The organism is Gordonia metallireducens (assembly GCF_021245825.1).
Lineage (GTDB): Bacteria > Actinomycetota > Actinomycetes > Mycobacteriales > Mycobacteriaceae > Gordonia > Gordonia namibiensis.
This window is the reverse complement of sequence record NZ_JAJQJP010000002.1, coordinates 343,869-399,191: the sequence shown is the minus strand read 5'-3', so window position 1 is coordinate 399,191 and position 55,323 is coordinate 343,869. Positions and strand designations below refer to the sequence as shown.

The window sequence follows — 55,323 nt, the reverse complement described above, 5'->3', positions numbered from 1 at the left end:
CTGCCTCGTGGGTGACACGTTCTCGATGTCACCGCAGCTGGAGAAGCTGTACCGGGCGTCGGGACAGCAGTTCCCGAAGTCCAAGCGGGCGCTCGAACTCAATCCCGACCACCCGCTGGTCGAGGCACTGAACAAGGCGTACACGAACGGTGACCACGACAAGCTGGTGCCGACCGCGAAGCTCGTCTACGGCATGGCCGTCATCGCCGAGGGCGGCGAGCTCGAGGACCCCGCCGAGTTCGCGAAGTTGCTCGCCGGCAGCCTCACCGAGTCGTTCGCGGCCGGATCGGATTCCTGATCGGCTTCCCGACACCCCGGGCGGGTCGCCCGGAATGACCCGGCGTAGGTGGACGATCACCATCGGCGTCGGGGCGTTGATCCTGGCGGTCGTGCTGGTGTCCGCCCTCCTCGTGGGACTGTCCCGCGAGGACGGGCGGGCCCGCACGCCCGCCGACGCCGTCCGTACCTATCTCACCGCGCTCGCCGACGCCGACGCCTCGACGGCCCTCGCCGTCGTCACGCCGCGTCCGGACGCCCGGTTCCTCACCGACGGGGTCCTGCGCCAGCAGCGCGCCGAGGCGCCGATCTCCGACATCGAGGTCGACGATCCGGGGGAGTCCGCTCAGACGGTCCGGACGCGCTATCGACTCGGGTCACGTGAGGTCGAAGTGCCCATCAGGGTCACGCGGGCCGGGGACGGCTGGGCCGTCGTCGACGGCGCGGTGAAGGTACGCATCGAGTCACTGCTGGTGCCGAGTCCGACACTGTTCGGAGCTCAGGTGAAGGCCGGGGACACCGTCTTCCTCTTCCCCGGTCCGCAGCGATGGGGTTCGCGGGACACCGACTTCGTCGGACGAACCGCCGACGAACCGCCGACCGGTCCGCACCCGCCGATGACGGTCGAGGTGGTCGCCGAGCTCAGCCCGACCGGGGTGGCGGCGGTCAGCGACGCCGTCTCGGCACAGCTCACCCGATGCGCGGCATCGACCCGTGCCGACGCCGGCGCCGACGTGCCCGGCTGTACCCAGCGACTGTTCCGGTCCGCGGTCGACGGCAGTGTGCGCTGGTCGGTCCCTCGCGACCTGTCGGGTCTGCGGTACCTACTCCGACGCCCCGATGCCGGATCCGGTGCGACGCCGAGCGAGAAGGACCTGGGCACGGTCGACGTCGCGGGCGCGGTCGAATGGCGGGTGGCCTACACGCCGGACTACGACCGGGACGGACCCCGCGTCGAGACGACCGACGTCCAGTACCTCATCGGGGAGGTTGACCTCACCGCCGACACCCCGTCGTTCACCGCCGAGCCGGTGACCTGACCTCGATACGGCCCTCGGGTAGCCCCTCGGACCTCCTCGGTCGGCAGGCTCCTCCGCAGGTTGCGTGGGCGGGGGTGGTTGCTGGTTGCGTGGGCGGGGGTGGTTGCTGGTTGCGTGGGCGGGGATGGTTGCTGGTTGCGTGGGCGGGGATGGTTGCTGGTTGCGTGGGCGGGGATGGCTGCTGGTTGAGTAGGCGAGGAGCTTGCGACGAGCCGTATCGAAACCACGCGGCCCCCAGGCCTACCCGGCAGACGGTGCGGGGCGGAGCCGGAACACCGGGATTCGGCGGTCGGTGCGCTTCTCGTACAGGTCGAAATTGGGCCACACCGTGCGTAGCTTCTGCCATGCCGCGTCGCGCTCGGCACCCTCGAGTTCGGTGGGGACCGCTACGGACACCACTCCGGCGACGACGATCTCGATCGTGTCGGCGGCCCGGACGTTGTACACCCACGCGGGCATCTTGGGGCCGCCGAAGTAGGAGCCGGCGATCAGCCAGTCGTCGCCGTCGGGAACCGCGAGGAGTTGGGTGGTCCGGATCGCGCCGGTCTTCCGACCCGCCACCCGAATGGTGATGTTCGGGAGATCGGCGATGTCGAGCAGGGTCATCCGTTGACCGGTGACGGTCTGAATGGCGTTGTCACCCACCACGATCTGTGGGAGAAAACGAGGCATCCAGGGGATCGATCCGATCTTGATCGCGAGGCTGCGCCGCACCTTCATCCGCCTAGTGTGACATGACATCGTCGCCCCGTCGGCACGGCGCCGGATAGCGTGCACATCATGGGCGGTCACACGACGGGACACATCCTCATCGACGGCGGGCAGACGGGAACTCGGCTGCGCATCGAAACTCCGGCCGGAACCGAGGACCGCGAGCTCGGACCGATCCGCACCGACCAGCCTGTCGTCGAACAGATCGCGCAGGCCCTCCACGACGCCGCGATACCGGAGGCCACCTGGTCGGTGGCCGCGGGGGTCTCCGGACTCACGCCTCAGGCCGCGCGCCCGTCGGCGTTGCTCGCCGCAGTCGCCGACCTCGGGGTGATCTCGGTTGCGCTGGCGCACGATTCGGTCAGCGCCTATCTGGCTGCGAACCGGGACGGGTACGGCGTGGTCACCGCGGTCGGAACCGGTGTCGTGACCCTCGGCGTCGGGCCCGCCGGCCTACACCGGGTGGACGGCTGGGGGCACCTGTTCGGTGACGCGGGCAGCGGGTACTGGATCGGCCGCGCCGGCATCGGCGCAGCGCTGCGTGATCTCGACGGGCGCGGGACCGCGACGGTTCTACGAGATCGGGCCGCCGAGGTCTTCGGCCCGCTCGACGAGTTGTACATGGTGGTGCAGGGAGATCCGAACCGCGTCGCGCGGGTGGCCGGATTCGCCCGGGCGGTCGACGCGGCCGCCCGGGATGGTGACGCGGTCGCGCAACAGATCATCGACGACGCGGCGGACGAACTCGCCGGGTCGGCGCTCACCGCGCTGACACGCAGTGGTCACCGACCCGGCGAGAAGGCGCGGATCAGTTGGATGGGCACGGTGATGACGGCCAACGACAGGCTCCGCGGGCGCTTCGTCGACGTGGTCGGCGAAGCCGTACCCGGCGTCGACATCGGGGCGCCTCACGGGCAACCCCTCGACGGCGTGCGGTTGCTGGCCGGGCTGGACGAAGCACACCCGCTGGCGGCGGAGGTCCACCGCAGCGGACGGTGAGGTCAGCGCCCCTTGAACTCCGGCTTTCGCTTCTCGAAGACCGCGGTGACGGCCTCGGACAGATCCTCGCTGGGAAGGAATGCCGAGTTCCAGGCCGCCACGTAACGCAGGCTGTCGTGCACGGCGGCGCTGCGGGAGTGGTCGAGCACGTCCTTGATGCCGTGGACCACGAGCGGCGGATTGTCGGCGATCTCCCGGGCGGTCGCGCGAGCGAGGGCGAGCACGGCTTCCTGATCGTCGGCGACGTCGTTGACCAGTCCGATCTTCTCGGCGCGTGCGGCGTCGATGTCCTTGCCCGTCAGTGCCAGTTCACGCATGTGGCCGTCGCCGATGATGTACGGCAGGCGGGCGAGGGTGCCCACGTCGGCGACCATGCCGACCTTGACCTCACGGACGCTGAACTTGGCGTCGGCGCTCGCGTAGCGCACGTCAGCGGCACAGATCAGGTCGACGCCACCTCCGATGCACCAGCCCGAGATCGCGGCGACGACCGGCTTGCGGCAGTCCGCGACCGCGGTGATCCCGGCCTGCAGCTTGCGCAGCGACTCCAGGAACTCGGTGCGCGCGGCGGCCTTGGCGTTGTCGGCCAGGACGTTGGCCAGGGTGCCACCCATCGCGACGAGGTCGAGTCCGAAGGAGAAGTGCTTGCCGGCGCCGGTCAGCACGACGGCGCGCACCTCGGGATCGGTGTCGATGTGACCGAAGAGCTCGGGGAGCTCGCGCCAGAAGTCAGGGCCCATCGCGTTGCCCTTACCGGGGCCGGTGAGCGCGACCTCGGCGATGCGGTCGGCAACGGTGACGTCGAACGCGGTCCAGTCACGTTCATTCCAGGCTTGCTCTGTCATGCGAGGGAGCTTACTCGGCAGTCAGGACGTCCGATGGGCGGACTGCCGGTGGCGCACTGTTAGATGAAACCCATGAGCGGATACATCCAGGAGGACATCGACCCCGAGGAGCTCGCGCATCGTTCCGAGCTCGCGTCGTCGATCGCCGGGAGCGTGCGCGAACTGATCGACGCGACCGTGCGCACCGAGGTCGGCGAGGCCGACATCGCCGAGGCGCGCCGGCTCATCGAGGCCGCCACCGACATCCTCCGCAAGGACCAGTTGCCCGGTGCCTACGGCATCCGGTTCAACTCCGACGGCACCAAACGCTCGTGGGGCAATGCCGTTCTGGGGCGGCGCAATCCGATTGCACCGCCCGTCGAATTGCACCACGAGCCGGAGTTCACCTGGACCGAGGTCGAACTCGGGGCCGCCTACGAGGGCCCGGCGGGACTCGTCCACGGCGGTGTCCTGGCTCTCATCCTCGATCAGTTGCTCGGCTCGACTGCCGAGTTCCAGGGCGTGCCGGGTATGACCGGCACCCTCAGCGTCCGATATCGCAGCGCGACCCCGCTCGGGAAAATCCGCGGTGAGGCGCGGGTAGATCGGGTCGAGGGTGTGAAAACGTTTGTCACCGGCACTATCACGCGGAACGGCAAGGTGAGCGCCGAGGCAGAGGGAATCTTCATCCTGCCCAAGTGGGCCCGAGGTGAGGTGTCCGATGTGCTGCGCAAGTCGGTGGGCGAGGGCTGAGCGCCCCCTGGAGCTGCTCGTGGCGGATCAGACGTCGGCGAGTGGTGCGCGAGCTCCGACGAATGAGTAACGCGCGCAGAGGAATACGCCGTTGCGGGCGAAATCCCGTAGTTCGAGATCGTAGCGTCGCGGAAAGAGGGGGCGTCCGGACCCGAGGGTGACCGGCGCGATCGAGACGATCATGTCGTCGAGCATCCCGGCCTCGGCGAACTGGGCGGCGAGGTCACCTCCGCCGACGACCCATACGTCCTTGCCGCCTGCTGCTTCCGTCAGTCGGTCGCGGTGATCGGCGGGGTTCCCGTCGATGACGGTGATGGAGTCGGCCACCGGGGTGATCGTGCGATGGGTGAACACGAAGGACGGGATCTCATACGGCCACGGTTTGCCGTCGGCGAGTTCGTTGTCGAGGAGCCACTGGTAGGTGGTGTATCCCATGACCGCGGCGCCGATCCCGGCATAGAAGTCGTCGTAGTTCATCGGACCGCCTTCTTCGAGCGGTTGGGTCAGGAGCCAGTCGAGGCTGTCGTGGTCGTCGGCGAGGAAGCCGTCGAGGGTGGTCGCGGTGTAGTAGCGGAATGACATCTAGAAACCTCCGGAGTGCTTGCGGTGCCACATGATCGGGTCGGGATCGAGCGCCGCGACCCCGACGTCGACGCCGGCGTCGCGCAGCATCCACCGCGCGAGCTGACGACGATGAGCAGAGAAGGTCAGTACGTGCGCGACGATCTGGGAGAGCAGGAACGATTCCGGTGGGTCGCACAGGGCGTCGATGACACGGTCCTGCCAGGCGTTGCGGCGGTCGATGTCACGGATCAGTGCCAGCCAGCGGGGTGTCAATTCTCGGTGGAGTTCGACGAGGGCGGGCAGATCCGACGGCGGGTCGGGCGGCATGTCGGCGCCTTCGATGGTCGCCAGCCAGGGCTGCTTGTCGACGACGAGGTGTGACATCACCTGGGCGAGCGACTCTTCCGGACCGTTCCAATGCAGTGGTTCGTGCCCGGGAAGCCGTCTTCGGGTCCACTCGTCGTCGTCGACCCCTTTGGCGGCGTCCAGCAGGACCTCGACGTCGTCGAGGTCGTGCCGAACCATGAGCATCAGGACGTCGCCGGCGCTCTCCGTGGTGGGCGCACCGTTGTCGACGTAGAGCACGGTGGGCGAGTGGAAGTGGATGCCGTTGGGTGCGGGCAGCCAATGGCTGTGCTCCGCCGGTGTGGTGGTGGCCGCCGCTCGTCCGGGGCTGTGTCCGAATGCGCGCGTGAACGCGCGGGCGAACCCGTCGACGGACTCGTAACCGGAGTCGAAGGCGACCTCGGTGACCGTCCGGCCATGGTGTAGCAACCAGGCGGCACGCTCGAGGAGGACCCGTCGACGCAGCGCCACCGGCGACTCTCCCGCACCTCGACTGACCTGCCGGGAGAAGTGGAACGGGGACGAGAATGCGCCGGTCGCCATCTCGTCCAGATTCGAGTGATCGTCGGCCAGCACGGCGTCGAGCAACTCTCGCAGACGATCACGTTCGCCGGGAGGCCGATTGCTCGGTGCCCGATCGTTCGATGCGGGATCAGGTGCCGGATCACCAGGAGTCGAGGTCACGCTTCGAGTATGGAACGCGGGGCGCCGGTCTGACCCGACCGTTCTTGCTGTCCCTGTTCAGTCGCGGCTCAGCAGCGGGATGAGCTTCTCGGTCTTCTCCGGGGTCCAGCCCGGAGGCTGCAGGATCTCCGCCCACGCTGCCGGGATCGCGGCCAGGTAGAAGTGACCGTGGCCGTCGGGAACCCCGGTCGACACCGCCATGTCGGCGCTGACCTGGAGGAAGGTCACGAACGGGATCCAATTCATCGCCGGGAGGACGTCGCGCCCGTTCTTCTCCTTCAGCCAGTCGGGCTCGCGCAGGATGAGTCGCGGTGACCACCACGAGATCGGGTCGGAGGCGTGCTGCAGGTACACCGCACGGCCGGGCACCCATTCGGCGGTGGCGTTGTAGAGATCCGGGGCGTCGGCGATGAAGCGGACCTGGCGACCGTCCTCGTAGATCGGCTGCCACTCGGGTGTGCCGTCGTCGCGGTTGCCGGTCGTGTCGACCCACAGGGAGTTGTTGAAGGTCGGACCGACGAACAGCGCACCGTCGGTCCGGGCGTTGAGTGAGGGGATCGTGCCGAATGCCGATTCGGCGGCGAACGATCCGAGGCTCTCACCGAAGACCACCAGCTTGGGCCGCTCGGTCTCCGGGATCGCACGAACCTTCTCGGAGACGGCCTCGAACAGCGCCTGACCGGCTTTGCGGGCACGCTCCTTGTCGACGAGGAACGACAGCCAACTGGGCAGGTAGGAGTACTGCATGCTGACCGTCGCGGTGTTGCCGTTGTACATGTATTCGATCGAATCCACCGTCGCCTGGTTGATCCACCCGGTGCCGGTGGTCGACGCCACCGCGACGACCTCCCGCTGCAGCGCACCGGTCCGTTCGAGTTCTTCCGCGGCGAGTTTCGCGTTGGCGCGCAGGTCGTCTCCCGAACCGAGTCCCACGTAGGCGCGGATCGGCTCCATCGCAGGAGCGCCGTTGAACGCCGACAGCTCCTGGACGGTCGGGCCGACCGAGACGAAGATCCGGCCCTGCCGTCCGAGTGAATCCCAGGTCACCAGCGAACCCGGACCACCGGACCGCAGGGGTGACGTCGGCGGTGTGGAATCGGCCGTTGTTTCGTCGTTGACCGCGGCGAACGTCGAGTTCAGGGCCTGCATACCGTAGTTCGCGACCACACCGTTGAGCACGAAGACCGTCACGAGCACGGCGACGACGATCGCCGCGACCGCGGAGATGCGTGGCGGCGCAAAGCGATCGATCTTGCGGACCAGCCAGACAACGCCATCGCCCCACGCCTGGCCGATCAGGATGAGCAGGAAGAAGACCACGATGCAGATGATCGCGATCTGCGGGTAGGCGGTCCAGGACAGCAGGTCGACGTCCATCATGGTGCGGATCTGATCCTGCCAGCGCTGGAACATCACGAGCATGACCACGGTGCCGGCGATCGCGGCGAGGCCGAGCACCACCCACACCCGGTGCATCGGGGCGGGCCAGGGCTTGTCGCGGGAGATCATGAAGCGGATCAGCCACGAGAAGAACACTCCGAGTGAGTACCCGAGCGCTGCCGACGCACCACTGACGATGCCCTGGAACAGAGCGCCGCGGGGGAGCAGCGACGGTGTCATGGACAGCCACAGGAACACGAGCGCAACGCTCAGGCCCACCCAGGAGAAGCGGTCGAGGCGGCGTCGCCACCACGCGGGACTGGCGTCATCGGCAACGTCTTCGGTGGTGTTCGGCGACTCCACAACCGACTCCGCGGCCGGGTCCTCCACAGGTTCTGCCGGTTGGGCTGGGGGCTCGATGCCAGGGCTCGACGACGACACGCGGGTTCCTCTTCTCTCGAGAACCCGGCAAACCTAGCAGCCGATCCGGTTCGGCGAGATGTACTGTGCCCACTTCGGTCCGATTCTGCTCCCGCACGGTTACCGCCGGCGACGCGGTGTCGCCGGCGGTGACCGTGTGTGCCCGATTCGGGCGGATGTCCTACTTCACCTCGGACCGCATCACGCGGACCAGCCCGATGCAGAGGGGGAGTGCGATCCAGATGAGACCGGACACCAGCAACCGTGCCCACTCGCCGCCGGTGGCCCACTCCCCGGACTGGAAGGGCATGTTGGTCAGCGTCGTGTCGACCCACTGGCCGAGGTTGTCCTTGAACCAGGGGACCAGCTCGCTGACCACCGACAAGGCGGTCGGGAGTGCGAAGTAGGCGACGATGGCTCCCGGGGTGTTCAGGATCAGGGCGGCGAAACCGAATCCGAGCAGCAGTCCGAATGCCTGGATGACAAAGGAATTGACGAATCCGGCCACGCTCAACCCCCAGGCGCCGGCCGGGTCGGCGAAGGCGACGGCGGCGATGCTGTTCCCGACGATCCCGAGGATCAATGCCACCGCGACCGCAGCCACCGCGGTGATCATCGACGCGACCAGTTTCGCGCCGATGATCCGTTCCCGACGGGGTTCGAGGGTGAAGGTCGTGAGCGCGGTGCGTTGGCTCCACTCGCCGGTGACCAGCAGGATCGCGAGGATCGGCAGAATGATGGCGGTGGGGATGTTCATCATCCCGAAGAACTCGCCGAGGTTGAGGTTGCCGGGATCGTTCCGGTTGGCGATCAGCATCGCGACCATGATGACGGCGGCGATGACGCCGATCGATGCGGTCAGCCAGAAGCCGGCCCGGGTGTCGACGAGTTTGCGGAGTTCGACCCTGACCAAACGCGCGAACGGGATTCCGGGACGATCGACGTCGATCCCGCCGGAGGTCGGGAGAGGTGCGCGGAAGTCGGCGACGGTCATCGGAGGGCTCCTTCGAGGGTGGGCTGCTCGCGCTGCGTGTCGGAGGTCAGCTGCAAGAACATGGCTTCGAGTTGTGCGCCATCGGCGGGACGCAACTCGGTGAGGACCACGCCGACCGCCGCCGCGGCGCGGCCGACCTCCACCGGGTCCGCGTCGACGTCGAGTCCTCCGGATGTATTGGGGCGGGCCACGATCTGGGCCGCAGTGAGTGCTCGCAACAGGGTTTCGTCGTCGAGCGAGCGGACGCGCGACCCCGCGCCGGCGAGCAGTTCGGCCTTGGTGCCCTGGGCGACGATCCGGCCGTTGCCGATGACGACGATGTCGTCGGCGATGATCTCGATCTCGTGGAGCAGATGCGAGGACAGCAGAACCGTGCCGCCACGATCGGCATAGTTGCGCAACAGAGTTCGCATCCAGTGGATACCCGCGGGATCGAGGCCGTTGGCCGGTTCGTCGAGGATGAGGATCTTCGGGTCGCCGAGCAGCGCGGCGGCGATACCGAGTCGCTGGCGCATACCGAGGGAATAGTTGCGCACCCGACGCCCGGCCTCCTCCGGTGTGAGGCTGACCATCTCGAGCATCTCGTCGACCCGGTCTCCGTTGATCCCCATCGTCATCGCGGCCAATCGGAGGATCTCGGCACCGGTCCGTCCGGCGTGCTGCGCCGACGCGTCGAGCAGGACGCCGACCTGCGTCGCGGGGTTCGGGATGGTCCGGTAATCGACGCCGTAGAGGTGCGCGACCCCGGAGGTCGCCGGGGTGAGCCCGGCGATGATCCGCATGGTCGTCGACTTGCCGGCGCCGTTCGGACCGAGGAAGCCCGTGACCTGCCCCGGTCGGCAGGTGAAGGACACGTCGTCGACCGCTACGTGGTCGCCATACCTTTTCGTGAGGTTCTGCACAGTGATCATGCGTTCCATGGTCGTCGGAGCAGGTCGTCGTCCACATCGGTCGCCGGTCCACAGGTGCATCAGCCGAAAGTCGTAGACGCGCCGTATCCGATGGTCGGAGGTCGCGCATGCACTGTCCGACTAGCGTGAACGGGTGTGAAACCCGAGCAGTACCAACCCCCGCTCACCTGGGCAGGTCACGCGTGGCGACTCGCGCTCATGCTGCTGGTGTCCGCGGCCGTGTTCAGCACTCGTGCCGGATACCTGTGGAACGAGGTGCGCTGGTGGTTCTTCGCCGACCTCGCACTCGGCGTGGCGTCCTACGCGGCGGTCTGGTGGCGGCGTCGGTATCCCGTCGCGGTGACCGTGTTCACCAACCTCGCGGGGATCGTGTCGACGACGTCGCTCGGGCCGGCGACTCTCGCTCTGGTGTCGATGGCGACCCGCCGGCGGTGGGTCGAGATCATCCCGCTGTCGCTGTTGTGTGTGGTCGCGAATGTGGTTGCGTCACAGTTTTTCTCCACACCCGCCGAGGAGAACGATCCGGCGATCGTGGTGTACGCCGTCGTCGTCGCCATCACCGCGGCGATGGTGTCCTGGGGCATGTACATCGGCTCGCGGCGCGAACTCCTCGCGAGCTGGCGGGCCCGGGCGCTCGCGTCGGAAGCCGAGCAACAGGCCAAGGTGCAGCAGGCGCGATCGTTGGAACGTGCGCGGATTGCGCGCGAGATGCACGACATTCTCGCCCACCGGATCTCGGCGATGAGCATGTCGGCCGGGGCACTGGCCTACCGGACGGACCTGACCGGTGAGCAGGTGCGCGAGACGGCACGCACGATCCAGGAGACCTCACACCTCGCGCTCACCGAGTTGCGCGAAGTTCTCGGTGTCCTACGGGAGGGCCCGGGCGACGCCGCGCCGGAGGAGCCGCAGAACACACCCGACCTGATGGCGCTCGTCGACGAGGCGCAGCGGCTGGGGATGCGGGTCGACGCCAGATGTGAGATCGACGTTGCCGCATTGTCTCCGGCGATCGCGCGCACGCTCTATCGATGCGTGCAGGAGGCCCTGACCAACGCCCGCCGTCACTCTCCGAGCGCGCCGGTCTCCATGCACATCCGCGGTGGCCCCGACCACGGCGTGGATCTTCTCGTCGAGAACCCGTTGCCGCTCGCGTCCGGTTCCGCTTCACCGGCGCCGGGTTACGGCCTGGTCGGGCTCGCCGAGCGCGTCGGCCTCCACGGCGGGCGGCAGTCGGCGACCGTCAGCGACGACAAGAGATTCCTGCTGCACGTCTGGCTACCGTGGCAGTCATGACCGCACGCATCATGATCGTCGACGACGACCCGCTCGTCCGGTCAGGACTCCGGCTCCTCCTCGGTGGCGACGCCGGGCTCGACATCGTCGCCGAGGCAGGCAACGGGCAGGAAGCCCTCGACATCCATCGCGACGATCCGGTCGACCTGATCCTGATGGACCTGCGCATGCCCGTTCTCGACGGCATCGAGGCCACCGGACGATTCAAGTCACTGCCGACGCCACCGGCGGTGATCGTGCTGACGACCTTCGACGCCGACGACTTCGTGGTTCGCGCGCTCGCGATGGGTGCCGACGGCTTTCTTCTCAAGGACACCGCGCCCGACCAGATCGTCGCCGCCATCCACAACGTGCTCGCCGGGCAACCCGCGCTGAGTCCGTCGGTCACCGCCGCGTTGATCAAGCAGGTCGTCGACGGCGGGGGAGCCCGATCCGCTTCGGCGGCGAGTCGGATCGAATCCCTGACGGCGCGTGAGCACGACGTCGCGGTCGAACTCGCCCGCGGGGCGTCGAACGCAGAGATCGCCGACCGGCTCTACATGAGCCTCGCGACGGTCAAGGCGCACATCTCGCACATCTTCACCAAGCTCGACGCCTCGAACCGCGTCCAGGTGGCGATCCTCATGCACGACGCCGGGAAGGTCTGAGACCCCGCAGACGTACCGCACGGGTGAACACCCACACGAGGATCACCATCCCGATCAGCTCGACGAGCGTCTGGGTGATCACCGTTGCCGCGGCGAGTTCGGCACCGACCGGAAGTGCCAGCGCCAGCGGGAGCACCACGAGCGAGTTGCGGGTGACGCCGGAGAACACGACGGCCGTGCCCGACTCTGCCGAGAATCGGAGGGCACGGGCGACGCCGAGTCCGACGATCGTCATCACGACCAGGAACAGTGCATAAACCGGTACGACACCGGCGATGTCGTCGAACCGGGAATCGATACGCGGGACCTGGGATCCGACCGCCGTGAACAACACCGCCATCATCAACGGCACCATCATCGTCGACACCGCGTCACCGGCACGGCGCCCCACATCGCTGCGCGCCGCCCATGCCTGTGTGATCCAGGCCAACGCCAGCGGGAGGGCGATGAGTACCGCGAACGCCCACAGGAACGGCTCCGGATCGATCACCTCACGACCGTCGCCGAGCAGCAACGTCAGATACACGGGGACGGCGAGCATCTGGGCGAGCAACAGCAGCGGCGTCGCCGCGAGCAGCCGCTGCCTGTCACCTCCGGCGAGGCCGGCGAAGACGACGACGTAGTCCACGCAGGGACACAACAACACCAGCAGCGCGCCCACCCGGATCGCGTCATCGGTCGGCAACAGGGGCGACAACGCGGCGACAACGAGCGGTACGAGGACGAAGTTCACCGCCAGGACCACCGACAGGAACTTCCGGTCACGCAGGGAGGCAACCAGGTCGGTTGCTCTGACCTGGAGGAAGGTGACGTACAGCAGCGCGGCGAGCAGCGGTGTGACCGCCACATCCAGGGACTCGGCCGCCGACGGCACCGTCAGCCCGACGGCCAGTCCCGCACCGATCGCGAGCAGATACAGCGCGACCTGATGCTGTTCGAGACGTTCGGGGACGCTGACGGTGTCGGGCACTGCACCATTCTGGGTCACCGCGGGTCGTTCGGCGCCACCGGTTGCAGGACTGCGCGACACTCGACGGGTGACTGCACCGTCCCGACGCCACGACACGGTGCTGCTCGTCGTGGTCGTCGTGGCCCTGATCGCGGCCAACATCACAGCGCTCAGCTCGACCGGCGTGCTCGCAGTACTGATCATCCCCGTGGCGGCGATCCTCCTGCTGCTCATCGCGCGACTCGGCGGACTCGACCGGCGTGAACTGGGACTGAGCCGCGCCGAACTGCGCGCGGGGGTCCCGTTCGCCGTCGCCTCGGTGATCGTCGTGGCCGCGATCGTGTCGACCGCGGTCGCGATACCCGCGACCCGCGACTTCTTCCTCTCGGACCGCTACGACGACACGTCCGAGGCGTTGCTGGCCGCGTTCGTCGTCATCCCGCTACAGACCGCCGTCCCCGAGGAACTGATGTTTCGCGGCGTCCTGCAGGGAACCCTCGGCCGGGTTCGTGGGCCGGCCGCGACCCTGGTCTACGGTGCCGTCGCCTTCGGGCTGTGGCACATCCTGTCCTCGACCGGGCTCACCGAGGGAAACGAAGGCCTCAGCGACACCCTCGGGTCGGGGACCGCCGCGCAGGTCGCCGGGATCGCGGGTGCGGTGGTCGCGACCGGCGTCGCAGGCTTCGTCCTCGGTTGGCTACGGCAGCGCACCACGAGCCTCCTCGCACCCATCGCCCTGCACTGGGCCCTCAACGCCACCGGCGCGATCGGCGCCGCAGTGGCGTGGCAGGTGTCTTAGATCTGCTTCACGCCGTCCCGAACACCCGATCACCGACGTCGCCCAATCCGGGTCGGATGAATCCGTTGACATCGAGTTCGCGGTCTACCCCGGCGGTGTAGATCGGCACCTCCGGGTGGGCCTCGTGCAGGACGTCGATCCCTTCGGGGCAGGCGACGAGGCACACGAACTTGATCGACCGCGGCGAGTACTCCTTGATCCGGTCGATCGCCGCGACCGCCGAAAAACCGGTGGCGAGAAGCGGATCGACGATGACCACGTCACGCTCGTCCAGATCCGGGGGCATCTTGAAGTAGTACTCGACGACCACCATCGTCTTGGGGTCGCGGTACAAGCCGATGTGGCCGACACGCGCGCCCGGCACGACGCCGAGCATGCCGTCGGCGATCCCGGCACCTGCACGCAGGACTGCTGCGAACACCAGCTTCTTACCGTCGATCACGCTCGCCGTGGTGGTCTCCAGGGGTGTGTCGATGGTGACCTCGTGCATGGGGATATCGCGTAGCACGTCGTAGGCCATGAGGGTGGAGATCTCGTTCAGCAGGCGCCGGAAATCGTTGGTGGACGTGTCTTTCCGCCGCATCAGGGTGAGTTTGTGCTGCACCAGCGGATGATCGATGACGGCGACGGTGCCCATGGGTTCCCCTATCCTGGTTCTCAGAAGACGGTTCCGGTGCTGCGGATCGACAAGGGCGGCAACCCGTTCCGCAGCCGAGTGGCAAGGACCCGGCCGGCCGCCCAGGTTCCACCCTCGAGGACGCAGGCCAGCGGCATCGTCGCCGCGTCGGCGCCCAGGCGAGTGCGGACGAGTTCGGCGATCTCGTCGAGCAGCGCAACGGTGAGGGCGCGCCATTCGATGACGATCTGGTCGCCGACCTCCCATTCGACGTCGGCCCAGTCCTGGTCCCGCAGTGCGAGCACAGCGGTGTCGAGGAAGAGTCCACCGTTGCGGTACTCGGGAAGACCGGTCAGATCGTCGAGGCCGGTGACCTCGACCCCGGCCCGCAGGAACGGTTCCAGCATCGAGTAGGTCAACCACTGCGACAGCTTGTGGAACGGAACCCACCCGGCGGTGAGGCCCGGCCCGGTCACCGCGCGGTGGGGCCAGCAGTCACCCAGCGGGACGACGCCGATTCTGTTGTCCGACGGCCAGATCGGGCCGAGGTGGGTGAGTACGGCGCCGAGGATCTCGGCGGCGCTCACCGTCGCCCGACCATCCGCGGTCAGGTGATCGAACAGCGCTCCGGGGCGGCCGTCGGGTCCGAACACCGTCGGCTCGTCGGCAAGCACGTCGCCGAGGCGACGGAGCAGTTCCACGCGGCCCTCGAGTCCGGTGAGCGGATTGGTGGGGGAGACCTGAAAGGCGCTGCCCAGGCTGTCGACCGTCACCGTACGCAGGCCGGCCGCGTCGACCCGAAGTGGTTGCGCCGCATCGTCGGAGAACAACCCGGCGGTGAAGGCCGTCCAACTGGCGACGCCGAGCCCTTCCGAACGGGTGAGAACCTGACCGGTCGACTCCTCCCGGTAGGACCACTCGGGACCGGCCCCGGCATCCAGGAGCACGCTGACCAGGACGACGTCGATGAGGGCGCGGGTGTGGTCGGGGGAATCCGCCGGCGGCAGCGCGTCTCGAAGCGATCCGAGCCGATCGACGCCGCCGGCCTCGAAATGGCGCCAGCGGCTGTGGAACGGGATCGCGCCGTCGGGATAGCGATCGCGGGTGGTCTCCACGACGATGTCCGCGGCAGCACCGAGAGCGTCGTCGTGAACGGTGAACCAGGCGGACCGGCCGTCGCGGGCGCGCTCGAGGAGCTGACGCGAACGCTCGCGAACCGCGCTGCTCGTCCGCAGCAACGCGGCGGCGGCGACATCGGTCTCGGGTGTCTCGGCGGCCCGGTCGGCGGTGTCGTTCCGCGCGGTGCCGTTCACTCGAGCCCCCGGCCCTTGACCTTCCGCAACGCCTCGGCGTCGGGGACCGGCCCGGGCGTGAAGTAACCGGCCGCCATCTTGGCGTCGATCTCCACGCGGGCATCGGCGGGTACCAGCTCGTCGGGGATGTTGACCCGCTCGCCGACCTCGATACCCGAGCCGGTGATCGCGTCGTACTTCATGTTGCTCATCGAGACGAGCCGGTGGATCTTGGTGATCCCGAACCAGTGCAGCACATCGGGCATGAGTTCCTGGAAGCGCATGTCCTGAACTCCGGCAACACATTCCGTGCGGGCGAAGTACTGGTCGGCGGTGTCACCGCCTTCCTGGCGCTTGCGGGCGTTGTAGACGAGGAACTTCGTCACCTCGCCCAGAGCCCGGCCCTCCTTGCGGGAGTACGCGACCAGGCCCACGCCACCGCGCTGGGTACCGCGGATGCACTCCTCGATCGCGTGCGTGAGGTATGGACGACACGTGCAGATGTCCGAACCGAACACGTCCGACCCGTTGCATTCGTCGTGGACGCGGGCGGTCAACTCGACCGACGGATCGGCGAGATCACGAGCGTCACCGAAGACGTAGACGGTCTGCCCGCCGATCGGTGGCAGGAAGACCTCCAGGTCCGATCGCGTGACGAGCTCGGGGTACATGCCCCCGGTCTCCTCGAACAGCACCCGCCGGAGTTCGGCCTCGGAACAGCCGAAGCGTTCGGCGACACCGGGCAGATGCCACACCGGCTCGACCGCCGCCTTCGTCACCAGGGCGGCGCCGCTGGGGAGCAGCAGCTTGCCGTCGGGGACGAGCCGCCCCTTCTCGATGGCCTCGGCGATCTCGGGGAGGATGACGTGCGCCTTGGTGACCGCGATGGTCGGTCGGATGTCGTAGCCGGCGGCGATCTGGTCGGGGAAGCTCTCCGCGACCGTCGCTCCCCAGGGGTCGAGCGAGACGATCGCCTTCGGGTCTCCCCATTGCGGGTACGGACCGATGTGGTCGGTCGGGGAGGTGTTGGTCAGATCGGCGCGATGGTCGCGGGCCAGCGCCCCGGCGGCCACCGCCAGCGCTCGGTAGACGCTGTACGACCCGCTGTGGGTACCGATCACGTTGCGGTGAGCGCGAACTCCGGTCGTCCCGATGACGGGACCGCGCTCGGCCGCAGTGGGTGCACCCCAGTGGATGGGCGGGGCGTCGACTCCGCCGCTGTGCGAGGTCAGTCGGATGTGCCCCAGGGATTTGTGCTCGCCGGACATCGCGATCTCCTTCTGCCACGACGGTCATCCGCCACCTCGAGGAAAGCGCCAGCATAGTTCCGAATTCGCGATCCTGCCGGGCGGAACGAGATCCCTCACCGCAGACGACGATGCGGCGGCCCCCGAGGGGTACCGCCGCATCGTGCTCGGCTGAAACTGCTCAGTTGCCGTAGGGGATCAGATGTCGAACCGGTCTGAGTTCATGACCTTGTCCCACGCCGCGACGAAGTCCTTGACGAACTTCTCCTTGGCGTCGTCGGAGGCATACACCTCGGCCAGGGCGCGCAGCTGGGAGTTCGAGCTGAACGCCAGGTCGACGCGGCTGCCGGTCCAGGTCTGCTCGCCGGTCGCGCGGTCGGTGCCGACGAAGACGTTCTCGTCGTCGGTCTTGGACCACTTGGTGGACATGTCGAGCAGGTTGACGAAGTAATCGTTCGTCAGCACGCCCGGCTTGTCGGTGAGTACTCCCAGTGCCGAGTTCTGGTAGTTCGCGCCGAGCACGCGCAGGCCGCCGATGAGCGCAGTCATCTCCGGTGCGCTCACGGTGAGCAGATTCGCCCGGTCGAGCAGCTTGAACTCGGCGGGCTGAGCGAGACCCTCACCGACGTAGTTGCGGAAACCGTCGGCGGTGGGCTCGAGGTAGGCGAACGACTCGACGTCGACGTCATCCTGCGCCACGTCGGTGCGGCCCGGCGTGAACGGTACGGAGACCTCGACTCCCGCATCGCGAGCGGCCTTCTCGATGGCGGCGACGCCACCGAGCACGACGAGGTCCGCGAAGGAGATCTTCGCGCCGGCCTCGCCGGTGAACGACTCGGCGATGTGCTCCAGCTTCGCGACGATGTCGGCGAGTTCGGCGGGCTCGTTGGCCTCCCAGCTCGCCTGTGGCTGCAGACGGAGGCGACCACCGTTGGCGCCACCGCGGAAGTCGCTGCCGCGGAACGACGATGCGGCAGCCCATGCGGTCTTCACCAGCTGCGAGACCGAGAGACCCGACTCCAGTAGAGAGGTCTTCAGGGCGGCGATGTCGGCATCGGAGACGAGCGGTCCCTCGTGCACCGGCACGTTGTCCTGCCAGTCGTAGGTGACCTCGGGGACCAGCGGGCCGCGGTAACGGATCGCGGGGCCCATGTCGCGGTGGAGCAGCTTGAACCAGGCCTTGGCGAACTCCTCGGCCAGCTCCTCCGGGTGATCCAGCCAGCGACGGGTGATCTTCCCGTACTCGGGGTCGAAACGAAGTGCGAGATCGCTGGTGAGCATCGAGGGGTGGGTCTTGCCGTCACCGAAGGCCATCGGCACGGTGCCGTCGCCGGCGCCGTCCTTGGGACGCCACTGGTTGGCGCCCGCCGGGCTCTTGTACAACTCCCACTCGTAGCCGTAGAGGGTCTCCAGGAAGGCGTTGTCCCACTGGGTCGGGGTCGGGTTCCAGGTGACCTCGAGGCCACTCGTGATGGTGTCGGCACCCTTCCCCTCGCCGTGCGAGCTGCGCCAGCCGAGACCCGCGTCCTCGAGTGCGGCGGCCTCCGGCTCGTGGCCGACCTGGCTCGCATCCCCGGCGCCGTGTGTCTTGCCGAAGGTGTGACCGCCGACGATCAATGCCGCGGCCTCGACGTCGTTCATCGCCATCCGGGCGAAGGTGTCCCGGATGTCGGCAGCCGACCCCAGGACGTCCGGATTACCCTCGGGCCCTTCGGGATTGACGTAGATGAGACCCATCTGCACAGCGGCCAGCGGGTTCTCGAGTTCGCGGTCACCCGAGTACCGCTGATCGGCCAGCCATTCGAGCTCGGGACCCCAGTAGACGTCATCGGGCTCCCACTCGTCGACGCGGCCGAAGGCGAAGCCCGCGGTCTCGAAGCCCATCGACTCCAGCGCGACGTTCCCGGCGAAGACCAGCAGGTCTGCCCACGAGACGGCCTGGCCGTACTTCTTCTTGATCGGCCACAGCAGACGACGCGCCTTGTCGAGGTTCGCGTTGTCCGGCCAGCTGTTCAGAGGTGCGAAGCGCTGCATGCCGGCCCCGGCGCCGCCGCGTCCGTCCTGGACGCGGTAGGTGCCCGCCGCGTGCCACGACATGCGCACCATCAAGCCGCCGTAGTGGCCGAAGTCGGCGGGCCACCAGTCCTGCGAATCGGTCATCAGGGCGGTCAGGTCTGCCTTGAGGGCCTCGACGTCGAGGTCCTTGAGTGCCTCGTCGTAGTCGAAGTCGGCGTCGAGGGGATTCACGACATCCGGATTGTGCTGCAGGATCTTGAGATTCATCTGGTTCGGCCACCAGTCCCGGTTTCCGCCGCCCTCGGTGGGTTGCTTGGCCTTGCCGTGCATGACCGGGCAGCCACCGGCGGTGGGTTCGGTGTTGGCCTCGGCGATCGGCGGGTGTTCTTGCGCCATGTCATTCCTTTCGGGAAATGGTGATGGAGGTTGAGCGCAGCCGTGATCCCGCCCGGTCCACAGGTGTGGGCCGGCCGGTCAGGTGCGTTCGGATCTTCGGTGGTTCAGGCCTTGCAGTCGGGGCAGAAACCCCAGTAGACGACCTCGGCCTCGTCGATGACGAAACCGTGGTCGTTGGATGCGGTCAGGCACGGGGCGGCGCCGACTGCGCAGTCGACGTCCCCGATCGCACCGCATGAGCGGCAGACCACATGGTGGTGGTTGTCGCCGATACGGGACTCGTAGCGGGCCACGTGTCCCGACGGCTGGATCCGCCGGATGAGACCGGCAGATGTCAACGCGGCCAACACGTCATAGACCGTCTGCTGGGAGACGTCGGCGAGTTCGGCTCTCGTCGAACCGAGCACGGTGTCGGTGTCGGCGTGGGGGTGTGCATGCACCGCGCGCATGACCGCGACCCGCGGACGGGTGACGCGGAGTCGAGCTGCGCGCAGCTGGGTGGCGCAGTCGTCGTCGGTGAGCATGTGGACCAGTATGCACCCGTTTTTGGAATGGTTCAAGTTTAGGTCCGGCGAGGTGCCGGATGGCGGGACGGTCGGAGACGTAGGATCGGCTCATGTGGAACCGACATCCTGCCGGTCGCGGGTGATGTGATGTCCCGCTGCGACGAGATCGTCGACGAACTCTACGGCCTGACGCCGGACGTGTTCGTGAAGCGGCGAAACGAGATCGCCAAGGAGGTCAAAGCCGACGGTGAAACCTCTCTGGCAAAGGACATCTCGAAACTGCGCAGGCCGACGCAGGCCGCGTGGGCGATCAATCAGTGGGTGCGCGCCAATCCCGATGACTGCGACCAGGTGACCGCGCTGGCCGCGGACCTGTCTGCGGCGCAACGACGTTCGGCGGCCGACACGATGCGGGAACTGTCCCGCCGCCGCCAGGAGCTGATCAACTCCTCCGCCGACGGTGTGGCCGGCACCGCCTCCTCGCTCGGAGTGCAGCTGTCCGACAGTGCGGTTCGCGAGGTCGCCACGACGCTGCGCGCCGCGATCGCCGACGCCGAGATCCTGGCCGACCTCCGACACGGACGCCTCGTCACCTCGGCCGAGTACAGCGGATTCGGTCCCGCAGGGGTCTTCGTCGTGCCCGACCCGCCGGCCGAGTCGAAGCGCAAGGGCGGACACAGCCACGATGCCGAACCGGAGAACGTCGACACGGGTTCGGCTGACGAGACCGAGGGCAGTGATGAGGACGCCGAGGTCAGGCGTGGACTCGAGGCGCGGATCGCCCGGGCCGAGGATGATGAACAGTCCGCGCGGAAGAGCCTCGGCGACGCGTCTTCCGCGGTGGACGAGGCGTCCTCGGAGGTCGACGAACTCGTCGCCGAGGCACGGGACCTTCGCGTGCAGTTGTCCCGGGTCGAGGACTCGCTGCGCTTCGCACGTCAGCGATTGTCGACCGCCGAGGAGGGCCGCTCGGAGGCCAAGGTCGCACTTCGCGATGCGGTCGCCGAGGCGAACAAGCTGAGAGCGGCGCTCGCCGATCTCTGAGGGTTCAGATCAACCGCAACGAATCGTCTCGTCGCAGCACGAAGAAGTACGGCGCCGGTGAGCCCTTGAGGTCCATGGCGCCGATGACCGAATCGTCGGAGAGACGGTGGAAGACATCGTTGATCGGCAGCTGGTCGTAGACCATGGTCGCGGTGTCGGCGCCGCGATAACGCGTGGTGCGCAGCCGTGCGCGCGCCTTCCGGGTCTGGCTGAGCAATCGGGTGGCGGCGATCGGTGTCGCGAAGGACATCGCCTTCACCTGGGGCGTCTTCTCTGCCACGGAGAGACCACTGAAGGCGATCGCCGGGTTCATCGCCCAGAGCGCGGTGTGGTCGCGGGTGGGGAAGAGCAGCGGGTGGACGGTCTCGGCGTCGACGAACTGCTTGCCCCACCAGCCGCTGGCGGCGAGAAACCCGTCGAGGGGATGACCGGTCGGCAGCTCCGCCCCACGCCAGGTGCCGATCATGAACTCCGGGTCGATCGCGTCGCAGGAGTCGAACAGATCGAGTGCCTCGGCGGTGTCGGTGGGGATGGTGGTCAGGATCTCGCGCACGTCCATGTCGCCGATCCTACGGCCAAAGACACAAATAGAGAAGAATGTCGCAATGTCAGGAGGTCGAACCTGCGGGAACTCCGCGCGGGGCGTCGTTGCCGTCGGGTTGGGAGGTGAGCCACGCGACCGCGAAGGCCCCCGCGATCGCCCCGGCGAAACCGACGTAGGCGAGCCACCCGAGTCCGTCGACGGCACGGTCGCCGAGGAACAGGACGCCGATCACCGACGGAATCCCGACCTCGCCCACCACGAGCACCGCGGTGACGGCGTTGACCGGACCGAGTTGGAGCGCGACGGTCTGCACGTAGAACGCGAGTGCGCCGGCGAGGGCGATGGTCCAGGCCGCCGGGTCGGTCAGGAGGGCTGCGGGGTCGAACGGGTGCACGCCGTCGAGGACGCGCACCGCCACCGCGAGGGCGCCGTACATCGCGCCGGCGAGCGCGCCCGCGAGGATCGCGCCGCGCCGTCCGAGTAGGCGGACGACGATCAGGCCGACGACCGCGACCACCGTCGACACGATGAAGAGAGCCCAGTGAAAGGTCATGTCGTGGGCGGTTCTGGCCTCGTGTGACGCCGACGCGCCTAGCATGCAGAGCGATGCCACGACGACACCCATCGCGGCCAGATCCCGGCCTCGGAGCTTCGTACCGAGGAGCACGCTGCCGAGAAGCGCGGTGACGATCAGATTCCCGGCGACGATCGTCTGGGCTAGGAAGAGCGGGAGCAGTCGAGCGGCGACGGCCCCGCCGGCGAAACCGAGGATCACCATGAGGGTGCCGACGAGGAAGGCGGGGTCGCGGAAGGTGTCGAGGGTCGAGCGCAACGACGGCCCGCCCTCGGCCGTGACCCCTGCGGCGTCGGGCCCGGCGGCGTTCCGGGCGCCGAGCGCGCGAAGGACCGTCGACAGTCCATAGGCCACCGCGGCAAGCGATGCCGCCACTATTCCGATCGTGAACACCGTATGAAGGTATAGGTCCTCGTGGCCCGATGCCCGGATTCCGCGCCCGGCCGGTGCGGCCGTCGCGCCGGAATAGTCGCCGACCGTGGGCAGTTGGCCAGATCATGACCAGCTCTGAGTATGACCCGCGCGACCTTCTCGCTGAAGCACGTCTCGGCGTTCTCGCCACCATCAAGTCCTCCGGCCTCCCGCAACTGTCGCCGGTGACCCCGTTCTACGACCGCGACGCGGACACGATCTACGTGTCAATGACCGAGGGGCGGGCCAAGACGGTCAACCTCCGCCGCGATCCGCGCGCGGCGCTGGAGGTCACCGGACCCGACCGTTACACCTGGGCCACCGCCGAAGGGGACGTCACGCTGATCGGCCCGGGCACCGACCCCCACGGCCCCGAGGTGGAGGCACTGGTCGACTACTACCGGAAGGCCGCCGGCGAGCACCCGGACTGGGATGAGTACCGCGGGGTGATGGTGTCGGATCGTCGCGTGTTGATGGTGATGTCGGTCAAGCGCGTGTACGGCGAGCGGCTGCGCTGATCCCCCGCGGGGCTTTTTCTCCGCGATGAGGACCGTGGCTGTCCTCGTTGTGGGCCACAGTGGAGGTATGAGCAGAGAGATCCAGGTGACGTTCGACTGTGCTGATCCCGCGGCCCTCGCCGCGTTCTGGGCCGAGGTGCTCGGCTACCGGATCCAGGCGCCGCCTGCGGGATTCGACACCTGGGACGCCGCGCTGGAGGCGATGGGCATACCGGAGGAACGCCGGAACGATGCGTCGGCGGTGATCGACCCCGACGGTCGCGGTCCGCGGATCTTCTTCCAGCGCGTTCCGGAGGGCAAGACCGCGAAGAACCGGGTACACCTCGACGTCCGAGCGGCTCCGGGCCTCGCCGGCGACGACCGTATGGCGTCCCACGAAGCCGAGGCGGCACGACTCGTCGTACTCGGTGCGACGCGGGTCCGGCGCGTCGAGCCCGAACCTCCGCTCGGCGCCGGGCACATCGTCATGCTGGACCCCGAGGGAAACGAATTCTGCTTGGACTGACCGCATCTCGTAGAGAACGACGGCGTTATGTCCCCACGTTCTCTACCGATTCCCGACCCGTCATCGGAAGGTCGCACGCCAGGTGGAGGGTGCCGTTCAGGTCGGGTTGCTCGAAGGTGACCCGTGCGTCCCGACCGTCGACGATCAGGGACGCGATGGTGTTGCCGAACAGCGGGCCCACCTCGCTGTGCCATCGGACCGGGAGCTCCGGTGAACCGCGGAAGCTCGCCCAGCGCCGGACGACCCGCGCGATGCGCGGCGACCAGCCGAGGCGGAACACGGACTTCATGTACGGGGGAATGGCGTTGTGCACCGGCGAGCACACCAGTTGGAACACGGTCGCGCTCGTGGGTTCGTCGAATTCGGCTCGTGCGGCGTAGCTGTGGTGGACGTCGCCCGACAAGACGCTGACGGTCGCCGGTCCGGTCGTCTCGGTGCCGAGCCGGGCGACATCGCTGATCATCCGACTCAATCGGGTGAAGGAATCGAAGAAGGCCGGCCAGTGCTCCAGGTCGGCGCCCTGCCGGATCTTCTCGGCCACTGTGCCGACCCAGCCGTCGTGCCGGGCCCCGATCTCGTCGAGGGTCTCGACGTCGCTGAGGACCGGCGGGAGCAGCCACGGCAACGACGACCCGAGCACCAGATGGTCCACCGACTCGATGTCGTCCTTCACCTGGCGCTCGACCCAATCGAATTCCGTGTCGCTCACCATCTTTCGTGCGCCACCGGCGAGGATGCGGCCGTTGCGGGAGTCGATCATCGTCAGTCGGGTCGCACCGAGGTCCCAGCGGAAGCTGAACCGGACCCCCTTGACGCCGTCTGTTTCGGCGTCGGCACGGTCGGCGAGGTCGACCAGATGCGACCAGCAATCCCCGTCGATGTCCTTCACCGTGCGGTAGTCCTCGGAGGCGGCCAGCTCGGCGGGCGACAGGTTACCCAGGTGCTGGTACACCCAATACGACGCGAGGCCGGCCCTGATCCGGTCCCGCCACCACGGTTCGTTCTCCATCTCGCGGCGCCAGGCGTCCGAGGTGTTCCAGTCGTCGCGGATGTCGTGATCGTCGAAGATCATCGCGGTCGGGACGGTGGACAGGATCCAGCGGATCTCCGGGTCGCCCCAGGTGTGCCGGTAGAGACCCTCGTACTCCTGAAAGCTCACCACCTCGTCGGACGGGCCGGTGGTCGCGGTTCTGGTCGCCTCGAGTTTCTCCTTGACCTGTGGGGTCAGCTCATCGGCATACACCTGGTCGCCGAGCAGGATGAGCGTGTCCGGCCACGCCGCGACCGGCAGATGGCGCATCCGGACGGCATAGCAGTCCAACGCGTCGACACCGAGCTCCCGGTCGATCTTCGGGTCATCGGCCCGGGGATATCGGCAGGACCCGAAGACGAACCGGTGATGACGGGCGGACGCGGGACCGCGGGTGCGGATGACACTGGGCGGGAAGGTCGAATCCGGTAGAGGCCACTCCCGCGAACCGTCGACGGTCACCGTGTACTCCGTCACGGTGTCCGGGACCAGTCCCGTGATCTCGACCAGTGCGTAGTGGTTTCCGAGCACCTCGAAGGTGCGCGTTCGGCTCCCGTGGATCTCGACCTCTGCCGGGGCATCGGTCTGGACCCATACCAGCGCAGATGTCTCGTCGACGTGCCGCAGAATCGGTCCGAGTACCAAGGCCATCGACCCAGCGTAAGCCGTGCGCCCCTCGGTCGTGCCGGTCTCCGCCGACGTGGTCCGGGAACGTGTCCGGTGGCCGGCGTCGTAGGCTGACGAACGGATCCACCGGGCGAGGGCGAGGGTGAGTTGATGACGAGCGGTGACGACCTGGACGCGACCGTCGCAGAGGTACTCGCCGAGCTGGCCGAACTCGAGGACCCGAGGATCCGTGCGGTCAACGAGAAGCACGGCGACGACCACGGGGTGAACCTGACCAAGCTGCGGGCCGTCGCCAAACGACTCAAGACCCAGCACGACCTGGCACTCGCGCTGTGGGCCACCGGCGACACCGCGGCCCGGCTGGTCGCGCTGCTCATCTGTCGACCCAAGACCTTCGACGCCGCGCAGCTCGACACGATGGTCCGCGAAGCCGCACGCCCCAAGGTGCACGACTGGCTGATCAACTACGCGGTGAAGAAGAACGGGCACAAGGAGGAGCTGCGTCTCGCGTGGATGGACGACACCGACGAGGCGGCGCTCAGCGCCGGATGGGCGCTCACGACCGAGCGGGTGGCCAAGAAGCCCGACGGTCTCGACCTGGTCGAGCTGCTCGACACCATCGAGGGCGGCATGAAGGACGCACCCGAACGCCTGAAGTGGGCAATGAACACCTGCCTTGCGACCATCGGCATCGAGCACCCCGAACACCGCACTCGCGCAATCGGAATCGGCGAGCGACTGAGGGTGTTCGAGGACTACCCGACATCGCCGGGATGCATTTCGCCGTACGCGCCGGTCTGGATCACGGAGATGGTTGCACGGCAGGAGGCCTGAGGCGTGCTCAGGCGGGCTGAGGACCACACGGGTCGGTATGCAGTGCTCTATCCCGCCATCGCGGAGGCCGCCCGGCGCCACGACGCCGAGTACATCGGCCTGATCGATGTCGGACGGCCCCTCGGACTCAATCTCAACGTCGACCGTGTGGGGATCTCCTACGGCGGCGATCAGTATCTGGGCGACGCATCGTCGCCGGTGCAGGTGGACTGCTCGGTGGTGGGCGGCGGTCGAGTACCGAGGACACCACTGCCGGAGGTCGATGAACGAATGATCCTCGACCGTGCGCCGCTCGACGCCCGAGACCCCGGCGACCGTGACCGGATCCGGCAGGCCGTCGCGGACGGGTCTGTTCTGGACGCCGAGATCGGTCTGGCGAAAGCGGCTTCGCCGGAACGCATCTCGGCAGATCCGATCACCGCGCTTCCAGAGGCGGTCACGAGTGTCCCGGATCGTGCTCTGCCCGTCGTCCTCACGACGTGGTCGCTGTCGCGGTACTCGCCGGAGAGGCGACGCCGTTTCGTCCACGCGATGGGGGAGGCCTCCGCCGCACGGAGAGTGGCCTGGGTGTCCGTGGAGGGAGTCGGTGTCGCCCCGACCATTCCGACTCTCGGGGACCGTCCGGCGTCGGGGCACAGCATCATCGGCATCACCGTCTTCGAGCCATCAGCGACACTGTTGCACTCCGACGTCGTCGGCGACGCGCTCGGTCGGTGCTGGTCCCGGGGAAAGCTGTTGTGCTGGTTCGCCTGACGGTGCACGGCCCGACCCGATCATCCCATCCGCCCCCTCGGCATCTGATCGGCGGTCTGTCCGCTCGAGAGTCGCCACTGCGATCGACATCGCCGCGATCGCCGCGGCCACCACGAATGCGACGGCGTAACTCGCGGCGGTGATGATCGCGCCGAGGGTGGTGGCACCCACGGCCTGCCCGAACATCAAAGCGATGAACAGCAGCGCGGTGCCGGCCGCGGACCGAGAGGCGTCGATGGTCGAGGTCCAGGCGATGAGTTCCGACGTCGACGAGGTGAATCCCCACCCGAACATCAGGCAACCGGCGAGCGCGACGGCCATCTGTCCCGGAGCTGCGGCGACGAGGAGGATGCCGACCGTCATCGTCGAGCCGCTGAAGATCCACGCAGACGTCGCGGTCCACTTCGCCAGCGGGATCGCGGATCCGGCCACGGCTGCGCCGCCGACCCCGATCATGATCCACGCGACGATCGTGCCGCGCTGCGACGAGCCCCCGGTGTCGACGAGGATCGCGCGGCCGTAGGTCCACATGGCGCTCGACGCCACACCCAACAGGACTGCGGCTGTCAGAGCCGTTCGGTGCCGACGGACCCAGTCGACGGACAGGGCATCTCGTTGCTCATCCCGATCGGCCGAACCGGGCCTGTCGGCCGTCAGGAGAGCGATCGTGATGAACACGGTGATCACGCCGATGACCGCCCAGGTCAGCCGCCATCCGGGAAGGAAGAGCAGGGCCAGCAGGCCGGCGCCGACGAGGCCGGGGCCGGTGCCGGAGTTGACCATCGACTGCCCCCGGTCGATACGTTCAGCGGCGAGGTTGCGCCTGACGACACTCACCATCGCCGGGGACGCCAGCCCGGCCCCCACCGAGGCGATCACGGCGGAGATGCCGAAGACGACCAGGTTCGCGGCCGCGGCCATGCCCCAGACGCCGCCGGCCGCGGTCGCCGTGGCGATGACGATCAACATGCGTGGGCACCGTCGCCCGAACAGGAAGCCGCACAGCGCGGCGAGGCAATAGACCAGGGATGACCCTGCGGAGATGTATCCCGCCCGGGCCGAGTCGAGGGCCAGGTCTGTCTGGATGTCGGGCAGGAACAGCCCGTACGCGAGTCGCACGAGCCCGTAGGTCGCCGCGATGAACGCGATCCCGGTCACCACGACCAGTCCCTCGCGCTGCAAGCCAAACGAAAACGTGCGTTTCATATTTTCGATACTAGGCTGACGACCATGCCGATGCGCAAGAGCTCAGAGGAAAAACTGCTCGACGCAGTTGACGACCTGGTGTTCTCGCGCGGGATCGAGACGACGCCGGTCGACGCCATCCTCGCGCGTGCGGGCGTGTCGGCCGCGACGCTGTACCGCGGCTACCGCAGCAAGGAGGCGCTCGTCGCCGCCTCGCTCGAACGACGCCACGCACGGTGGCGCGAGACATGGGGGAACGCGATCGCCGCCGCGCCCGACGACGAGGGCCGACTGCTCGCCATCTTCGACGCCATCGACGAGTTCGCCGCACGGCCGGACGGCGCGCGGTGGTGCGCGTTCCTCGGCACCGCGGCCGAGATGTCCGACCCGCCGGCCGAGATCGCCGAGGCAGTCAGACGAGACACTGACTACATGCGAGACACCCTGCGCGACCTCGCCGTTCGATTGCCGTGCCCGGACCCGGACCGCCTCGCCGAACAGATTCTTGTCGTCGTCACCGGCGAACTTGCGATGCGACTGCGGGACAACCCGTTACGCAAGTCGGCTCTCGGTCGGGACATCGCCGGAACGCTCGTCACGATCGCGTGCACATCTGTCACCGGTTGAGTGCCTGTCGGCGTACCGCGATTCGCGTACGGGCGTCCGATCATCGGAAGTACGAGGCGTACTTGCTGTAAGGCACCTGGCCGTTGGGGCTGGCCTTGATCGCGGCGGCCACCGGTGGCGGGATGGGGGCCCAGTAGGCGGGCATCGCGGCGGCGAGTGAGGGTTTGACGATGTAGAGGAGTGCGAAGTTCACGATCCAGAGTGGGGGAGCCATCGACATGCCGACGGTGCTGGTCACTCCGGCCTTCGTGTTCGTCACCAACTGCGCGGTTCCCGACATCTGTTGCGCGACAAACCCGAAAGGGACCTCGATGGTGTACGCCGACCGATAGAGAGCGACCAGGGTGTCGAGTGCTCCGTTGTTCCGCAGCCAGGTGCCGACGTAACCGCCGGGGGCGATCAGTGAATTGACCTGTCGCGTCGGTGCACTCGCATTCGCCGGACTCTGCAGCATGCCCTGCTTGTTCACGTACAGGCCGTAGCTGCCGACGACGGAGTCGCCGGTCATCGGGCGCCCCTTGGTGTTGGTCAGGATGAGCAGGCAGGCGTCGATGATCTTCGCGGCATCACGGCTGCCGCCGATCCCGCCGCCGGTGAGGAGCGCGCGGTATTGCTGTTCGGACAGGGCGTCTTTCGGCGACAGGCCGATGGCGGCGGCCACCCGATTGGCGGCCGCGAGACCGAGCGGTTGGTTCAATTGCGCCGGGTTGGTGAGCTTGGGTGGTGCGACGCGCTCGAAGGCCGGGGCCCCCGAGAACGGGAGATCGAAACCGGTCGGGCGCGCCGGGGCCGCAGTCGCTTTCGGGGCGATCCCGACCGTGAGAACAACCGCTGCAGCCAGTGCGAGGACCACGGCAACGGGCCCGGATCGCAGCCGCACGCCCGGGTGACGGTGACGGGGAGAGACCTCGACATGCATGTTGGACCTGCCAATCGCGCCGACCTGTGAGAGTTGGCTCAGTGAAACCCGTGGTCACCGAGGTGTCAATAGTCCGCGCGGCCGACAGCGTCGACGAAAAAGGCCGCCGGTTCGCGGGTGAGCTCGCGAGCCGGCGGCCGGTCCGGGGTCAGATCAAGCCGAGAGCCAGCATCGCGTCGGCGACCTGAGTGAAGCCCGCGATGTTCGCGCCCATCACATAGTTGCCGGGAACGCCGTACTCCTCGGCGGTGTGCAGGCAATGATCGTGAATGGAGGTCATGATCTCGGAGAGGCGCTCTTCGGTGTAACCGAAGCTCCACGAGTCGCGAGATGCGTTCTGCTGCATCTCGAGTGCGCTCGTCGCGACGCCGCCGGCGTTCGCCGCCTTACCGGGTGCGAAGCTGACGCCCGCTTCGCCGAAGATGCGCACGGCCTCGGGGGTGCAGGGCATGTTGGCGCCCTCGGCGACGATGCGGACACCGTTCTTGACGAGCTGTGCGGCGTCGGACCCGTTCAGCTCGTTCTGCGTCGCACACGGGATCGCGATGTCCGTGGGCACGTTCCACAGCGAGCCGTTGGTGACAAGCCGTGCCGAGGGCCGGGCGTTCACATAGTCACCGATGCGACCCCGCTGGACGTTCTTGATCTCCTTGAGGAGCTCCAGGTCGATGCCGGCTTCGTCGACGACGTACCCACTCGAATCCGAGCAGGCGACGACGCGGCCACCGAGTTGTTGGATCTTCTCGATGGCGAAGATGGCGACGTTGCCCGAGCCGGAGACGACGACCGTCTTGCCGTCGAGCTTGTCGTCGGCTGCGGCAAGCATGTCGCGGACGAAGAAGACCGCGCCGTACCCGGTGGCCTCGGTGCGCACCTGTGAACCGCCCCAGGCGAGTCCCTTGCCGGTCAGGACGCCGGATTCGTACCGGTTGGTGATGCGTTTGTACTGGCCGAACAGGTAACCGATCTCGCGGCCGCCCACGCCGATGTCGCCGGCGGGGACGTCGGTGTACTCACCGATGTGGCGGTAGAGCTCGGTCATGAAGGACTGGCAGAACCGCATGATCTCGAGATCCGACTTGCCCTTGGGGTCGAAGTCGGAACCGCCCTTGCCGCCACCGATCGGCAGCCCGGTCAGTGCGTTCTTGAAGATCTGCTCGAAGCCGAGGAACTTGACCACGCCGAGGTAGACGCTGGGGTGGAAGCGCAAGCCGCCCTTGTACGGGCCGAGTGCCGAGTTGAACTCGACGCGGAATCCTCGGTTGATCTGTACCTGGTTCTGATCGTCGATCCACGGCACGCGGAAGATGATCTGCCGCTCGGGTTCGGTCAGACGCTTGATGATGCCAGCATCGGCGTAGTGCGGGTGCTTGGCCAGGACGGGTCCGAGGCTGTCGAAGACCTCACGAACGGCCTGGTGGAACTCGGCCTCTCCGGGGTTGCGCGCAACCACCTGTTCGTACAGATCGCTGATCTTCTCGTCGAGCACGGCCACGGCGGCCACCACTTCCTTGTTCGATTCGTGCGGAACGGCGGTGCCCTCCGAATCGGGTCACCGCCACCCCGCAGCCTATCGAGTGACAGGAAACATGTGTGAATCCGTTCGACGCCGCGCCCAGGCGACGATCGCCGTGATATCCCTGGCGGAACGCTCCGATGTGCTCATCACGAGATAGAAAGTCGAGGTCAGGGCGTTTCCGTTGACGGCTGCCTCGTAAGCGGCGGCGCGTGCGACGTGTCGGGCACGTTCTCGTGCGATCTCGGTCTCATCGGGTGTCGATAATTCGGCGATCACCAGCAAGCCGAGCCGGCGGGCGTTCGACGCGGCGATCGACACCGCGTCTATCAGTTCGTCCTCCTGTTGTCGTTCGAGTCGACGGCCCCGCCAGTCCCACCACCTGCGCCGCGGCCGTGGTGCGCGGCCCAGCACGGCGATACACGACTTCGCCCCGGCCGACATGCGTCGCTCCGGAACGGTGTCGCGGGTGTCGGCGCGGACCCGCGGGCCACCGGACCCGGGGTCCACGATCTCGATGTTCAGCCCTCGGTCGCGGAGGGTTCGGCACAGCCTGGTGGTCAGCGCGCCCGGTCGGCCGATGACGACCACCTCGGCTGTCGCCGTCGGGTTACGAGCCGGCGGTCGGCTCGTCGGGACCTCGGCCGACCCCACGACGGTTCTCACCGGGGCACCGCCGGACGACCGCGACCCCGGATGCACCGCCACGTCGCGTCAGAGAAGCTCGATCCGGTGGTCTTTCACCGCGACCGTGCTCTCCTGCCCGTTCGGCAGCTGGTAGGTCCGGACATCGCCGACGTCGGCACCCAGCACCGCGCGGCCGAGCGGCGAGTCGGGCGAACACACGTCCATACCCACCAGGGCGTACTGCTCCGGAGCTCCCACCAGAAAGGTGGTGACGTCGGCTGGATCGTGATCGAACACAACGGTGACGACCGAACCGACCTGGACGGTGCCGTCTGCTGACGGTTCGGCATCTGCCGTGGACAACGCGGCGTACAGCTGCGCCAGACGCCGGTCGAGCGATTCGAGACGCTCCAGGGCGCGATGGTAGGCGTCGTTGTTGTCCAGATCGCCGGCGGCGCGATGGTCGAGGACCTCGGCGCTGACGACGGCTCGATCGCGAATCTCGGCGGCCAGCTGACGCTCGAGCAGATCTCGGGTCAGCGGCGTTGTCGGGACAGGTGCTGCGGTGGTCATCGTTGCTTCCTCTGCTTCGGTGGCGAGACGCCGGCGTCAGGACGTCGCGATCAGGGACCTTGCGCGGAGCTCGAGCATCGGGTGGCGAGCCGCGATCTCCGCGCGTGAGATGTGGTCCGGGTCGGTGCTGAGGGTGAGAATCCAGGGCACCGACTCAGCCGCTCCGCCCGGCGGCGAATCGACTCCCGAATCCGAGTCCCAGGGGTCGAGCTCGAGGTCGGCGAGAATGTCCCGCGACAGGCTCTCCAGCTTCGACTCCGTCAGCCGGCCCGAAGGATCTGCGAAGGCGAAGCAGATGTCCTTGCCCACCGGCACTCCGAAGTCGTCGACGTCGTTTTCCCGATGCCACTGCCGACGCAGGAGTCGGGAGTCGGAATCCTCGACGACAAGCGAATACTTCACCGTTTTCGGAAAAGCGTTGAATGCGCGTGAAGACGCTTGATCGAGAAACTTCCTCACCCGACTCTTCGATGCGCAGACCCGGATACGACACTCCATGACAACCGCTTGCACGGCGACTCTTCCTTCCACTGAAAACCGGCCGGTCGGGCCGGTGACACGGACTCTAGCCGAAAAAAATATAAAAGCCAGTCGGCTTCCTAGCCGGGCCTGCTCCGCCGCGAAAGGAACTGTGGTGCAAGTTATTAAGAGACGAACGATGCTCCCTGAGGTGTGCGGAGCCGTAGAGACGGGCCGCGATGGGCGGCGGCTGGACTTTTATTTTTTCTGGGCTATGGTCACGGAGGTGAGTGGGTCTCCAACCTCACTTCATCATTCATGTCAGCGAGGAATCATGGCAGAAAAGAATTCCAGTTCGAAAAAACGCCGCCAAGAATTGAAATTGCGGCGCGAGAAGAAGCGTGCAAGCGAAGACAGCTCGATCATCAGAAAACGGAAGAATGTGGGATGACGTGGAACAGAACACGCATCTCGCAGAGGTTCTCACCTATCTCCACGACCGTTTCTCGACGCTGGCCGCGGTCGAGCGGCCGCAGTCCGAGCTGCTTCGGGGATTCCGGGCGGGCATGACATTCGCTCGCGTCTGCGTCCTCGACGAGATCACGACCGAGTCTCTCCGTCCCGACGCGTTCGTCGGCGCAGCTGTGCTCTCAGGGGGTCTGCGCCGGGACTTCGACATCATCCAGGGACTCCTGGATCGACTCGAGCGGGAGGGTCGATGGGCCGCCGACGCCGACGACAGTGAGTTCCGGGTCGGTCACCACGCCGCGTTGGGAATCGCCCGCCATCACCTCGAGGTGGCTCGCCGGACACTCGACCTCCGGCAAGCACCGGCCGGAGTGCATCGGCCGGTCCGCAGCCGATCCCGCCGGGCTGCTCTCACCGCCGGTTAGTCACACCCTGTGCGTGGGACCGGGCGCGACGAGCCCGGTCCCACGCACAGCTCTGGGCAGACCCTGTCAGCGTGGAACGCCGAGTCCCTTGGCGATGGTCGGCCACGCGCGGTGGAGGTCCTCGTTCCAGTAGCCCCAGGAGTGCAGGCCGGATCTGAAGTCGTAGGTGACCTTGACGCCCGCGGCATCAGCGCGGCGCTTGAAACTCTGCGTGCACTGGAGGACCACACCTTCGAGGACACCTCCCACCGGGGAGGCGAGGCCGGCGATTCCCAGCGACGGATCGGGCAGTCCATTGCCGACGGCGACGTAGACCGGCTTGCCCTTCAGCACGTTCACGTGAGCGGCCGGATTGTGGTCGTCCCACGTCGAGTGGCCCACCGGGCCCCACATGTTGTCGGGGTTGCCGCCTCGGGTCGACACCGACGCGGCAGTGGCCTGACGGTACTCGGGTGAACCCTGGTCGAGGCAGCCGCTGAACGCCGCAACACCGCGATAGAGGTCGGGATGGCGGACGGCGATCGACATCGCGCCCAGCGCGCCCATCGACAGTCCGCCGATGACATTCCGGCCGTTCCCGTTGAAGCGTTTGTCGATCAGCGGGGGCAGTTCCTTGGTCAGGAACGTCTCCCATTTGTTCCGTCCCAGAACAGGATCCGGCCTCTGCCAGTCGGTGTAGTAAGCGGCCATCCCGCCGATCGGCATGACCACGTTGACCGGCTTGTCCGCCACGAACTTCACGATGTCGGTCTGGAACGTCCAGCCGCTCTGCGTGTAGTTGGTGTAGATGCCGCCGTCGATCCCGTCGAGGAGGTACAGAGTCGGGCGGGGTTTCTCACGGTCTCGGGGGAGTAGCACGCTGACACGAACGGGTCGCTCCATCGCGGCCGAATAGACCGTCACGGTCGAACGCGTCGGCGTCGTCGGTGACACGGACAGCACGCGCGACACCTCACGACTCGACCTGTCGCTCGGCGCCGCGGCGACCGACCCCCCGACGGCCAGACTTCCGGTCACGGCGACGGTACCCGCGCATGCGAGTACGACGGCTCTCTGCCAGATCGACATTTCTCCCCCTACTGCTTTCCGACGGTGCGCCCCCACGCTCCGCGTCGGCGATATCCGCTCAATCATGTACTAGACGCCGCCGACCCGCCGAGGTTTGGGGAGAGTGTCTGCGCGTCCGCCACCTGCGTTTCACCGAATTTGGTCCGAACGGAGGAGCGCGGCGTGGCGAGCGGGCCCGCGGTGCTCGTGTTTGCGCCGAGATCGCGCGGGTACCCGTTCGAGACTCGGGCTGCGCCCCATCGCGTGGGCCCATCAACGCAGCCGACCAGAACCACCGACATCGGAAGGACGGTTCTCTGTGAGCACCTACGTCACCGCGAATCCCACCACAGGCGTCACGGATCGCGAGTTCCCCGGACTCGCCGACAACGAGATCGACGGACTCGCGGCACGGTCGCTCGAAGCCTTCGAGAGCTGGCGACGCACCGACGTCGCGCAGCGTGCGGCCATCCTGTCCCGGACCGCGGACCTGTACGAGAAGCGCGCCGACGAACTGGCGTCGACGATCACGACCGAGATGGGCAAGCCGGCCAAGGAGGCGGCAGGTGAGGTGCAACTCGCCGCCGACATCTACCGCTGGTACGCCGAACACGGCCCAGACCTCCTGGTCAGCGAGGAACTGGATCCCCAGGGCGCCGAGTCGTCGATCGTCCAGACGGCGCCGATCGGACCGCTGGTCGGTGTGATGCCGTGGAACTACCCGTACTACCAGGTGGCCCGATTCGCTGCTCCGAACCTGCTGGCCGGTAACACCGTCATCCTCAAGCATGCGTCGATCTGCGCGGCATCGTCGGCGTTGATGGCCGAGATCCTGCACGATGCCGGTGCACCCGACGACGTGTATGCGAACGTGTACGCGAGCAGTGACCAGGTCGCAGAGCTCCTGGCCCATCCCGCCATCCGCGGGGTGTCGCTGACCGGTAGCGAGGGCGCCGGCGCAGCCGTGGCCAAGGTCGCCGCCGAGAACCTCAAGAAGTCGGTCCTCGAGCTGGGCGGCTCGGACCCGTTCATCCTGCTCGACTCCGCCGACATGGACCGAACCACCACTATCGCTGCGCGGGCCCGCCTGTCGAATGCGGGACAGGCCTGCAACTCGCCCAAGCGGTTCATCGTGCTCGAGGAGCTCTACGACGACTTCGTGCACGGGCTCGTCGAGAAGTTCGAGGCGACGAAGGTGGGGGATCCGGGTGACTCGTCCACGCGTATGGGACCACTGTCGTCGATCTCGGCACGCGACACCGTCGCCGACCAGGTCAAGACCGCGGTCGACCAGGGTGCGACGCTACGGACCGGTGGCGCTGCGATCGATCGCGACGGCGCTTTCTTCCAGCCGACCGTGCTGACCGACATCACGCCGGACATGGACGCCTATTCCGAGGAGATCTTCGGACCGGTGGCCATGGTCTACAAGGTGTCGTCAGCGGACGAGGCCGTTGCGTTGGCCAATGACGTGGAGTTCGGTCTCAGTGGGTCGGTGTGGAGCACCGACACCGCGAAGGCCGAGGAGGTCGCCGACCGGCTCGAGGTGGGCATGGCCTACGTGAACGAGCACGGCACCACGCTGCCGGGCCTGCCGTTCGGCGGCGTCAAGCGTTCGGGTTACGGCCGTGAACTCGGACGCTGGGGCCTGGGCGAATTCGTCAACACCAAGCTGCGGCGCACGGCAGCGAAGTAGGTCACCGGGACTCGCGGAAGTTTGGACAAGACCGGGGGTTCCTGTAAGCGCCCCGGCCTCTGGTTCAACAAGCGGGTTACAGCACCGCGTGAACGTGAGCCCGAGACTATCAGGTGGATTCGTCTTGCGACGAATCCGTGGTCGGGCGCTCACCGCACCGAGCGGTTGACCCTCACCTCGACATCCTCGGGGTCGAGGGTCTTCTGCTCGCCCGTCACCACCCCGACGCGAACCGGACTGTGGGACGCGTCGGTGACCGTGAGCGGAGCGCCGTCGGGCTGGAGGTGGTCGTTGCCCCACTGCCAGAGCGACATGACAACCGGGAAGAGATCCCGGCCCATGTCGGTGAGCAGATATTCGTAACGGACTCGCTGACCAGGCTCCTGATACGGGACCTTCGTGAAGACACCCGCCTCGGTGAGCTCTTTCAACCGCGCCGACGCGACCGCATCGGTGATGCCGACCCGGCGGGCGAACTGGTCGAAGCGGGTCGCGCCGTAGAACGCCTCACGCAGGATCAGGATCGCCGATCGGGTACCGACCAGCTCGACCGCCTTGGCGATCGAGCAGTGCGTCGCCTCCCACCGGTCACGTTCCGCGAGCGGTCCCACCAACTTCATCATGTGATCCATCCTACCCTGACTTGACACGACCATAGTCAGGGCGTAGATCTCTGACTATGGCAGACAAAAGTCAGCCACCTTCGGATCGTCGGCGACGATCCGCCTAGATGGAGGTCAAACATGGCAACTGCAGTCATCGTGGACGCGGTACGCACTCCGATCGGGAAGGGGAAGCCCTCGGGTGGGTTGCACGACGTCCATCCGGTCGACCTTCTCGCGCACAGTCTCCGGGCGATCGTCGACCGCACGGGCATCGATCCGGCGGAGATCGACGACGTCATCACCGGAGTCGTCAGTCAGGTGGGCGAGCAGAGCTTCAACATCGCACGACGCGCACTGCTGGCGGCGGGCTATCCGGAGTCGGTGCCCGGTGTGTCGATCGACCGCCAGTGCGGCAGCGGACAGCAGGCGATCGCGTTCGCGGCCCAGGGAGTCATCGCGGGCACCTACGACGTGGTCGTGGCCGCGGGAGTCGAATCGATGTCTCGGGTTCCGATGGGCTCGGCCGCGGTGGGTGCGTCGGACCTGAACGGTGTCGCGTTCGACGAGCGCTACCCGGATGGACTTGTCGGGCAGGGCATCTCCGCCGAACTGATCGCCGCGCGATGGGGCATCTCCCGGACGGCGATCGACGAGTTCTCCCTGCGCTCACACGAACTGGCGGCGCAGGCGACCAAGAACGGGTTGTTCGACGCCGAGCTCGCACCGATCGCCGGTTTGACCGCGGACGAGGGGATTCGGGTGGGCAGCACCCTCGAGAGTCTGGGTGGCCTCCGACCCGCATACCACGACGAGGCGATCGAGCAGCGGTTCCCCGAGATCGACTGGAAGATCACCGCCGCCAGTGCCAGCCAGATCAGCGACGGGTCGGCGGCCGTCCTCGTCATGAGCGAGGAGAAGGCGGCGGAGCTGGGGCTGCGCCCGCGGGCGCGGGTCCACACGATCGCGGTGGCCGGCGATGATCCGCTCCTGATGCTCACCGCAATCATCCCGGCGACCCGGAAGGTGCTCGCGCGCAGCGGACTCGACCTGGCCGACATCGACCTGTTCGAGGTCAACGAGGCCTTCGCGCCGGTCGTACTGGCCTGGGTCCAGGAGCTCGGCGTCGACCTGGAGAAGGTGAACGTCAACGGCGGGGCGATCGCCCTCGGTCACCCGCTGGGAGCCAGCGGAGCCCGTCTGGCCACCACCGGCCTGAACGCGCTCGAGCAACGGGGTGGGCGTTACCTGCTCCAGACGATGTGTGAGGCAGGCGGTCTCGCGAACGCGACGATCTACGAACGTCTCGACTGAGCGGCCCGTCCGGTGTCAGCTGTCGGTGTGGCGTGCGCGCTCCACGGCCGCCGCCGCACCGTGGTGCCACGGGACGCCGTGCCCGGGCAGGACGGACTTCGCGCCGGTGCTCGCCAGGGCGTCGAGCGACGCCCTGTTCCGCTCCAGATCGGCGGTCGCGGACCCGTCGATCAACCGGGGCCCGTGTGCCCCGGTGTAGGGGTCGAGGGTGACCAGTGCGTCGCCGGCGATCACCGCGTCGCGGTCGGGGAAGTGCAGGGAGACGTGGCCGAAGGTGTGTCCGGGGGTCGGCACCACCGTGGCCTTCCCTGGGAGCTCGGCGGCGTCGTCGAAGGTGGTCACTTGGGCCTCGTCGATTCCGCGGACCTGGAAGGCTCCGGCAAAGGCCATGCGGCCGAGCAGTTTCCACGACGGCGGGTTGCGCAGCGGAACCCCGAATCGGGTGGCGTTCTGGTGCGCGTATCGATAGGGATGAGCGGCGAGCCACGCGTCGTCGCGATGGATGCGCACCGGTATGCGCCAGTGTTTGGCCAGGCGCCGTGCGGTGCCCACGTGATCGAAGTGCCCATGGGTGATGATCAGCGCGGACACCGCGTCGACATCGCGACCCAACTGATGGATCGCGTCGAGCAGCGGGCCGTACGACCGGGGCAGTCCGGCGTCGACGATCACGAGTCGGTCGCCGTCCTCGACCAGGTACTGGTTGGTGTACGCGTGTTCGAGGCGATGGATTCCGGGTGCGACATCGCGTTGGAAGGCCATGTCCCAGCGTAACCCCGCCGAGGGGGTCCCAAACCCGCCTTCACCAGGGGAGGATTCCGTTCTCGTCCTGCAGGGTTCCGGTCGGCCCGTCGGGGTCGATCGTCGCCAGGCGCACGACAGTACGCGCACTGTCCTCGGCGGGCCGTCCGCCGGTCATCCCGGTCGAGGCCGTCATGTCGGTCGCGGTGAAGCCGGGTTCGACCGCGTTGAACTTGATCGCCGGTTCGGCCTTCGAATACTGGAGCGTGAGCATCGTCGCCGCGGATTTCGACGCGGCGTACAGCGTCGCGGTCAAACCGTACTCGGGACGGTCGGGGTTCGTCACGGCCCAGAACGATCCGGCACTGCTGGACACCGTGACGACCCGTGGATGATCGGATTCGCGGAGCAGTGGAAGTGCCGCCTCGGTGACCCGGACGATGCCCGCGGCGTTGGTGTCGAAGACCCTCGCAGCGGTCGGACCGTCGACGATCCAATCGCCGGAGATCCCGGCGTTGTGCACCAGTACGTCGAGGCGTCCCTCCAGAGCGTCGATCCGGGCGAGCGCGGCGGCGACCGACGAATCGTCGGTGACATCGAGTTGCACGAACCGCGCACCGGCTTCGGCGGCGGCCTTCTCGCCCCGCTCGGCGTCGCGCGCGCCGATGTAGACGGTGTGCCCGAGCCGGGTCAGCCGGCGGGCTGTCTCGAAACCGATTCCCTTGTTGGCCCCGGTGATGAGAGTGACTGTCATGAGTGGATCCCTTCCGTCTGGCCCGAGGTGGGCCGTGTCGTCGACGCTATGGATGCGTCGCGCGATCCGGCAGTGCTCCGGTTGTCCCAGGGTGTGGCAGGACCCCCTCTCATCCGCGCGGCTCGACCTAGGCTGAATGACATGACCAACCGGCCCAACACGCTCGGCGAGTATCTGAAGGCGCGCCGCGGGCTCGTGGCCCCGGAACAGGCGGGCATCCCGGAGGTCGGGGTGCGACGCGTGCCGGGCCTGCGGCGCGAGGAGGTCGCGATGCTCGCGGGGATCAGCGCGGACTATTACCTGCGCCTGGAGCGCGGCCGCGACCGGAACCCGTCGACGCAGGTCCTCGAGTCGCTGGCGCGGGTCCTTCAGCTCAACGACGACCACGTCGCCTATCTGTTGTCGTTGGTGGGTGACCAACCCCGACGACCCCGCCGACGTATTCGCAAAGAGGTTGTGCCGGTGGGTGTTCAGAAACTGGTGGAGAGCCTCGGTCAGCCTGCGTACGTCGAGGGCCGCTACTTCGACATCCTGGTCGCCAACGCCTCGGCGACGGCGCTGTCACCGCGGTTCGCGGTGGGGCGGAACCAACTTCGGGACATGTTCCTGGAACCCGCTGATCAAGCCCTGTACCCGGACTGGCGGAACTCGACGCGATGCTTGATCGGCAACCTGCGTCGAGCGGTCGGCACCGACGTCGACGACCCGCGGTTCGTCGAGCTGGTGGGCGAGTTGTCCCTTGCGAGTCCGTGGTTCCGCGAACTCTGGGCAAGGCACGACGTCAAGGCACAGTTCGGCGCCCCGATGCAGTTCGATCATCCGACGGTCGGGGAGATGACGCTGTACCGGGAGCGGATGAGCATCGACGGGACACCGGGGCTCGAACTCGTCGTCTTCCATCCGGAACCGGGTAGCGCGGACGCCGAGAAGCTGGCTCTGCTGTCGTCGGCGGTTTTGCCGGTGTCGAGTCGAGAATCGAAGGTGGACCGACCAGATCGCTCAGATCTCACATAGAGGGGTGGGGGCAATCTTGTCCGGCCGGCGCCACAAACTGCTTCGAGATCATCCGGGGACGGCCTGCGTCGCTGGGCGGCCCCGGTTCTCGGCCGTCCCGCGATGGTCCGGCCGCCACGTGAGGAGGAGCGCCAAGGCCAGCAGGATCTCGGCGATGTCGCCCCAGTAGTACATGAGCGTGCCGCCGGTTCGGAGCTCATCCGGCGGAGCGTCGACGGCGACGAACAGGCCGGCATAGATCAGTTGCGCGACGACGGCGTGCCCGAGAACCGCGATACCGAGCACCACGATCCGCATCCGCACCGATGGGCGGTCCGGACCCGGGTCGGGGCCGGCGATCATCCAGGCGAACAGATAACCGGAGATGAAGAAGTGCGCGTGGATCGCTGCATGCACCGCGGCATGCTCGTCGGCGATGGCGAACAGTGGCGTGAAGTAGAGCGCAACCAATCCGCCGATGACCGCGGTGAGCAGGAATGCGGGGTGCGTGAAGATACGGGCCGGCCGGGATCTGAGCAGATGCACCAGCGGCCGGGTCGTCGATGGTGGCGCGGTCCGTAGGAGCAACGTCATGGGTGCGCCCAGGACGAGGCCCGGCGGCGCGAACATGCCGAGCAGGAGGTGGCCGATCATGTGGTCCGGAAATGATCCGGATGTGCTGGGCCGCAACGCGAATCCCAGCAGGATCAGCCCGAGCAGGAAGCTGACGGTGCGCCAGTGGTTCCATCCGCGGGGCTCCCCATGGCATCGGCGTGCGGCGACGAGGTAGACCGCTGCGGCCAGGACGAGGACCGCCATCGCCGCCAGGGCACCGGCGGACACCGCGCCTGGTTCTGCCTGGTGGGCGACGTTCACGACGACGTCGAGGTGTGCTGCTTCGCCGCCGGCGTCGCAAGTGGTGCGGCAGATCGCTGAAGTGCCCATCCGGCCAGCACGAGGACCGCGCCCAGGATCAGAAAGCCGACGTCCCACAGGGTTTGGTTGTCACCGGTGCGGACGTGGTGGATACCGAGGATGTGGTGATCGACGACCCCTTCGACGAGGTTGAACAGACCCCACCCGACGAGAACCCAACCCCATAGTGCGCGAGAGGCCCACAACCGTTGCCGGGATCGGGTGACGCGCGAATACAGCAGCGCGAGCCCGACGAGTACGGCGAGCCAGGTGAAGGTGTGAAACAGTCCGTCCCAGAGGGTGTTGATCTCGAGACCGTGCACGGTGTCGGCAGGGTAGTGGTCGAGCCCGATGCGGTCGCTGTCGGTGCTCGTCAGCATGTGATGCCACTGCAGAATCTGATGGAGAAGGATTCCGTCGATGAACCCGCCCAACCCGACGCCGAGAACCACCCCCGGTAGGGCGAAGGACGGCGCCGAGACCCGACCTGACCGTGTTTCGCTGCTGTTCACCGTTGGCCTCCCACAGAAGTTTGTGTGCGGAGTCGGATACCCCGGGCGCGAACGGCGTCAAACGCGTACCCACTCGCCTCGACCCTCGGCAGGGCTCGCCGTTGCCGGTAGGCGTTGCCCCGCGGGGCGACGTGCTCGTCACACCTGCGAATCGCCGCCGTCGACGAACAGTTCGCTACCGGTGATGGAACGCGCCTGAGGGGTCTTCGTGGCGGTCACCCGAGGTATGGAGATCCTGGCGAACGGCCGGGTGGACCGAACGGAGCTGACGGCGATCGCGGTGACCTCGCTCGCTGCGCTGCCGGTGACCGGCGACGGCAGCGACCCCGCTGGCGATTAGCCGACGTGTCGGTTGTGCCCGCGCGTTCGAGCGGACCGCGTGTTCGCCCGTCGGCTGAGGTGAGGAGCGTGTCCGTCACTCGTTGCGGAGCTTCGCGAGTTCGGTGGTGGCCACGACGGTGAGCCGGTCGAGAATCTGCTGGTAGGCGGGGGACTGGCGGTGGACCAGTGAGGTGTGCGTTTCACCGTCCACCAGATTCAACTCCGCTCTGCCGCCGGCCGCGTGGACTGCGGCGGTGTAGTGCCGGGAGTTGTTCGGGTGCACGTCGTCGTCGGCGAGACCGTGGAAGAGGATGACGGGCAGATCGGGGTCGAGGTTCTGGATCGGGTCCACCGACGCGTATCGCTCGGGTACCTGATCGGGTGTGCCGCCGAGGATCTGCTTGATGACCCGGCCGTTGCCGTGGTTCACGGCGTAGCGCATGTCCAGTGGGCCGGAGATGGACACCACGCGGGACGGGACGAAAGCCGGACGCGAGCCCACTTCGTCGTCGTCGAGTCGGTGCCGGGTGCCGCCCCAGACGGCCAGTTGTGCTCCGGCGCTGTGGCCGATCACCAGTTCGTCGTCGATGCTGAGTTCCGGATGTGCCTCGGCCATCGTGGGTACGTGGTCGAGTGCGCGGGCGACGTCGTGGAAGGTCGTCGGCCATCCGCCGCCGGTGCCGACCCGGCGATACTCGAGGTTGTAGACGGCGAGTCCGCGGACGGCCAGGTCACGCGCCATGTCGTCGAATTGTTCTGCGCCGGCGCGGCTTTCCCAGCCGCCGCCGTGGATGATGGTGACCAGTGGAACGGACCCGTCCTCGTGGTCGCCGGCCGGTAGATAGAGGTTGGCCCAGTTCTCGGCAGCGTCGGCGTCGGCGGGGTCGAGATACTCGATCCGTTCGATGCGGAGTCCATCAGAGGACTCGGGGACGGGCGGAGCCGCCGTCGGAGTCTGAGTTGTCGTGGCCACCGCGGACGACTGTGGGGCCGGCTTCTCGGACCCGGCAGAGCACCCGACGGTTCCGACGGCGAGGACAGCCGCAGTGGCGGTTGCGATCAAGTGACTTACGCGCACGACGAATTGAACCACGGCAGCGGCGGTTTCGGGGTGAGCAAATCGTGACCGGACACGACGAAAATGTGTCGTTCCACCTTCAGTGTATCGCCGGGTACGGGGCTTGCGGCAAGGCCCCGGAGCGAATGCACAATGGCTCGGCAACTGTGCGGCGGGAAGGTTTTTCAGTGGCGAACATGGCAGATACACCCGAACGATTCGAGGTGCACGAGTCCGGTGCGTTGTTCCATGGCACCAGAGCGGACCTGCAGGTGGGTGAGTACCTGGTGCCGGGCCATCAGTCGAACTATCGGCCCGAGCACACCTCCAACTACATCTACATGACGAAGGTCCTGGACGGCGCGGTCCTGGCTGCCGAAATAGCCCGAGGTGACGGCCGTTGTAGGGTCTACATCGTCGAACCGCAAGGCCCGGTGGAAGACGATCCGAACGTGACGGACAAGAAGTTCCCGGGCAACCCGACGCATTCGTATCGCAGCGACCGACCCGTCCGGGTCGTCGGGGAGATGACCGACTGGGAGCCGCATTCCCCGGATTACCTCCAGCGGTTCCGCGAGGGACTCGAAGTCCTGAGGCGGGAAGGACGAGCGGTCCTCTACGACTAGTCGCGAACCAAACGACCGGTTCAGATGTCGACATCCTCGGCGGCCGGGTGTTCGCGGGGGCGCTCGTCGGTTCCACCGAAGACGTCGTGGCCGGGTTCGGTGTCGAGGACCTCTCGCCGGAAGACCAGCATGAAGGCGAAGTAGACGCTGCCGAGGAGAATCAGACCTCCGACGATGATGACCGGGACGGTCGCGTCGGTGGGGGACACGAGGATGACGATCGCACAGACCGTCCACACCAGAGCGACCACTGCGACAGGCAGCTCGAATCGGCCGAGGTCGAAGGCTCCGGTCCGTCGATCGAGGCGCTTGCGCACGACCAGGTCCAGCGTGACGACGAGTCCGTAGGTGATTGCGGGGAACAAGGTTCCTGCAGTGATGAGTTCGATGAGCGCGTCGCCTGGGATCGCGATCATCGCGATGATCCCGATCACCAGTGGGAGCACTGTCGCGGGGATCGGGGTCTGAGTTCGGGGGCTGACCTGCTTCATGAGGCGGTGGGCGGGGAAGCGGCGGTCGCGCGACATCGCGAACACGATACGTGCGCATGAGGTCATCGAGACCAGCCCGCCACCGAAGAAGGCGATGGCGATGACCACCAGCAGGATTCGTTCGGTGGGGGCGCCGAGTTGGTCGCGCATGATCGTCGCCACCGGCGACCCCGAGGCGGTCACCTTCGCGATGTCGTCGATGGCCACCGTCAGACCGATGAGGAACAACATCCCCAGGATGCCGGCGGCGGCAACGGAACCCACGATCGCCCGGGGGACCGTGCGATGGGGATCCTTGGCTTCCTCGGCCATGTTGGCCGCCGATTCGAAGCCGACCAGGGTCGCCAGGCCGACGATCATCACCGCCATCAGGCCGCCACCGAAGGCGAAGTAGTTCGCCGAATCCACTGCGACGCCGCGTGATCCGAGATTGCTGACCGAGCCGTCGCCGGTGACGGCCACTGCCACGAGCAAGGCGATGACGAGCACGATCACAATGGTGACCTCGACCCCCACGGCCAAGGAGTTGATCAGTCCGACGAGTCGGGTGGATGCGATCGCCAGGGCTGCCTGCACGAGCAGGACGACCACCGTGATCACGCGGGCGGTCTGTTCGTCGGGTGCCATGTTGAAGAGCGGCATCAGGCATTGGCTGGCCATTGCGAAGTCGATCGCCATCAGGCCGGTGACCAGATAGCAGAAGGTCAGCCAACCGAAGATCCACCCCACGCGCGGGTTGGCCAGTCGTGAGGCCCACTGATACGACGAACCGCTGAGCGGGATGCGTGCGGCGAACTGTGCGATGACCAGTGCCACGAGCAACTGGCCGGCCAACGCGATCAGCCAGGTCCAGATCCCCACCGGCCCCGAGTTGTTCAGCAACATCCCGTAGGTGCCGAAGATGCCGACCACCACCGAGATGAACGCGAAGGAGACGGCGAACACCTGGAAGGACCCGAGGGTGCGTTTGAGTTCTGGCTTGTACCCGAATTCGGCGGACACCTCGGTCGCATCGTTTCGGGATGTCTGATCGCTCATAGGGCCTCCGCCGCTCAGGTCTGGACCAAAGCTAGAGAGCATCGCTGGAAAACGTCGCGAAACGCCGAAACGTCACCCGGTTGAGCTAACGAGAAGACGTTATTGAGCAGGTGCTCCGGCTATTCGTGTCGTCTCTGTGATCGATTGATTCGAGCCACTTGATCGTGAGCTGAACTAACGGCGTATCCGCTGCATCCGTATGATCACGCCCATGTCTGGTCTCTCGTGTCTGCTTCGACGCGCCTCCGATGACACCCGCCCCGCCGTCGGCCGTCACCGGTCGCGCTATGTCTCGGTGGGCCTGGCGATCGTGGCCGCCGCGATGTCTCTCGTTGTTCTCGCTCCGAACGCCCACGCCGATCGGGTGATCAACGGGATCGTTGTCGGGGGGAAGATCGAGGAGGCCTACTCCAAGACCGGTGGTTCCTGGAAGTGGGGCGCACCGACCGGTCCCGAGCGAGCCTCGGCCAAGCATGGTCGTTACCAGAGCTTCGCCCGTGATGTCTCGTTCTATTGGCACCCTGCCGTCGATGGAGGTACGGCTCATCAGGTCGGCGGCGCGATCCGGACCCGCTGGCAGAAGATCGGCGCCGAGCGTGGCGCGCTGGGCTTCCCGACGACCAACGAGTACAAGTCGGGCAAGGGACGGACCAGCGACTTCCAGGGCGGCACGATCACCTGGTCCGCGAACGGCGGCGCCCAGATCGTGTGGGGCGGGATCATGCAGAAGTGGCGTGCGCAGGGGGCCGCGAAGGGGTACTACGGCGTCCCGCTCGGTGGCGAGTACCGCATCGGCAGCCGCTTTGCCCAGGACTTCCAGAACGGCACCATCTTCTGGCCCTGACCCCCGGTAGCGTGGGCGCTCATGATGCGTGTGCGCGCCGCGCTGGTCCCGTTCGTCGCTGCTTTCGTCGTCGCGGGGTGTTCTGCTGTCGACGGTGAGCCTGACGATGGCGGCGGTGCCGCGTCGACGGTGACCGAGACGGTCACGTCGACGCCTCCGTCCACGCCCGGTTCGACGCCGTCCGATGTCGCGATTGATGGCGGGAACCCCAGTCCGAAGACCGCGCCCGCGGGTGAGGGCGCCCGACTCACCGTCACCGACATCCGGACCGGCTCGCACGACGGATTCGATCGAGTCGTCTACGAGCTGGGCGGAAGCGGGCGGCCCGGCTGGCGCGTCGCCTACGTCCACGAGGCGCTCCAGGACGGAAGTGGCTTCCCCGTCGACGTCGCGGGTGAGGCGATCCTGGAGGTCCAGATCACCGGGTCGGCATACCCCGGCGACAGCGGCGTCGAGCCGTATGGCGGCCCCGATCCGGTTCGTGCGCAACCCGGTGGCTCGGTGGTGGAGGTGCGGGGTGCGCTCGTATTCGAAGGCGTCACACAGTCTTTCATCGGCGTGTCCGAACCCGGAGCGCCGTTCACTGTCGATGTGCTGACCGATCCGACACGACTGGTGATCGACGTGCAACGCTGACCGGGCCGCTGGTGGTGTACGCGCCACCGAAAACCTAGTACGGTGTACGGAGTAAGGCGCCGGAAGGAGCGACCAATGCCCACGTCACCGCGAACCGCCACGCCTCCGCGCTGGCTGAAGCCGATGAACAAGGTGTTCCTGTTCCTCCAACGCTTCGGTGGGATGAAGGAGCTACCGGTCCTCATCGTGCCCGGCAGAAAGAGCGGGAAGCCGCGGCGGACGCCGCTGACCGTGATCACCCTCGACGGAGAGCGTTACCTTCTCGAGGGGTTCCCCGGCGCCGACTGGGCTCGCAACGTACGCGCCGCCGACGGACTCGCACAGTTGTCGATCCGCGGCGACGTGACCGATGTCCGGCTCGTCGAACTGCCCGCCGACCAGGCGGTCCCGGTACTCCGCGCCTGGCCTGAGCTGTCGGGCAGCGACGGCCCGAAGATGATGAAGGACGCCGGCGTGGTCACCGACGTCACCCCCGATGCATTCGCCGCCGTCGCAGGACGCTGTGGAGTGTTCCGAATCGACACCCGCTGACCCGCTTGGTCGCGCTCGGGCTCCGGTAACCGGCAACGAAATCCGATGTTTACCGATACGAACGAATGGTTATGTACCTTCCCGGTCAACGTATCGGAACGCCAGGAGGCACACGCATGGTCGCACTCATCGTGGGACTGTTCGCCCCAGTGGGGCTCACGGTGTTCACCGTCGGCATGGAACGTTTCCAACGCCGCATGGAGCGCCCCGGCACCAAGCGAGACGACTCGCTTGCTGCTGTTCCCGAGGCCGGCGTCACGCCGGCGCCCGCTTCCGAGCGCCCGAGCGGGGTGCCGACAGGTCTGAGGCTCGCCTGACCTTTGGGTGCCGCTCGATCCGACCACTGCGCCCGACCTGGCGCCGGTCTGGTTGTCAGTGCGCGTACTCGCGGGAATCCGTTGTGTACTCGGGGATTCCGTAGTCGTCGAGGCGTCGCTTGACCAGCTCGGTGATGTACTGGTCGGCGAGATCCTGCAGCACCGGGAGCCTGCCTGCGAAGCGGACCGCAGCGAATCGGCTGGTCAACCACGGCGCGGTCGCCGCTGCACGGGCGAGATCGGTGACCGAGAGGTCGACGCCCATGTCGGCGGCCTTCTTGAAGTTGCCCTCGCAGAACGCGGCGGTAAAAGCCAGTTTGCTGTAACTCTTTTCGACGGCGTCCGCTGCACGGTCGAAAGTGCTCGCAGACGGGCGCAGGTAGGCGTCCATGGTGGAGCTGACGAGTTTGCGGCAGTCGTCGTCGTAGCCGTAGCGCAGGGTTGCGGCGCGCGCGTTGAACAGATCGACGATCTCCTGTGCGGAACCAGGCAGCAGTTCTTCGGGTAGGCCGAGCAGGAATCCGCGGTAGCGGTGGAACTCGACCATCGCCCGCTCGTCGTAGGGCAGATCGCGGTTCGCTCTGACTGCTTTGTCGGCCTTCTGGTACGGCCCGATCATGCCCGCCGGGAACTGATCGATCTGGGGGACCGGCAGACCATAGACCCTGGTATCCCAGGTTCGCTTCTTGCTGTTGTTTCGGCCGGTTCGCTGCAACGCGTTGAACCGGACCATCGAATGCATCAGCCGCACCATCACGGTGGCCTCGAAACCCGGGCTGAAGCGCTCGAGACCGCCCGGCAGTGCCGTGACCGCGAAGTAGGCGGTGGTCTCGTTGACCCGGTGTGCGGCGCGGGTGCCCGACAAGGCGCCGGTGATCGTCATCGGCAGTGCCGCATAGCTGTTGGTGAAGGTCGCGAGGAATGCGCCCCGGGTCATGAAGGGTGACACGAGCGCGGCATACAGTCGGGAGTACGCAGCGCCGTCGTCGATGAGACCGAAGTCGATCCAGTCGGGCTTCTCCTGCATCACCGCGATGAGTTCGCCGATCTCCGGGGGAGCGTCGGAGACGTTATCCGCGCCCTCGCGGCATACGCGTCGGACGAGATTCACGAGTTCGGAGACCGGATACCGTGCAGCCAGGGCAGCGACCCGATCGGCGGGTACATCGGCCAAGAAGGTGGATGTGTGGACCAACTCCATCAGACGCGGGTCGTTCAGGTACTTGTTGCGATCGCCCAGTCGGCGCGGCAGTGCGGACGTCACGTCCGGGTCGGTGGTGAATCGCTCCGGGGTCGTGTCGAAGTCGAAGTCGCCGTACAGCTCGGGCAACTCGTCGGCCTGCCGCGCGACTCGCTCTGCCAGTTCTGGGTAGTAGTTAGCCATCCCGACCTCTCAGTCACCGCCGACGTCCGTGCTGTCTCTGTCATTGGAGCAGGTCCGGCGATCCCGGATGACCGATTTGGGACAACTGGTCGAAATCGTCTCACAACGGTGGGTGCAGATGGCCGGTCACCGGCTCGATTCGACCACCTACGATGAGGACATGCCGGCACCCACGAGATCGGCGCGGGACGTCGGGAGAGAACCGTTCTTCACCATCGGGCACTCGACCCACACTCTCGACGAGTTCGCGGGCCTGCTTCACGAGAGCGACATCGAGCTTGTTGTCGACGTCCGAAAACTGCCCGGCTCGAAGCGATATCCACAATTCAACCAAGACGCGCTTGCGTTGGGTCTCGAAGATGCGGGGGTCCGGTATCGGCGCGAAGAGGCTCTCACTGGACGACGCCCGGTGAGCAGAGACGTGCCTTCCGGTGTCAACGGCTGGTGGGAGAACCGGAGCTTCCACAACTACGCCGACCACGCGTTGTCCGATGAATTCGCCGGGGCTCTCGACGATCTGCGCGACATCGGCCACAACTCGCGCGTGGCTTTGATGTGCTCCGAGGCGGTGTGGTGGCGGTGTCATCGTCGGATCATCGCGGACCATCTCCTGGCTTCCGGCGAGGACGTGCGTCACATTCTCGGCCCCGGCCATGTGGACCTGGCGATCCTCAGCTCAGGCGCGGTCATCGGGCGGCGGGGGCAGGTTGCCTACCCCGCAGGTCGGTGAACACCGCGGAGCAGAGGGGCGGTGGCGATCTGCTCGTACTTGCATCGACGGCGAGCTGACGGCGGTGTCACCGCACCGACGCGATGGCTTGTGCGATCACGGCGGTCACTGCTTCCGGGTGGGATATCAGGGTCAGGTGCGACCCGCCGTCGAAGATGGTCACCTGTGAGCGCGCCCGCCGTGCCATGGCCTTCTCCGACGTGGGCGTGATGATCTGGTCACCACTGCTGATGAAGTACCACGAGGGGATGGTCTGCCACGCCGCGAACTTCGACGGCGTGCCGAAGGCCGCGGTCGACGCCGCGCGCTGCGTCGCCGACAGTCGGGTGGCGTGGACGGCGGGTAGGTCGCCGGCGAAGTGCCGCACAAAGATGTCTTTCTTCAGGTAGAGGTCGGCAGCTCCCGGGGGCGCGCCCGGATACGGGAGTGTGTCGAACAGTTCTGCGTCTGGCTTCCTCTTCAGGACGGAATCCGCTCCGCTCAGCGAGCCGTTGGTCTCTCCGACGGCCGGAGCCGCGGCGTCGACGTAGACGAGTGCCCTTACGCCGGGGTTCCCCGCCGCTGCATTGGTGATGACCGAACCCCCATAGGAGTGCCCGACCAGGACGACCGGGGCGGGCACTGTCCTCAGAAAACTCGCGACGTACTCGGAATCGGTGGTGAGGTTCTCCAGGGGGTTGGCGATCGCCCGCGCCTCATAGCCCCGCCGCTGTAGCGCCGACACGACTCCTTCCCATGCCTGGATTCGGTGAAGCCCGAGTTCCCGACGGGTTCGGGTACTCGGCGGTCGACTATGCAGGCGTCATAGGTCAGCAGCTCGATGAGCTCGCCATCAGAACGGCTCACCTCGTGGTCCACGACTTCGGGGGCCCGTGGGGCTTGACCTGGGCCGCGGACAACCCCGGCCGGGTGGGAAGCGTGACCCTGCTCAACACCGGAGTGTGGCTCGGTTACCGGTGGCACTGGGCGGCACGGGCCTACCGTATTCCCGTGGTGGGGGAGTTGACGAAGTAGTGCCCCATAGAGTGGTGTAACTCGGTGGCCGAGTTCGTTATCGACGTCGTGTCGTTAACGGATGCAGAGCGGCCACCGCGTGATCCTTCGAGTCAACCTTCCACAGAATCCTCGAGGAGTCATCGCGATGACCGCACCCCACATTGTCGACCCTGCAGGCCTTCTTGGCCAAGCCCTGGCCGAGGCGTCACCAGATCTGATGCGTGAGCTGCTGCAAACCATGATCAACGCGCTGCTGTCGGCCGATGCCGACGCGGTCTGCGGAGCCGAATGGAACCAACGCACACCAGAGCGCACCAACCGCCGCAACGGCTACCGCCACCGGCCACTGGATACCCGCGTCGGTACCGTCGACGTCGCCATTCCCAAGCTACGTTCGGGCAGCTACTTTCCCGAGTGGCTCCTCGAACGCCGCAAGCGGGCCGAGTCAGCACTGATCACCGTCGTGGCCGACTGCTACCTCGCTGGAGTCTCGACCCGCCGGATGGACAAGCTGGTCAAAACTCTCGGCATCGACTCGCTGTCGAAGTCACAGGTCTCACGCATGGCCACCGACCTCGACGAACAGGTCACAGCGTTCCGCCATCGTCGCCTCGACGAGGTCGGGCCGTTCACCTTCGTCACCGCCGATGCGTTGACGATCAAAGTCCGCGAGAACAAGCAGGTCGTCAAAGCCGTTGTCCTGCTGGCGACCGGTGTCAACGGCGATGGCCACCGCGAGGTGTTGGGCATGCAAGTAGCGACCAGCGAAACCAAAGCCTCCTGGAACACCTTCTTCGCCGATCTGGTCGCCCGCGGGCAGGGCGGGGTGCGTCTGGTGACCTCTGATGCCCACGCCGGACTGGTCGAGGCGATCGCGGCGAACCTGCCCGGCGCCGTGTGGCAACGGTGCCGTACCCACTACGCGGCCAACCTGATGGCGGTGTGCCCCAAGTCCATGTGGCCGGCGGTCAAAGCGATGCTGCACAGCGTTTATGACCAGCCCACCGCCACTGCCGTGCACGAGCAGTTCGACCGACTCCTGGAATACACCGAAGGCAGACTCCCCAAGGTTGCTGACCATCTCGGTGACGCTCGAGAGGACCTGTTGGCCTTCACAGGGTTCCCCGATGACGTGTGGCGACAGATCTGGTCCAACAACCCCACCGAACGACTCAACCGCGAAATTCGCCGCCGCACTGACGTTGTGGGTATCTTCCCCAACCGTGACGCCATCATCCGACTCATCGGCGCGGTCCTGGCCGAGCAGACCGACGAGTGGGCCGAAGGCCGCCGATACCTCGGCCTCGAGGTCCTCACCCGATGTCGACTGACCCTGACCACCGACACCACCACAACAACGGAGGCCACTACCGACCCGCTGATCGAACTGCCTGCCTGAAAGCGACGAAGGATCAGAAACGAGTTACACCACTACCTGGGACTTGACCGTTGGTGCCTGGCAAGACATCCTCGATGCGGGTGCCCAAGTGGACCAAGGTCGCGCGCGGAGACGAGGCAGGGACCCTGTACTGGTCCAGGATTCTCAGGCCGACAGAGCGGTTGCCGGCCTTCGTGGTGCCACGCTGCGACAGTGCCCGGCTGGTTCGCGGATGGGCTGCGGCGATCGCGGCCGCCGCGGCCAGCACCCATGCACCTAGCGGGAGGGGGTCGTCTCCATTCCCTGTACTGGCGATATGGTCGCCGCTACCTCTGATGCTCCGAATGTCGCTGTGTAGCAGTTGGGTTGGAACTTTCTGAGGCAAGGTTGGAGGAGTGCGCGAATCGATGCATCCGATGCAATATGCAGTGCTTTACTGGTAACCCTGCATATTCGATTTCTGCATATTCTCGGCAGGGGACAGTGCGCTCAGTGAACGTTCTTCGAGCTGTACTTGGAAGGTCGCCGAACCGATTCGGCAGACGTTTGGTCGTTGACTACCGCGGCGTGGCCGTAGTCCTGCTCGCCTCGCCCTGCTTTTGTTGCTCGTCAACGAGCGTCACAGCGAACCCGGCTACGTTGAGTCTTCCTCTGTCCGGGCGTCGGGTTGCCACCGGGCTCTGAGGATCGGCTCGAGTTCTTCGGGGGAGAGTCCGGTGGCCACTTTGGAGAGGTGTAGTTCGGAGAGGCTGCGGCGGCCGGTTTGGTGGTAGACGGTCAGCTCGGAGGTGAGTTCGGAGCGTTCCGGGCCGCTGATTTCCAGGTCAACGACATTATCCCATTCGACAATTTTGGGTCTACGTAAGCCGTACTGCACTGTCAGGTACTCGTCGTCGATCGAAAGTGCCAAGAGTGTGTGACTTGGGTTGAACAGCATTACGGCGATACCGACGAGTGCTGTCGCCCCGAAGAAGATCACACCCAGAGTGCCGACAATGATCCACGGAGTCGATGGCAACCGGGACAGTGGTAGGTCGCCAAGGACAGCGGCTTTGTCGCCGAAGGCCAGCCATGCCGACGCCAGCGTCATTCCTGTTCCGCAGACGGCTAGCGACCAGGTGAGCGTTCTTGGCGTTTCCAGGGTCCAGGATTCGTCGAAGGCTCCTGAGGTGTCGAGCGTGGGGCGATAGGCGAGGAGCGCGAGCCCCAAGCCAGTAAAAATGGTCCCGATCAATAGCAGCACTTGCCCGCTCCTGTCTAAAGGGTCGGCGTCATCCGAATAGCTTGTTCCAGGCGTTGCGCGCGCCTTCGCCGATGCTGCGCCCGTAGCTACTGCCTACCCACGCTCCAATCCCGGCGCCGACGGCGGCGCCGATTACGGTCCCGACGACAGGCACTACCGACCCAGCGCCAGCTCCGATGGCTGCTGCGGTCGCCACTCCTGCGAAGGTTCCTACGCCAGCGCCGGCGGCGCCTCCGAGCGTGGCGCCGGCGAGGCCGCCTACGGTGGAGCCGACAGTTTCGGGGACGGGGGCGCCGTTCGCGAGGTCAATTCCGCCGGCACCGATGGCAGCTATGGTGCCGGCCGGGCCGGCGCCTTTGCCGAGTATACGAAGCCAACGAGCGGCTGCGGCGGCCTCACCGGGGTTGAGTGCGTGACGCCCTGGTTGGGCAACTAGTCCGCCAGCTTCGAGGAGTCCGCGTGCGCCCTCCATGGCTGTCGAGAACAGCGCTCCTCTAGTGTCCGCGTTGTTGGGAATCCGAACAAGCGACACGTTGCCGTCGGGTCTAATGTCGTAGGACAACCCGTCAGAGTGCTCGATGCGGATGGTGTCGTCGGGGTGTACCTCGATGAGCGCGGATACTCCGTCGCCGATGTCAGTCGCAATGACGGTGCCGTCTTCGAAACCGTAGATCAGACCACCGTTGGGTGCGGTCTGTGCGGTGGTCGCGAGTGTATCGGTGCCGTCGGGAGCGGTGCGGTAGTACTCGGGTTGTCCGTCGGCTCCGGTCCGGACGTTGACCACGCCGACGTCTTGACCGAGGTAGTTGTTGGCGAGCCAGTCGTTGTAGCTGAGTTGTTGGCCGGGGGCTGGTTCGGCCCCTTGGGTGGGACTGCGTTCAGGTTCAGGTCCTGACGGCTGGTCGGTGATTCCCGCGGTGAGTAGCTCCGAAAGTCCGCTTTTGTCGCCGTGTGGTGGCTGTTGCGGCGCGTCTTGACCGACGTCTTGGCCGAGGTAGTTGTTGGCGGCCCAGTCGCCGTAGCTGAGTTGCTGGCCGGGGGTGGGTTCAGCGCCCCGGGTGGGGCTGGGCTCGGTCCCGGTTGTTGTGGGTGGGTCCGTGATAGGAGCGGTGAGCAGGTCGGCGAGACCCTCGTTGGTCGAGGGTGTCTGTTCTGCTTGCTCGGCTCGGGCCTGTGCCTGCTGTTCGGAGGTGACCGGTCCGATGAATCCTGCGTCGCCGGGTTGAGGTATGAGGTGGGAGGTCTGTGTTGGGTCGGCAAGGATGGGATAGCGGGCATCGGCGGCGGGCTCGACGTGTTGGATGAGGTCACCGTTCTCATCGCCGGTGTACGAGGTCTTCTGCGGTTGGCCTCTGGAGTCGAAGGCCCAGGGTCGGGCGACATGGCTGACCGGGTTGCCGTCGCGGTCGTAGACGGTTGCCGAGCCGTCGGGGTTGACTTCGGTGTGCCCGCCGGGAGGCACGTTCATGGCGAACCGGTAGGTGGTAGGGGAGGTTTCGTCATGAATCAGGACCATCCTCGAGGGGCCAAGTGTGGCTTGCGTCGACCCTCCGCGCGTCAGGAGTGACCTGGCTCGCGGGTTGGCTGCGGCGATGGCTGCAGCGCCGGCAAGAATCCAGATCGGCAGCGGGATTGATGTTCGCTCATCGGTCGGGGTGTCGAGTCTGGCGACGGTTTCGGTTGGAAGGGTTCCGATGTCCTTGGTAATTGGGGCGCTATCGGTAGGTGCGTTGCCGCCGGTGCTGTTTGGTGCCGAAGGCGCGGACGGTACCGGTTGAGGTGCTTCTCTGATGGGGGCACCTGACTCGGGTGGAGCGGGTGTGACCGCACTGTCTGCGGCAGGGGAATGAGGG

At 66.8% G+C, this 55,323-nt stretch carries 60 protein-coding genes (1 of these 60 cut by a window edge); 26 read left to right on the top strand and 34 right to left on the bottom strand.

Going from position 1 to position 55,323, the window contains the following annotated elements:
• Together htpG and LQD00_RS01860 are read left to right on the top strand one after the other, a co-directional pair.
• On the top strand, positions 1–298 hold the 3' end of the coding sequence (gene htpG / locus LQD00_RS01865) for a molecular chaperone HtpG (protein WP_232715406.1). It extends 1,688 nt beyond the left edge of the window; the window shows 298 of its 1,986 coding nt (coding positions 1,689–1,986); the start codon falls outside the window, past its left edge; its stop codon occupies positions 296–298.
• Between the two features lie 34 nt (positions 299–332).
• On the top strand, positions 333–1,316 hold the full coding sequence (locus LQD00_RS01860) for a hypothetical protein (RefSeq protein ID WP_232715405.1): 984 nt from the start codon (positions 333–335) through the stop codon (positions 1,314–1,316).
• A 240-nt stretch (positions 1,317–1,556) separates the two neighbouring features.
• Here the strand turns inward: LQD00_RS01860 and LQD00_RS01855 are convergent, their stop codons facing one another.
• Positions 1,557–2,036, bottom strand: a complete 480-nt coding sequence (locus tag LQD00_RS01855) for a nitroreductase family deazaflavin-dependent oxidoreductase (RefSeq protein WP_232715404.1) — start codon at positions 2,034–2,036, stop codon at positions 1,557–1,559.
• A 60-nt stretch (positions 2,037–2,096) separates the two neighbouring features.
• Between LQD00_RS01855 and LQD00_RS01850 the strand changes: the two genes are divergently transcribed.
• Positions 2,097–3,026, top strand: a complete 930-nt coding sequence (locus tag LQD00_RS01850; RefSeq protein ID WP_232715403.1) for an N-acetylglucosamine kinase — start codon at positions 2,097–2,099, stop codon at positions 3,024–3,026.
• Between the two features lie 2 nt (positions 3,027–3,028).
• On the opposite strand, the gene LQD00_RS01845 is transcribed toward LQD00_RS01850, so the two are convergent.
• On the bottom strand, positions 3,029–3,871 hold the full coding sequence (locus LQD00_RS01845; protein ID WP_232715402.1) for a crotonase/enoyl-CoA hydratase family protein: 843 nt from the start codon (positions 3,869–3,871) through the stop codon (positions 3,029–3,031).
• A gap of 72 nt (positions 3,872–3,943) precedes the next feature.
• Between LQD00_RS01845 and LQD00_RS01840 the strand changes: the two genes are divergently transcribed.
• Positions 3,944–4,603 (top strand): PaaI family thioesterase, encoded by a 660-nt coding sequence (locus LQD00_RS01840; protein WP_232715401.1) that lies wholly within the window; start codon positions 3,944–3,946, stop codon positions 4,601–4,603.
• A gap of 27 nt (positions 4,604–4,630) precedes the next feature.
• Here the strand turns inward: LQD00_RS01840 and LQD00_RS01835 are convergent, their stop codons facing one another.
• From LQD00_RS01835 to LQD00_RS01815, 5 genes are all read right to left on the bottom strand, one after another.
• Complete coding sequence (locus LQD00_RS01835) at positions 4,631–5,185, bottom strand: dihydrofolate reductase family protein (protein WP_232715400.1); 555 nt, start codon at positions 5,183–5,185, stop codon at positions 4,631–4,633.
• A complete protein-coding gene (locus tag LQD00_RS01830; protein WP_406566936.1) occupies positions 5,186–6,196 on the bottom strand; it encodes a helix-turn-helix domain-containing protein in 1,011 nt (336 codons plus the stop codon).
• 57 nt (positions 6,197–6,253) lie between these two features.
• Positions 6,254–7,939 carry an alpha/beta hydrolase gene (locus LQD00_RS01825; protein WP_406566934.1) on the bottom strand — a complete coding sequence of 562 codons (1,686 nt, stop codon included), beginning with the start codon at positions 7,937–7,939 and terminating at the stop codon, positions 6,254–6,256.
• Between the two features lie 238 nt (positions 7,940–8,177).
• Entirely contained in the window at positions 8,178–8,990 is an 813-nt protein-coding gene (locus tag LQD00_RS01820; RefSeq protein ID WP_232715398.1) for an ABC transporter permease, read from the bottom strand.
• On the bottom strand, positions 8,987–9,901 hold the full coding sequence (locus LQD00_RS01815; RefSeq protein ID WP_232715397.1) for an ABC transporter ATP-binding protein: 915 nt from the start codon (positions 9,899–9,901) through the stop codon (positions 8,987–8,989). The genes LQD00_RS01820 and LQD00_RS01815 overlap by 4 nt, the downstream gene beginning before the upstream one ends.
• 135 nt (positions 9,902–10,036) lie before the next feature.
• Here LQD00_RS01815 and LQD00_RS01810 point away from each other — a divergent pair, with 135 nt between their 5' ends.
• Positions 10,037–11,197, top strand: a complete 1,161-nt coding sequence (locus LQD00_RS01810) for a sensor histidine kinase (protein ID WP_232715396.1) — start codon at positions 10,037–10,039, stop codon at positions 11,195–11,197.
• Positions 11,194–11,844: a response regulator gene (locus tag LQD00_RS01805; RefSeq protein WP_232715395.1), complete on the top strand. Its 651-nt coding sequence runs from the start codon at positions 11,194–11,196 to the stop codon at positions 11,842–11,844. The genes LQD00_RS01810 and LQD00_RS01805 overlap by 4 nt, the downstream gene beginning before the upstream one ends.
• Here the strand turns inward: LQD00_RS01805 and LQD00_RS01800 are convergent.
• Positions 11,819–12,814 (bottom strand): arsenic resistance protein, encoded by a 996-nt coding sequence (locus tag LQD00_RS01800; protein WP_232715394.1) that lies wholly within the window; start codon positions 12,812–12,814, stop codon positions 11,819–11,821. The two genes, LQD00_RS01805 and LQD00_RS01800, sit on opposite strands and share 26 nt — an antisense overlap.
• 67 nt (positions 12,815–12,881) lie before the next feature.
• Between LQD00_RS01800 and LQD00_RS01795 the strand changes: the two genes are divergently transcribed.
• Positions 12,882–13,592, top strand: coding sequence for a CPBP family intramembrane glutamic endopeptidase (locus tag LQD00_RS01795; protein ID WP_232715393.1), 711 nt, complete (start codon positions 12,882–12,884; stop codon positions 13,590–13,592).
• Between the two features lie 7 nt (positions 13,593–13,599).
• Here the strand turns inward: LQD00_RS01795 and upp are convergent, their stop codons facing one another.
• The 5 genes from upp to LQD00_RS01770 all read right to left on the bottom strand — a co-directional run bounded on the left by upp (position 13,600) and on the right by LQD00_RS01770 (position 19,683).
• Positions 13,600–14,229, bottom strand: coding sequence for a uracil phosphoribosyltransferase (gene upp / locus LQD00_RS01790; RefSeq protein WP_232715392.1), 630 nt, complete (start codon positions 14,227–14,229; stop codon positions 13,600–13,602).
• 20 nt (positions 14,230–14,249) lie between these two features.
• Complete coding sequence (locus tag LQD00_RS01785) at positions 14,250–15,521, bottom strand: URC4/urg3 family protein (protein ID WP_232715391.1); 1,272 nt, start codon at positions 15,519–15,521, stop codon at positions 14,250–14,252.
• A complete protein-coding gene (locus LQD00_RS01780; protein WP_232715390.1) occupies positions 15,518–16,768 on the bottom strand; it encodes a GTP cyclohydrolase II in 1,251 nt (416 codons plus the stop codon). The genes LQD00_RS01785 and LQD00_RS01780 overlap by 4 nt, the downstream gene beginning before the upstream one ends.
• 177 nt (positions 16,769–16,945) lie before the next feature.
• Positions 16,946–19,159, bottom strand: a complete 2,214-nt coding sequence (gene katG, locus LQD00_RS01775; RefSeq protein ID WP_232715389.1) for a catalase/peroxidase HPI — start codon at positions 19,157–19,159, stop codon at positions 16,946–16,948.
• A 104-nt stretch (positions 19,160–19,263) separates the two neighbouring features.
• Positions 19,264–19,683: a Fur family transcriptional regulator gene (locus tag LQD00_RS01770; RefSeq protein ID WP_005198238.1), complete on the bottom strand. Its 420-nt coding sequence runs from the start codon at positions 19,681–19,683 to the stop codon at positions 19,264–19,266.
• A gap of 129 nt (positions 19,684–19,812) precedes the next feature.
• Between LQD00_RS01770 and LQD00_RS01765 the strand changes: the two genes are divergently transcribed.
• Positions 19,813–20,709, top strand: coding sequence for a hypothetical protein (locus LQD00_RS01765; protein ID WP_232715388.1), 897 nt, complete (start codon positions 19,813–19,815; stop codon positions 20,707–20,709).
• A gap of 4 nt (positions 20,710–20,713) precedes the next feature.
• Here LQD00_RS01765 and LQD00_RS01760 read toward each other — a convergent pair whose 3' ends face one another.
• The gene (locus tag LQD00_RS01760) at positions 20,714–21,268 is read right to left on the bottom strand and encodes a DUF4334 domain-containing protein (RefSeq protein WP_232715387.1); all 555 of its coding nucleotides are present in this window, start codon (positions 21,266–21,268) and stop codon (positions 20,714–20,716) included.
• 49 nt (positions 21,269–21,317) lie between these two features.
• Positions 21,318–22,220: a hypothetical protein gene (locus LQD00_RS01755; protein ID WP_232715386.1), complete on the bottom strand. Its 903-nt coding sequence runs from the start codon at positions 22,218–22,220 to the stop codon at positions 21,318–21,320.
• A 104-nt stretch (positions 22,221–22,324) separates the two neighbouring features.
• On the opposite strand from LQD00_RS01755, the gene LQD00_RS01750 reads away from it, so the two are divergent.
• Both LQD00_RS01750 and LQD00_RS01745 read left to right on the top strand, forming a co-directional pair.
• The gene (locus LQD00_RS01750; protein WP_232715385.1) at positions 22,325–22,756 is read left to right on the top strand and encodes a PPOX class F420-dependent oxidoreductase; all 432 of its coding nucleotides are present in this window, start codon (positions 22,325–22,327) and stop codon (positions 22,754–22,756) included.
• Positions 22,757–22,823: 67 nt separating this feature from the next.
• Entirely contained in the window at positions 22,824–23,261 is a 438-nt protein-coding gene (locus tag LQD00_RS01745; RefSeq protein ID WP_232715384.1) for a VOC family protein, read from the top strand.
• Between the two features lie 25 nt (positions 23,262–23,286).
• Here the strand turns inward: LQD00_RS01745 and LQD00_RS01740 are convergent, their stop codons facing one another.
• Positions 23,287–24,942: an alkaline phosphatase D family protein gene (locus LQD00_RS01740; RefSeq protein WP_232715383.1), complete on the bottom strand. Its 1,656-nt coding sequence runs from the start codon at positions 24,940–24,942 to the stop codon at positions 23,287–23,289.
• Positions 24,943–25,068: 126 nt separating this feature from the next.
• Here LQD00_RS01740 and LQD00_RS01735 point away from each other — a divergent pair, with 126 nt between their 5' ends.
• Both LQD00_RS01735 and LQD00_RS01730 read left to right on the top strand, forming a co-directional pair.
• Positions 25,069–25,752 (top strand): DNA alkylation repair protein, encoded by a 684-nt coding sequence (locus LQD00_RS01735; protein WP_232715382.1) that lies wholly within the window; start codon positions 25,069–25,071, stop codon positions 25,750–25,752.
• A gap of 3 nt (positions 25,753–25,755) precedes the next feature.
• The gene (locus tag LQD00_RS01730; protein WP_232715381.1) at positions 25,756–26,505 is read left to right on the top strand and encodes a DUF2332 family protein; all 750 of its coding nucleotides are present in this window, start codon (positions 25,756–25,758) and stop codon (positions 26,503–26,505) included.
• Here LQD00_RS01730 and LQD00_RS01725 read toward each other — a convergent pair.
• Positions 26,419–27,711 carry an MFS transporter gene (locus LQD00_RS01725; RefSeq protein WP_232715380.1) on the bottom strand — a complete coding sequence of 431 codons (1,293 nt, stop codon included), beginning with the start codon at positions 27,709–27,711 and terminating at the stop codon, positions 26,419–26,421. The genes LQD00_RS01730 and LQD00_RS01725 overlap by 87 nt on opposite strands.
• Positions 27,712–27,735: 24 nt before the next feature.
• On the opposite strand from LQD00_RS01725, the gene LQD00_RS01720 reads away from it, so the two are divergent.
• Positions 27,736–28,317, top strand: coding sequence for a TetR/AcrR family transcriptional regulator (locus LQD00_RS01720; protein WP_232715379.1), 582 nt, complete (start codon positions 27,736–27,738; stop codon positions 28,315–28,317).
• 40 nt (positions 28,318–28,357) lie between these two features.
• Here LQD00_RS01720 and LQD00_RS01715 read toward each other — a convergent pair whose 3' ends face one another.
• The 5 genes from LQD00_RS01715 to LQD00_RS01695 form a co-directional block, all read right to left on the bottom strand.
• Positions 28,358–29,236 (bottom strand): hypothetical protein, encoded by an 879-nt coding sequence (locus LQD00_RS01715; RefSeq protein WP_232715378.1) that lies wholly within the window; start codon positions 29,234–29,236, stop codon positions 28,358–28,360.
• A gap of 148 nt (positions 29,237–29,384) precedes the next feature.
• A complete protein-coding gene (gdhA, locus tag LQD00_RS01710) occupies positions 29,385–30,743 on the bottom strand; it encodes an NADP-specific glutamate dehydrogenase (protein WP_232715377.1) in 1,359 nt (452 codons plus the stop codon).
• A 63-nt stretch (positions 30,744–30,806) separates the two neighbouring features.
• A complete protein-coding gene (locus LQD00_RS01705) occupies positions 30,807–31,418 on the bottom strand; it encodes a hypothetical protein (protein WP_232715376.1) in 612 nt (203 codons plus the stop codon).
• 48 nt (positions 31,419–31,466) lie between these two features.
• Entirely contained in the window at positions 31,467–31,952 is a 486-nt protein-coding gene (locus LQD00_RS01700; RefSeq protein ID WP_232715375.1) for a GreA/GreB family elongation factor, read from the bottom strand.
• Between the two features lie 36 nt (positions 31,953–31,988).
• The gene (locus LQD00_RS01695; protein ID WP_167330262.1) at positions 31,989–32,354 is read right to left on the bottom strand and encodes a hypothetical protein; all 366 of its coding nucleotides are present in this window, start codon (positions 32,352–32,354) and stop codon (positions 31,989–31,991) included.
• 509 nt (positions 32,355–32,863) lie between these two features.
• On the opposite strand from LQD00_RS01695, the gene LQD00_RS01690 reads away from it, so the two are divergent.
• Positions 32,864–33,304 carry a hypothetical protein gene (locus LQD00_RS01690; protein WP_232715374.1) on the top strand — a complete coding sequence of 147 codons (441 nt, stop codon included), beginning with the start codon at positions 32,864–32,866 and terminating at the stop codon, positions 33,302–33,304.
• Positions 33,305–33,370: 66 nt separating this feature from the next.
• Here the strand turns inward: LQD00_RS01690 and LQD00_RS01685 are convergent, their stop codons facing one another.
• Positions 33,371–34,372, bottom strand: a complete 1,002-nt coding sequence (locus LQD00_RS01685) for an alpha/beta hydrolase (protein ID WP_232715373.1) — start codon at positions 34,370–34,372, stop codon at positions 33,371–33,373.
• Positions 34,373–34,670: 298 nt separating this feature from the next.
• Here LQD00_RS01685 and LQD00_RS01680 point away from each other — a divergent pair, with 298 nt between their 5' ends.
• The gene (locus tag LQD00_RS01680) at positions 34,671–36,047 is read left to right on the top strand and encodes an NAD-dependent succinate-semialdehyde dehydrogenase (protein ID WP_232715372.1); all 1,377 of its coding nucleotides are present in this window, start codon (positions 34,671–34,673) and stop codon (positions 36,045–36,047) included.
• Positions 36,048–36,196: 149 nt separating this feature from the next.
• Here LQD00_RS01680 and LQD00_RS01675 read toward each other — a convergent pair whose 3' ends face one another.
• Positions 36,197–36,670: a winged helix-turn-helix transcriptional regulator gene (locus LQD00_RS01675; protein ID WP_232715371.1), complete on the bottom strand. Its 474-nt coding sequence runs from the start codon at positions 36,668–36,670 to the stop codon at positions 36,197–36,199.
• Between the two features lie 120 nt (positions 36,671–36,790).
• Here LQD00_RS01675 and LQD00_RS01670 point away from each other — a divergent pair, with 120 nt between their 5' ends.
• Positions 36,791–37,963 carry an acetyl-CoA C-acyltransferase gene (locus LQD00_RS01670; RefSeq protein WP_232715370.1) on the top strand — a complete coding sequence of 391 codons (1,173 nt, stop codon included), beginning with the start codon at positions 36,791–36,793 and terminating at the stop codon, positions 37,961–37,963.
• Positions 37,964–37,978: 15 nt separating this feature from the next.
• Here the strand turns inward: LQD00_RS01670 and LQD00_RS01665 are convergent, their stop codons facing one another.
• Positions 37,979–38,725, bottom strand: coding sequence for an MBL fold metallo-hydrolase (locus LQD00_RS01665; RefSeq protein ID WP_232715369.1), 747 nt, complete (start codon positions 38,723–38,725; stop codon positions 37,979–37,981).
• A 40-nt stretch (positions 38,726–38,765) separates the two neighbouring features.
• Positions 38,766–39,458 carry an SDR family NAD(P)-dependent oxidoreductase gene (locus tag LQD00_RS01660; RefSeq protein WP_232715368.1) on the bottom strand — a complete coding sequence of 231 codons (693 nt, stop codon included), beginning with the start codon at positions 39,456–39,458 and terminating at the stop codon, positions 38,766–38,768.
• A 141-nt stretch (positions 39,459–39,599) separates the two neighbouring features.
• On the opposite strand from LQD00_RS01660, the gene LQD00_RS01655 reads away from it, so the two are divergent.
• On the top strand, positions 39,600–40,472 hold the full coding sequence (locus tag LQD00_RS01655; RefSeq protein ID WP_232715367.1) for a helix-turn-helix domain-containing protein: 873 nt from the start codon (positions 39,600–39,602) through the stop codon (positions 40,470–40,472).
• Between the two features lie 48 nt (positions 40,473–40,520).
• Here the strand turns inward: LQD00_RS01655 and LQD00_RS01650 are convergent, their stop codons facing one another.
• Both LQD00_RS01650 and LQD00_RS01645 read right to left on the bottom strand, forming a co-directional pair.
• Entirely contained in the window at positions 40,521–41,396 is an 876-nt protein-coding gene (locus LQD00_RS01650) for a cytochrome c oxidase assembly protein (protein WP_232715366.1), read from the bottom strand.
• Positions 41,324–41,878: a DUF2243 domain-containing protein gene (locus LQD00_RS01645; RefSeq protein ID WP_232715365.1), complete on the bottom strand. Its 555-nt coding sequence runs from the start codon at positions 41,876–41,878 to the stop codon at positions 41,324–41,326. The genes LQD00_RS01650 and LQD00_RS01645 overlap by 73 nt, the downstream gene beginning before the upstream one ends.
• Positions 41,879–42,086: 208 nt before the next feature.
• On the opposite strand from LQD00_RS01645, the gene LQD00_RS22695 reads away from it, so the two are divergent.
• The gene (locus LQD00_RS22695; RefSeq protein ID WP_269784476.1) at positions 42,087–42,218 is read left to right on the top strand and encodes a hypothetical protein; all 132 of its coding nucleotides are present in this window, start codon (positions 42,087–42,089) and stop codon (positions 42,216–42,218) included.
• 75 nt (positions 42,219–42,293) lie between these two features.
• Here the strand turns inward: LQD00_RS22695 and LQD00_RS01640 are convergent, their stop codons facing one another.
• Positions 42,294–43,172, bottom strand: a complete 879-nt coding sequence (locus LQD00_RS01640) for an alpha/beta hydrolase (RefSeq protein WP_232715364.1) — start codon at positions 43,170–43,172, stop codon at positions 42,294–42,296.
• 281 nt (positions 43,173–43,453) lie between these two features.
• Between LQD00_RS01640 and arr the strand changes: the two genes are divergently transcribed.
• Positions 43,454–43,882 (top strand): NAD(+)--rifampin ADP-ribosyltransferase, encoded by a 429-nt coding sequence (gene arr / locus LQD00_RS01635; RefSeq protein ID WP_232715363.1) that lies wholly within the window; start codon positions 43,454–43,456, stop codon positions 43,880–43,882.
• Positions 43,883–43,902: 20 nt separating this feature from the next.
• On the opposite strand, the gene LQD00_RS01630 is transcribed toward arr, so the two are convergent.
• The gene (locus tag LQD00_RS01630) at positions 43,903–45,411 is read right to left on the bottom strand and encodes an APC family permease (protein ID WP_232715362.1); all 1,509 of its coding nucleotides are present in this window, start codon (positions 45,409–45,411) and stop codon (positions 43,903–43,905) included.
• A 211-nt stretch (positions 45,412–45,622) separates the two neighbouring features.
• On the opposite strand from LQD00_RS01630, the gene LQD00_RS01625 reads away from it, so the two are divergent.
• The 4 genes from LQD00_RS01625 to LQD00_RS01610 all read left to right on the top strand — a co-directional run bounded on the left by LQD00_RS01625 (position 45,623) and on the right by LQD00_RS01610 (position 47,739).
• On the top strand, positions 45,623–46,255 hold the full coding sequence (locus LQD00_RS01625) for an LGFP repeat-containing protein (RefSeq protein ID WP_232715361.1): 633 nt from the start codon (positions 45,623–45,625) through the stop codon (positions 46,253–46,255).
• A 21-nt stretch (positions 46,256–46,276) separates the two neighbouring features.
• Entirely contained in the window at positions 46,277–46,891 is a 615-nt protein-coding gene (locus LQD00_RS01620; RefSeq protein WP_232715360.1) for an AMIN-like domain-containing (lipo)protein, read from the top strand.
• 75 nt (positions 46,892–46,966) lie between these two features.
• Positions 46,967–47,422, top strand: a complete 456-nt coding sequence (locus tag LQD00_RS01615; RefSeq protein ID WP_232715359.1) for a nitroreductase/quinone reductase family protein — start codon at positions 46,967–46,969, stop codon at positions 47,420–47,422.
• Between the two features lie 116 nt (positions 47,423–47,538).
• A complete protein-coding gene (locus tag LQD00_RS01610) occupies positions 47,539–47,739 on the top strand; it encodes a hypothetical protein (protein ID WP_232715358.1) in 201 nt (66 codons plus the stop codon).
• A gap of 55 nt (positions 47,740–47,794) precedes the next feature.
• On the opposite strand, the gene LQD00_RS01605 is transcribed toward LQD00_RS01610, so the two are convergent.
• Positions 47,795–49,123, bottom strand: coding sequence for an oxygenase MpaB family protein (locus tag LQD00_RS01605; RefSeq protein WP_232715357.1), 1,329 nt, complete (start codon positions 49,121–49,123; stop codon positions 47,795–47,797).
• A 160-nt stretch (positions 49,124–49,283) separates the two neighbouring features.
• Here LQD00_RS01605 and LQD00_RS01600 point away from each other — a divergent pair, with 160 nt between their 5' ends.
• Complete coding sequence (locus LQD00_RS01600; RefSeq protein ID WP_232715430.1) at positions 49,284–49,853, top strand: DUF488 domain-containing protein; 570 nt, start codon at positions 49,284–49,286, stop codon at positions 49,851–49,853.
• 67 nt (positions 49,854–49,920) lie between these two features.
• Here the strand turns inward: LQD00_RS01600 and LQD00_RS01595 are convergent, their stop codons facing one another.
• Complete coding sequence (locus tag LQD00_RS01595) at positions 49,921–50,577, bottom strand: alpha/beta hydrolase (RefSeq protein ID WP_232715356.1); 657 nt, start codon at positions 50,575–50,577, stop codon at positions 49,921–49,923.
• Between the two features lie 11 nt (positions 50,578–50,588).
• On the opposite strand from LQD00_RS01595, the gene LQD00_RS01590 reads away from it, so the two are divergent.
• Positions 50,589–50,867 (top strand): alpha/beta fold hydrolase, encoded by a 279-nt coding sequence (locus tag LQD00_RS01590; protein ID WP_232715355.1) that lies wholly within the window; start codon positions 50,589–50,591, stop codon positions 50,865–50,867.
• Between the two features lie 127 nt (positions 50,868–50,994).
• Complete coding sequence (locus LQD00_RS01585; protein WP_232715354.1) at positions 50,995–52,248, top strand: IS256 family transposase; 1,254 nt, start codon at positions 50,995–50,997, stop codon at positions 52,246–52,248.
• 613 nt (positions 52,249–52,861) lie between these two features.
• On the opposite strand, the gene LQD00_RS01580 is transcribed toward LQD00_RS01585, so the two are convergent.
• Complete coding sequence (locus LQD00_RS01580; RefSeq protein WP_232715353.1) at positions 52,862–53,470, bottom strand: hypothetical protein; 609 nt, start codon at positions 53,468–53,470, stop codon at positions 52,862–52,864.
• 28 nt (positions 53,471–53,498) lie between these two features.
• On the bottom strand, positions 53,499–54,938 hold the full coding sequence (locus LQD00_RS01575) for a hypothetical protein (protein ID WP_232715352.1): 1,440 nt from the start codon (positions 54,936–54,938) through the stop codon (positions 53,499–53,501).
• Between the last annotated feature and the right edge of the window lie 385 nt (positions 54,939–55,323).

Coding starts and splice junctions, on each gene's coding strand:
- arr (WP_232715363.1), top strand. CDS start 43,454: ATGGCAGATACACCCGAACGATTCGAGGTGCACGAGTCCGGTGCGTTG.
- LQD00_RS01835 (WP_232715400.1), bottom strand. CDS start 5,185: ATGTCATTCCGCTACTACACCGCGACCACCCTCGACGGCTTCCTCGCC.
- LQD00_RS01740 (WP_232715383.1), bottom strand. CDS start 24,942: ATGGCCTTGGTACTCGGACCGATTCTGCGGCACGTCGACGAGACATCT.
- LQD00_RS01700 (WP_232715375.1), bottom strand. CDS start 31,952: ATGACCACCGCAGCACCTGTCCCGACAACGCCGCTGACCCGAGATCTG.
- LQD00_RS01650 (WP_232715366.1), bottom strand. CDS start 41,396: ATGGGCACTTCAGCGATCTGCCGCACCACTTGCGACGCCGGCGGCGAA.
- LQD00_RS01840 (WP_232715401.1), top strand. CDS start 3,944: ATGAGCGGATACATCCAGGAGGACATCGACCCCGAGGAGCTCGCGCAT.
- LQD00_RS01850 (WP_232715403.1), top strand. CDS start 2,097: ATGGGCGGTCACACGACGGGACACATCCTCATCGACGGCGGGCAGACG.
- LQD00_RS01660 (WP_232715368.1), bottom strand. CDS start 39,458: ATGACAGTCACTCTCATCACCGGGGCCAACAAGGGAATCGGTTTCGAG.
- LQD00_RS01665 (WP_232715369.1), bottom strand. CDS start 38,725: ATGGCCTTCCAACGCGATGTCGCACCCGGAATCCATCGCCTCGAACAC.
- LQD00_RS01770 (WP_005198238.1), bottom strand. CDS start 19,683: ATGCTCACCGACGACGACTGCGCCACCCAGCTGCGCGCAGCTCGACTC.
- katG (WP_232715389.1), bottom strand. CDS start 19,159: ATGGCGCAAGAACACCCGCCGATCGCCGAGGCCAACACCGAACCCACC.
- LQD00_RS01590 (WP_232715355.1), top strand. CDS start 50,589: ATGCCTGGATTCGGTGAAGCCCGAGTTCCCGACGGGTTCGGGTACTCG.
- LQD00_RS01615 (WP_232715359.1), top strand. CDS start 46,967: ATGCCCACGTCACCGCGAACCGCCACGCCTCCGCGCTGGCTGAAGCCG.
- LQD00_RS01845 (WP_232715402.1), bottom strand. CDS start 3,871: ATGACAGAGCAAGCCTGGAATGAACGTGACTGGACCGCGTTCGACGTC.
- LQD00_RS01715 (WP_232715378.1), bottom strand. CDS start 29,236: ATGCATGTCGAGGTCTCTCCCCGTCACCGTCACCCGGGCGTGCGGCTG.
- LQD00_RS01610 (WP_232715358.1), top strand. CDS start 47,539: ATGGTCGCACTCATCGTGGGACTGTTCGCCCCAGTGGGGCTCACGGTG.
- LQD00_RS01585 (WP_232715354.1), top strand. CDS start 50,995: ATGACCGCACCCCACATTGTCGACCCTGCAGGCCTTCTTGGCCAAGCC.
- LQD00_RS01600 (WP_232715430.1), top strand. CDS start 49,284: ATGCCGGCACCCACGAGATCGGCGCGGGACGTCGGGAGAGAACCGTTC.
- LQD00_RS01735 (WP_232715382.1), top strand. CDS start 25,069: ATGACGAGCGGTGACGACCTGGACGCGACCGTCGCAGAGGTACTCGCC.
- LQD00_RS01745 (WP_232715384.1), top strand. CDS start 22,824: ATGAGCAGAGAGATCCAGGTGACGTTCGACTGTGCTGATCCCGCGGCC.
- LQD00_RS01620 (WP_232715360.1), top strand. CDS start 46,277: ATGATGCGTGTGCGCGCCGCGCTGGTCCCGTTCGTCGCTGCTTTCGTC.
- LQD00_RS01860 (WP_232715405.1), top strand. CDS start 333: ATGACCCGGCGTAGGTGGACGATCACCATCGGCGTCGGGGCGTTGATC.
- LQD00_RS01670 (WP_232715370.1), top strand. CDS start 36,791: ATGGCAACTGCAGTCATCGTGGACGCGGTACGCACTCCGATCGGGAAG.
- LQD00_RS01685 (WP_232715373.1), bottom strand. CDS start 34,372: ATGTCGATCTGGCAGAGAGCCGTCGTACTCGCATGCGCGGGTACCGTC.
- LQD00_RS01805 (WP_232715395.1), top strand. CDS start 11,194: ATGACCGCACGCATCATGATCGTCGACGACGACCCGCTCGTCCGGTCA.
- LQD00_RS01780 (WP_232715390.1), bottom strand. CDS start 16,768: ATGTCCGGCGAGCACAAATCCCTGGGGCACATCCGACTGACCTCGCAC.
- LQD00_RS01820 (WP_232715398.1), bottom strand. CDS start 8,990: ATGACCGTCGCCGACTTCCGCGCACCTCTCCCGACCTCCGGCGGGATC.
- LQD00_RS01605 (WP_232715357.1), bottom strand. CDS start 49,123: ATGGCTAACTACTACCCAGAACTGGCAGAGCGAGTCGCGCGGCAGGCC.
- LQD00_RS01625 (WP_232715361.1), top strand. CDS start 45,623: ATGTCTGGTCTCTCGTGTCTGCTTCGACGCGCCTCCGATGACACCCGC.
- LQD00_RS01630 (WP_232715362.1), bottom strand. CDS start 45,411: ATGAGCGATCAGACATCCCGAAACGATGCGACCGAGGTGTCCGCCGAA.
- upp (WP_232715392.1), bottom strand. CDS start 14,229: ATGGGCACCGTCGCCGTCATCGATCATCCGCTGGTGCAGCACAAACTC.
- LQD00_RS01725 (WP_232715380.1), bottom strand. CDS start 27,711: ATGAAACGCACGTTTTCGTTTGGCTTGCAGCGCGAGGGACTGGTCGTG.
- LQD00_RS01675 (WP_232715371.1), bottom strand. CDS start 36,670: ATGATGAAGTTGGTGGGACCGCTCGCGGAACGTGACCGGTGGGAGGCG.
- LQD00_RS01750 (WP_232715385.1), top strand. CDS start 22,325: ATGACCAGCTCTGAGTATGACCCGCGCGACCTTCTCGCTGAAGCACGT.
- LQD00_RS01815 (WP_232715397.1), bottom strand. CDS start 9,901: ATGATCACTGTGCAGAACCTCACGAAAAGGTATGGCGACCACGTAGCG.
- LQD00_RS01855 (WP_232715404.1), bottom strand. CDS start 2,036: ATGAAGGTGCGGCGCAGCCTCGCGATCAAGATCGGATCGATCCCCTGG.
- LQD00_RS01765 (WP_232715388.1), top strand. CDS start 19,813: ATGTCCCGCTGCGACGAGATCGTCGACGAACTCTACGGCCTGACGCCG.
- LQD00_RS01720 (WP_232715379.1), top strand. CDS start 27,736: ATGCCGATGCGCAAGAGCTCAGAGGAAAAACTGCTCGACGCAGTTGAC.
- LQD00_RS01575 (WP_232715352.1), bottom strand. CDS start 54,938: ATGAACGTGCCTCCCGGCGGGCACACCGAAGTCAACCCCGACGGCTCG.
- LQD00_RS01655 (WP_232715367.1), top strand. CDS start 39,600: ATGACCAACCGGCCCAACACGCTCGGCGAGTATCTGAAGGCGCGCCGC.
- LQD00_RS01760 (WP_232715387.1), bottom strand. CDS start 21,268: ATGGACGTGCGCGAGATCCTGACCACCATCCCCACCGACACCGCCGAG.